At 61.0% G+C, this 57,671-nt stretch carries 50 protein-coding genes, 1 tRNA gene and 1 pseudogene (1 of these 52 running past the window's edge); 35 read left to right on the top strand and 17 right to left on the bottom strand.

The window, feature by feature from the left end:
- A partial coding sequence (locus PMX72_RS01095; RefSeq protein WP_271746116.1) for a transposase occupies window positions 1–419 on the top strand: 419 nt, incomplete at its 5' end.
- Window positions 420–566: 147 nt separating this feature from the next.
- On the opposite strand, the gene PMX72_RS01100 is transcribed toward PMX72_RS01095, so the two are convergent.
- Both PMX72_RS01100 and PMX72_RS01105 read right to left on the bottom strand, forming a co-directional pair.
- On the bottom strand, window positions 567–1,421 hold the full coding sequence (locus PMX72_RS01100; RefSeq protein WP_118066443.1) for a MurR/RpiR family transcriptional regulator: 855 nt from the start codon (window positions 1,419–1,421) through the stop codon (window positions 567–569).
- Between the two features lie 166 nt (window positions 1,422–1,587).
- Window positions 1,588–4,179 carry a glycosyl hydrolase gene (locus PMX72_RS01105; protein ID WP_271728855.1) on the bottom strand — a complete coding sequence of 864 codons (2,592 nt, stop codon included), beginning with the start codon at window positions 4,177–4,179 and terminating at the stop codon, window positions 1,588–1,590.
- 114 nt (window positions 4,180–4,293) lie between these two features.
- Here PMX72_RS01105 and PMX72_RS01110 point away from each other — a divergent pair, with 114 nt between their 5' ends.
- The 4 genes from PMX72_RS01110 to PMX72_RS01125 all read left to right on the top strand — a co-directional run bounded on the left by PMX72_RS01110 (window position 4,294) and on the right by PMX72_RS01125 (window position 8,372).
- On the top strand, window positions 4,294–5,286 hold the full coding sequence (locus PMX72_RS01110; protein WP_117817495.1) for a helix-turn-helix domain-containing protein: 993 nt from the start codon (window positions 4,294–4,296) through the stop codon (window positions 5,284–5,286).
- A 167-nt stretch (window positions 5,287–5,453) separates the two neighbouring features.
- Window positions 5,454–6,902, top strand: coding sequence for a glycoside hydrolase family 1 protein (locus tag PMX72_RS01115; protein WP_118372904.1), 1,449 nt, complete (start codon window positions 5,454–5,456; stop codon window positions 6,900–6,902).
- A gap of 140 nt (window positions 6,903–7,042) precedes the next feature.
- A complete protein-coding gene (locus tag PMX72_RS01120; protein WP_117790320.1) occupies window positions 7,043–7,579 on the top strand; it encodes a PTS sugar transporter subunit IIA in 537 nt (178 codons plus the stop codon).
- A 235-nt stretch (window positions 7,580–7,814) separates the two neighbouring features.
- Window positions 7,815–8,372, top strand: coding sequence for a hypothetical protein (locus PMX72_RS01125; protein ID WP_117757704.1), 558 nt, complete (start codon window positions 7,815–7,817; stop codon window positions 8,370–8,372).
- Between the two features lie 493 nt (window positions 8,373–8,865).
- Here PMX72_RS01125 and PMX72_RS01130 read toward each other — a convergent pair whose 3' ends face one another.
- From PMX72_RS01130 to trxA, 8 genes are all read right to left on the bottom strand, one after another.
- Window positions 8,866–9,534, bottom strand: coding sequence for an HAD family hydrolase (locus PMX72_RS01130; protein WP_117757705.1), 669 nt, complete (start codon window positions 9,532–9,534; stop codon window positions 8,866–8,868).
- 105 nt (window positions 9,535–9,639) lie between these two features.
- Complete coding sequence (hypE, locus tag PMX72_RS01135) at window positions 9,640–10,674, bottom strand: hydrogenase expression/formation protein HypE (protein WP_271728856.1); 1,035 nt, start codon at window positions 10,672–10,674, stop codon at window positions 9,640–9,642.
- A 48-nt stretch (window positions 10,675–10,722) separates the two neighbouring features.
- Window positions 10,723–11,835, bottom strand: a complete 1,113-nt coding sequence (gene hypD, locus PMX72_RS01140) for a hydrogenase formation protein HypD (RefSeq protein ID WP_271728858.1) — start codon at window positions 11,833–11,835, stop codon at window positions 10,723–10,725.
- Window positions 11,835–12,095 carry a HypC/HybG/HupF family hydrogenase formation chaperone gene (locus tag PMX72_RS01145; RefSeq protein ID WP_271728860.1) on the bottom strand — a complete coding sequence of 87 codons (261 nt, stop codon included), beginning with the start codon at window positions 12,093–12,095 and terminating at the stop codon, window positions 11,835–11,837. The genes hypD and PMX72_RS01145 overlap by 1 nt, the downstream gene beginning before the upstream one ends.
- A gap of 131 nt (window positions 12,096–12,226) precedes the next feature.
- A complete protein-coding gene (gene hypF / locus PMX72_RS01150; protein ID WP_271728862.1) occupies window positions 12,227–14,698 on the bottom strand; it encodes a carbamoyltransferase HypF in 2,472 nt (823 codons plus the stop codon).
- A gap of 118 nt (window positions 14,699–14,816) precedes the next feature.
- Window positions 14,817–15,311, bottom strand: coding sequence for a nickel-responsive transcriptional regulator NikR (gene nikR / locus PMX72_RS01155; protein WP_117757710.1), 495 nt, complete (start codon window positions 15,309–15,311; stop codon window positions 14,817–14,819).
- 1 nt (window position 15,312) lies between these two features.
- Entirely contained in the window at window positions 15,313–15,561 is a 249-nt protein-coding gene (locus tag PMX72_RS01160) for a hypothetical protein (protein ID WP_006235225.1), read from the bottom strand.
- A 221-nt stretch (window positions 15,562–15,782) separates the two neighbouring features.
- Window positions 15,783–16,103, bottom strand: coding sequence for a thioredoxin (gene trxA / locus PMX72_RS01165; protein WP_117776407.1), 321 nt, complete (start codon window positions 16,101–16,103; stop codon window positions 15,783–15,785).
- 136 nt (window positions 16,104–16,239) lie between these two features.
- Between trxA and PMX72_RS01170 the strand changes: the two genes are divergently transcribed.
- Complete coding sequence (locus tag PMX72_RS01170; protein ID WP_117790318.1) at window positions 16,240–16,815, top strand: hypothetical protein; 576 nt, start codon at window positions 16,240–16,242, stop codon at window positions 16,813–16,815.
- 18 nt (window positions 16,816–16,833) lie between these two features.
- Here PMX72_RS01170 and PMX72_RS01175 read toward each other — a convergent pair whose 3' ends face one another.
- Window positions 16,834–17,361: a GHKL domain-containing protein gene (locus tag PMX72_RS01175; RefSeq protein ID WP_117776393.1), complete on the bottom strand. Its 528-nt coding sequence runs from the start codon at window positions 17,359–17,361 to the stop codon at window positions 16,834–16,836.
- A gap of 187 nt (window positions 17,362–17,548) precedes the next feature.
- Between PMX72_RS01175 and PMX72_RS01180 the strand changes: the two genes are divergently transcribed.
- The 7 genes and pseudogenes from PMX72_RS01180 (at window position 17,549) to PMX72_RS01210 (ending at window position 24,780) form a co-directional block, all read left to right on the top strand.
- On the top strand, window positions 17,549–18,655 hold the full coding sequence (locus PMX72_RS01180; protein WP_055250822.1) for a hypothetical protein: 1,107 nt from the start codon (window positions 17,549–17,551) through the stop codon (window positions 18,653–18,655).
- 82 nt (window positions 18,656–18,737) lie between these two features.
- Window positions 18,738–18,962 (top strand): annotated as a pseudogene (locus PMX72_RS01185) (transposase); the annotation flags it as partial.
- Complete coding sequence (locus tag PMX72_RS01190; protein ID WP_158567660.1) at window positions 18,866–19,918, top strand: IS3 family transposase; 1,053 nt, start codon at window positions 18,866–18,868, stop codon at window positions 19,916–19,918. The pseudogene PMX72_RS01185 and the gene PMX72_RS01190, both read left to right, overlap by 97 nt.
- 994 nt (window positions 19,919–20,912) lie before the next feature.
- Window positions 20,913–21,938, top strand: a complete 1,026-nt coding sequence (nadA, locus tag PMX72_RS01195; RefSeq protein ID WP_117583639.1) for a quinolinate synthase NadA — start codon at window positions 20,913–20,915, stop codon at window positions 21,936–21,938.
- A gap of 56 nt (window positions 21,939–21,994) precedes the next feature.
- Window positions 21,995–23,371: an L-aspartate oxidase gene (locus tag PMX72_RS01200; protein ID WP_271728863.1), complete on the top strand. Its 1,377-nt coding sequence runs from the start codon at window positions 21,995–21,997 to the stop codon at window positions 23,369–23,371.
- A gap of 3 nt (window positions 23,372–23,374) precedes the next feature.
- A complete protein-coding gene (gene nadC / locus PMX72_RS01205; protein ID WP_161156911.1) occupies window positions 23,375–24,235 on the top strand; it encodes a carboxylating nicotinate-nucleotide diphosphorylase in 861 nt (286 codons plus the stop codon).
- Window positions 24,235–24,780 carry a transcription repressor NadR gene (locus PMX72_RS01210; RefSeq protein WP_117806538.1) on the top strand — a complete coding sequence of 182 codons (546 nt, stop codon included), beginning with the start codon at window positions 24,235–24,237 and terminating at the stop codon, window positions 24,778–24,780. Before nadC ends, PMX72_RS01210 begins: the two co-directional genes overlap by 1 nt.
- A gap of 237 nt (window positions 24,781–25,017) precedes the next feature.
- On the opposite strand, the gene PMX72_RS01215 is transcribed toward PMX72_RS01210, so the two are convergent.
- A complete protein-coding gene (locus PMX72_RS01215; RefSeq protein ID WP_158564522.1) occupies window positions 25,018–25,269 on the bottom strand; it encodes an indolepyruvate ferredoxin oxidoreductase subunit alpha in 252 nt (83 codons plus the stop codon).
- A 477-nt stretch (window positions 25,270–25,746) separates the two neighbouring features.
- Between PMX72_RS01215 and dnaK the strand changes: the two genes are divergently transcribed.
- From dnaK to PMX72_RS01240, 5 genes are all read left to right on the top strand, one after another.
- Entirely contained in the window at window positions 25,747–27,639 is a 1,893-nt protein-coding gene (gene dnaK, locus PMX72_RS01220; RefSeq protein WP_118934760.1) for a molecular chaperone DnaK, read from the top strand.
- Between the two features lie 2 nt (window positions 27,640–27,641).
- Entirely contained in the window at window positions 27,642–28,484 is an 843-nt protein-coding gene (locus tag PMX72_RS01225; RefSeq protein WP_117564549.1) for a nucleotide exchange factor GrpE, read from the top strand.
- Between the two features lie 107 nt (window positions 28,485–28,591).
- On the top strand, window positions 28,592–29,557 hold the full coding sequence (locus PMX72_RS01230; RefSeq protein ID WP_035136622.1) for a DnaJ C-terminal domain-containing protein: 966 nt from the start codon (window positions 28,592–28,594) through the stop codon (window positions 29,555–29,557).
- Window positions 29,558–29,630: 73 nt separating this feature from the next.
- Window positions 29,631–30,047 (top strand): heat shock protein transcriptional repressor HspR, encoded by a 417-nt coding sequence (locus PMX72_RS01235; RefSeq protein WP_055250809.1) that lies wholly within the window; start codon window positions 29,631–29,633, stop codon window positions 30,045–30,047.
- Window positions 30,048–30,440: 393 nt separating this feature from the next.
- Window positions 30,441–32,741, top strand: coding sequence for a hydratase (locus tag PMX72_RS01240; protein WP_271728864.1), 2,301 nt, complete (start codon window positions 30,441–30,443; stop codon window positions 32,739–32,741).
- A gap of 265 nt (window positions 32,742–33,006) precedes the next feature.
- Here the strand turns inward: PMX72_RS01240 and PMX72_RS01245 are convergent, their stop codons facing one another.
- Window positions 33,007–33,675, bottom strand: coding sequence for a hypothetical protein (locus PMX72_RS01245; RefSeq protein ID WP_271728865.1), 669 nt, complete (start codon window positions 33,673–33,675; stop codon window positions 33,007–33,009).
- A gap of 234 nt (window positions 33,676–33,909) precedes the next feature.
- Here PMX72_RS01245 and PMX72_RS01250 point away from each other — a divergent pair, with 234 nt between their 5' ends.
- The 3 genes from PMX72_RS01250 to PMX72_RS01260 all read left to right on the top strand — a co-directional run bounded on the left by PMX72_RS01250 (window position 33,910) and on the right by PMX72_RS01260 (window position 37,983).
- Window positions 33,910–34,581 carry a hypothetical protein gene (locus PMX72_RS01250; protein ID WP_271746117.1) on the top strand — a complete coding sequence of 224 codons (672 nt, stop codon included), beginning with the start codon at window positions 33,910–33,912 and terminating at the stop codon, window positions 34,579–34,581.
- Window positions 34,582–35,027: 446 nt separating this feature from the next.
- The gene (gene clpB, locus PMX72_RS01255) at window positions 35,028–37,655 is read left to right on the top strand and encodes an ATP-dependent chaperone ClpB (RefSeq protein WP_271728868.1); all 2,628 of its coding nucleotides are present in this window, start codon (window positions 35,028–35,030) and stop codon (window positions 37,653–37,655) included.
- 133 nt (window positions 37,656–37,788) lie between these two features.
- On the top strand, window positions 37,789–37,983 hold the full coding sequence (locus tag PMX72_RS01260) for a hypothetical protein (RefSeq protein WP_233546507.1): 195 nt from the start codon (window positions 37,789–37,791) through the stop codon (window positions 37,981–37,983).
- Window positions 37,984–38,214: 231 nt separating this feature from the next.
- Here the strand turns inward: PMX72_RS01260 and PMX72_RS01265 are convergent, their stop codons facing one another.
- From PMX72_RS01265 to PMX72_RS01275, 3 genes are all read right to left on the bottom strand, one after another.
- A complete protein-coding gene (locus PMX72_RS01265; RefSeq protein ID WP_271728870.1) occupies window positions 38,215–39,711 on the bottom strand; it encodes a hypothetical protein in 1,497 nt (498 codons plus the stop codon).
- 243 nt (window positions 39,712–39,954) lie between these two features.
- Complete coding sequence (locus PMX72_RS01270) at window positions 39,955–40,962, bottom strand: DUF5692 family protein (protein WP_271728871.1); 1,008 nt, start codon at window positions 40,960–40,962, stop codon at window positions 39,955–39,957.
- Between the two features lie 63 nt (window positions 40,963–41,025).
- Window positions 41,026–41,688 (bottom strand): TetR/AcrR family transcriptional regulator, encoded by a 663-nt coding sequence (locus PMX72_RS01275; RefSeq protein WP_271728872.1) that lies wholly within the window; start codon window positions 41,686–41,688, stop codon window positions 41,026–41,028.
- Between the two features lie 187 nt (window positions 41,689–41,875).
- Here PMX72_RS01275 and PMX72_RS01280 point away from each other — a divergent pair, with 187 nt between their 5' ends.
- The 7 genes from PMX72_RS01280 (at window position 41,876) to PMX72_RS01310 (ending at window position 49,217) form a co-directional block, all read left to right on the top strand.
- The gene (locus PMX72_RS01280; RefSeq protein ID WP_271728873.1) at window positions 41,876–44,653 is read left to right on the top strand and encodes an FAD-dependent oxidoreductase; all 2,778 of its coding nucleotides are present in this window, start codon (window positions 41,876–41,878) and stop codon (window positions 44,651–44,653) included.
- Between the two features lie 96 nt (window positions 44,654–44,749).
- Window positions 44,750–45,175 (top strand): hydrogenase maturation nickel metallochaperone HypA/HybF, encoded by a 426-nt coding sequence (locus tag PMX72_RS01285; protein WP_271728874.1) that lies wholly within the window; start codon window positions 44,750–44,752, stop codon window positions 45,173–45,175.
- A gap of 378 nt (window positions 45,176–45,553) precedes the next feature.
- Window positions 45,554–46,543 (top strand): PTS sugar transporter subunit IIB, encoded by a 990-nt coding sequence (locus tag PMX72_RS01290; protein WP_271728875.1) that lies wholly within the window; start codon window positions 45,554–45,556, stop codon window positions 46,541–46,543.
- Window positions 46,544–46,561: 18 nt separating this feature from the next.
- Window positions 46,562–47,380 (top strand): PTS mannose/fructose/sorbose transporter subunit IIC, encoded by an 819-nt coding sequence (locus PMX72_RS01295; protein ID WP_089573274.1) that lies wholly within the window; start codon window positions 46,562–46,564, stop codon window positions 47,378–47,380.
- Window positions 47,381–47,396: 16 nt separating this feature from the next.
- The gene (locus PMX72_RS01300) at window positions 47,397–48,317 is read left to right on the top strand and encodes a PTS system mannose/fructose/sorbose family transporter subunit IID (RefSeq protein ID WP_117564942.1); all 921 of its coding nucleotides are present in this window, start codon (window positions 47,397–47,399) and stop codon (window positions 48,315–48,317) included.
- A 120-nt stretch (window positions 48,318–48,437) separates the two neighbouring features.
- Complete coding sequence (locus PMX72_RS01305) at window positions 48,438–48,836, top strand: DUF956 family protein (protein WP_117564941.1); 399 nt, start codon at window positions 48,438–48,440, stop codon at window positions 48,834–48,836.
- A gap of 305 nt (window positions 48,837–49,141) precedes the next feature.
- Window positions 49,142–49,217 (top strand) — tRNA-Arg (locus PMX72_RS01310).
- 541 nt (window positions 49,218–49,758) lie between these two features.
- Here the strand turns inward: PMX72_RS01310 and PMX72_RS01315 are convergent.
- The gene (locus PMX72_RS01315) at window positions 49,759–50,007 is read right to left on the bottom strand and encodes a helix-turn-helix domain-containing protein (protein WP_117640691.1); all 249 of its coding nucleotides are present in this window, start codon (window positions 50,005–50,007) and stop codon (window positions 49,759–49,761) included.
- Between the two features lie 122 nt (window positions 50,008–50,129).
- On the opposite strand from PMX72_RS01315, the gene PMX72_RS01320 reads away from it, so the two are divergent.
- From PMX72_RS01320 to PMX72_RS01350, 7 genes are all read left to right on the top strand, one after another.
- Window positions 50,130–53,486: a hypothetical protein gene (locus tag PMX72_RS01320; protein WP_271728876.1), complete on the top strand. Its 3,357-nt coding sequence runs from the start codon at window positions 50,130–50,132 to the stop codon at window positions 53,484–53,486.
- Window positions 53,487–53,533: 47 nt separating this feature from the next.
- Entirely contained in the window at window positions 53,534–54,196 is a 663-nt protein-coding gene (locus PMX72_RS01325) for a hypothetical protein (protein ID WP_271728877.1), read from the top strand.
- 690 nt (window positions 54,197–54,886) lie between these two features.
- Window positions 54,887–55,144 (top strand): hypothetical protein, encoded by a 258-nt coding sequence (locus PMX72_RS01330; RefSeq protein ID WP_271728878.1) that lies wholly within the window; start codon window positions 54,887–54,889, stop codon window positions 55,142–55,144.
- Window positions 55,145–55,146: 2 nt separating this feature from the next.
- The gene (locus PMX72_RS01335; RefSeq protein WP_271728879.1) at window positions 55,147–55,419 is read left to right on the top strand and encodes a hypothetical protein; all 273 of its coding nucleotides are present in this window, start codon (window positions 55,147–55,149) and stop codon (window positions 55,417–55,419) included.
- Window positions 55,416–56,615: a relaxase/mobilization nuclease domain-containing protein gene (locus PMX72_RS01340; RefSeq protein WP_271728880.1), complete on the top strand. Its 1,200-nt coding sequence runs from the start codon at window positions 55,416–55,418 to the stop codon at window positions 56,613–56,615. The genes PMX72_RS01335 and PMX72_RS01340 overlap by 4 nt, the downstream gene beginning before the upstream one ends.
- 187 nt (window positions 56,616–56,802) lie before the next feature.
- Window positions 56,803–56,928 (top strand): hypothetical protein, encoded by a 126-nt coding sequence (locus tag PMX72_RS01345; protein ID WP_255413310.1) that lies wholly within the window; start codon window positions 56,803–56,805, stop codon window positions 56,926–56,928.
- A gap of 271 nt (window positions 56,929–57,199) precedes the next feature.
- Window positions 57,200–57,671: the 5' portion of a metallophosphoesterase gene (locus PMX72_RS01350; protein ID WP_271728881.1), read on the top strand. It continues 167 nt past the right edge of the window; the window shows 472 of its 639 coding nt (coding positions 1–472); it begins with the start codon at window positions 57,200–57,202; the stop codon falls past the right edge of the window.

The raw sequence follows: 57,671 nt of genomic DNA on the forward strand, positions 1-57,671 counted from the left end.
CCGGGGCCCTCGAGGCCGAGACGGCGGCGCTGCTCGAGGGCGACGAGACCTACGCGTGCCTGCTCACCGTGCCCGGCATCGGCCCGAGGACCGCGGCGCAGCTCGCGGTGTCGGTCGACATCGGGAGGTTCCCGGACCACGACCACCTGGCCTCGTACTGCGGCATAGCCCCGAGGGTGAGGAGCTCCGGAACGTCGGTGAGGTCGGTCAGGGCGTCCAGGCGCGGCGACGCGAGGCTCAAGTCCCTGCTGATCTTCTCGTGCAACAGCCTGGTGAGGTCCTCGGGGCGCTACGGCGAGTACTACCGGGCCTGCAGGGCGCGGGGCATGGGGCACGGGCGGGCGCTCAAGGCCGTCGCGAGGAAGCGGCTCAGGGCGATATACGCCGTGATGCGCGACCGGGTGCCCTACCGGGAGTAGCCCCGACGGTTGACAAAACTATAGGAACACCCAATGAGTGCTTGCAAAATGAGCGTGGATAATCTCCCGGTTTTGGCCTGTGTGCGGGCTCAAAGTGGGAGATTATCCACGCTCGTTATCTGAGTGTCCAAAAATCCACGCTCGTCGCTACTTGAGTCCGGGCAGGCGGGTGTAGGGGAACGAGCGCTCTAAGAACTCGGAGCAGCGGGCGTAATCTTTGGCAAAGTAGCTGCTATAGAGCGAATCGAGTACGTATTGCACGGCAATATGGCTGGCGAATTGCGTGATGCGGTGCGTCATGCTCTCGTGGTCGCTTACCGTGAGATAGGCGGCAAAGCCGGGGTGAATGCGGGCACAGTACGGCGTGCCGATGACGATGACCGGGACATGTCGACTGCTAAGGATCGGCAAGATCTCCTTGAGGTTGGGGGCAAGGCCGCTGTAGGAGATGATGATTGCCACATGGTCGGGACCCGAGGCGAGCGCCGTGCGCACCTGCGCCTCGACGCTGTCGTGGCACGTCGCGCTTTTGCCGGCGGAAAGCAGGCGATCGCGGAACATTCCCGCTGGATACAGGTTATGCGAGCCCGTGTAGATGTCCACGGTGCCGGCGCGCATGATGAGCTTGGCGGCGTGGTTGAGCTGTGCAGGGTCGAGCAGCTCCTGCGTTTCGGCCAAGGTGGTCTGGTAGAGCCCCTCCATGCGTTCCATCACCTGCGCAGGGGTGGAGGTGGCATCGAAGGGAAAGTTGATGTCCACGTCGCGCCGGTTGCCCGCCTCGGTCGCCTGGCGGATGAGCTCGACCTTGAGGTCTTTGAATCCCTCGAGGCCGAGCTTTTTGCAAAAGCGGTGCACGCTCGCGACCGAAACGTTGGCGCACGCGGCAAATTCCTTAATGGAAAGCCCGCGCACATCCTCGCCCATGGCGAGGGCCGTTCGCCCAAGTTGTTGCTCGGTGGGGGTGAGGCTTTTGCCCTGCGTGATCTTTCGCCTGATATCCATATGGCTCCTATGCGTTTGCGTCGCGATAAACCAATCATAGCGATAAATAAAACGTTCGGCTTGGCTGGGAGTTTTGGTCCGCCGGTCTATGAACGACGGACCGCTCGACGCTGTGCGGGCTCAACATAGGGGCGCTGTCCTTGTTGGGCCGTTTGTGCCCGGGGCGTTACCCGAGCACGCGTACGGGCCCCAAGAGGCCGCTGGGATCGGAGGGCTCGGTCATGCCGAACATGTCGGGGACGGCGTGGTCGAGGGTGTTGATGATATCGATCGTAAGCGCGTGCTCGCCGGCTAAAAGTGCGGCGGCCTCAAAGCGGTAAGGCGGACAGATGCGGGTGCCGAGGGATTTGCCGTCGAGGGTGACGGTTGCGGTCTCAAAGACCTCGCCAAGGTCGATGACGGTGCGGTTGGCCGCTTCGCCCAGGACAAAGGAGGCCCGGTAGCGGAATGTGCCGGCCTTGCCGGGGAACTCGGCCGAGGAAAGGTCGTGCAGGTCTGCAAGCTCAACAGACTCGTCAAAGGCATCGGTGCCAGGGGCAGAGAAGGCAACCGCCCAGGGCCCGTCGACGCATGTGGCTTCGTCTTCGGCGGTTGCCACAGCAACGGAACCTGTAGCCCCAAGGACCACGATGCAGCTCTCGTAGGGAGCCAGCTCGAGCGTGCCGTCAAAGGCGGCGGGCTCGGTGCCGTTGAGCAGGTCGAGGCGCGCGCCTGCAACGGGCGTGCCGTCGGCAAGCGCAATCTGAGTGGAGATACCCTGCTTGGGATGCTCGTTGACGAGCATCAGATAGGTCTCGCCCGCCCGCTCGTAGCGCAGTGCGCGCAGCCAGGGCTGGGACTCGGCACAAACCACGGTCTGCATACCGGCGTCGGCAAGCGTGCCTGCGAGCTCGGCGGTTGCCAGGAGCTTGATGCCGGCGACCGCGGCTGCATCCAGGGAGGCAAAGCCCTCGCGGCCTGCAGTGTCACCGTCGTAGCGCTTGCTCGGCAACTCATCCAGCGCGTACACGGCAACACCTGCGGCTGCGGCGCGCGCGGCAAAGTCGAGCACGGCTCCGCCGACAAACTCGGCTCCGGGCATCACCAGGCAGCGGTATGCCTGGCCGTTCACGCTAAAGCCGCTACCGTCTGCGGCAATTTCAACGGCATAGCGCCCTGCGTCCTCAAATGCCTCTGCCGGCACGATGTCAAAGTCGACCTGCGCGCGCAAAAGCTCGGAGGCGACATGCTGCATAAAGTTCGCCTCGCCTGCCCACTCGGCGTCCGCATGGTAGAGAAGCGCCACCGGGGTCGTTGCGCGCCCGCCGCTCAGCAGGCTCGCCGTACGGTTCATGTAGCTCATGAGCTGCCTAAAGTGTGCAAACTGGGGGTTTTGGCCATGCGCATAGAAATGCGGCGGGCAGTCCCAGTCGGGGAAGGCGGCCATGCTAAAGGCATGCGGCACAAACCAATTGACGCCGCGCACCAAAAAATGATCGGCGATCCACTTCATCTCGCGTAGGCCTTCGTGCCATCCAAATGCGCCAAAGACCTCGGCTATGCAGCGCCCCTGCTTTTTGGGATCGAGGTGTGCTGCCGAGGAGCCCAGCTTGGGCAGCACGTAGTTATAGAACTCGAGGTCCCACACGCCGCGTCCGTAGCTGTGAAGGCCGCGGTCCATGCCGGGTACCAGCTGGTTGATCACGATGTCGACGCCCGCCATGTCCTGACCGCCCACGGCGCGGAAGTAGTGCCCGGCGCCCACGCCCAGGCGCGCGTGGCAGTCCTTGTCCTCGATAACGTGGCCGATGTACTGCACGCCGCGCGCGCGGCACCAGTCTCCGAGCTGGTCGCAGAAGCACTCCTTATAGAGGGTGCTCGCGATGTCCATATAGACGTGGCGTACGTGCGCGCCGGCCGGCTCGCGGTCCCACAGGTGCGGGAGCTCGGCCAGGTAGCGCTCGCCCAGTGCCGCGCGTAGGCGACGCTCAAGCTCGGCCGACCAGGGTAGGGGCGCGGTGGCCTTGCCGATGAGCGTGTCCGAGATGCCATCGGGGCCCGTGGTGCCCTTCTCGTTGGCAAATCCGGGCTCATCGGAGAAAAAGCCCAGGATCGTCTTGCCAAACTCATCGCCCAGATGCTCAAAATGCGGCTCGTAGACAGCATCGATGAGCTGCGCCACCGAGGTGCGGTCGACCATATTGATGTAGTCCTCGTTGTAGGAGGTCTTGCCGCTCGTGAACATCACGCATGCCTGCGTGAGGCCCGCAGGTGCATCGAAGACCAGGCGGCTGGGGTTGCCGTCTGCATCGTCGATTACTCGGTAAGCGACGTCGACGGGGCTGCCGTCCTGCATAAATGCCACGCCGTAGAAGCGCTCCGTTTTGTCGAGCATGTTGGCGAGCGCGATGCTCGCGGCGGACGTGGGGCCCACGATGTCGAACGTGCGGTGCGTGAGCACGATCTTGCGGAGCTCGGGCACGGCCTCCTTGACGGCGCCGTTGGCAAAGCCCGTGGGGAAGTGCGCGTCGTCCAAGATCCAGAGCTTAAGGCCCAGCTGCTTGCACTCGTCAATGACAAAGCGCAAGTCGCGCCACCAGCCCTCGCCGCAAAAATCGGGGTGTGGGCGGCTTTCGAGACAGACCTCGTGGATGTCGGCGCCGGCGATCTTTTCCAGATACTCGGCAATGGTCTTATGGCTCTCGCCCTTCATCCACAAAAACGGAAGCACGTGGTTGTCGTATGTGCCCTCGAGCACCTGCTGATAGTACGCGGTCATGGATCCTCCTTGGCTCGATCGATCTGCTGCATAGCACAGATTATGGACGCGTCGGCGCGTTCTGCTAATATCTGAATCACGACGAACTATGACCAAATCAACGATTGGCAAGCCATGGAGATCGACGAGCTCGAGCGTAGGCTCAACGAACTGAGCGCCAGTGAGATCGCTTATAAAGACGGCATGGCATTTGATTGGTCGATTATGACCGAGCATGTCGAAATCGACGGATGCCCAGTGCGCAAGATTGGCCAGCCAGGGTTTGCCTATGCCCAGCCCGGCATGCCGCGTGGCCTGACGATAAGGAAAAACTCGCGCTTTAATGCAGTTCCCGAGCACGTGCATGATTACGTGGAGCTGAGCTATGTGTATCGCGGACGCTGCCCGCAGACGGTGGCGGGGGAGAGGCTCGAGCTGGGCCGCAACGAGGTGCTTTTGCTCGACGCCCTCTGCCCGCATGCCGTGGCGGCGCTTGGTGAGGACGACATCATGCTGAGCATGACCGTTTCACGCTCTTTTTTGCGCCGGAGTCTCGAGTCGAGCCTCTCGCGCGAGAGCGCGGTCTCGCGGTTTTTGTTCAACGCGCTCAACAGCGAGACGGACCATCGGGGCCATGTCCGTTTTCATTGCGGCGAGAGCCGTCGGATTCGGCGCTACATGCAGGAGATGCTCTGCGAGCTGTACGACCCGAGCCCCAACGGTCCCGAGATCGTCTTGCGTCTGTTTCAGCTGTTTTTGGCCGAGCTCATGGATTGCTACGAGCGCGAGCTGGTGCGCGGCGCGGCGGACGGCGCAGCGGGGCCCACTGCCCTGGTGACGGGAATGCTTGGCTATATCGATCGCGAATTCGCTGCATGCTCCCTCGAGGGGATGGCGGCGGAGTTTGGCTTGAGCCCTAATTATGCGACGGCGCTCCTCAAGCGGCATGTGGGCAAGACCTTTAGGCAGCTTGTGCAGGAGCGACGCCTGGTACGTGCGGCCGAGCTTCTGCGCGGCGGCGCCACGGCCGGGGCGGCTGCGCATGCGGTGGGCTATGAAAACATGAGCTTCTTCTACCGTAAGTTTCACGACAAGTATGGCTGCACCCCCGCGGCATACCGCCGGTAAGCGCGGAGCGGATCGTCTTCGCTCCTTCGGTGTCAAAAAGTTTCAGCTGCAGCGCTGTTGCAGCGCGCGTCTGCGAAAAGAAGTGTCGGGTTTGGCACCCCTGCCCCTGTCTGTCGCGTGCGTGGGCGATACTCGGCCTATCGACCCGCAATGCAAAGGAGATGCTCATGGCAAACATCAAGTTCCCCGAGGGTTTCTATTGGGGTGGCGCCACGGCCGCCAATCAGTTTGAGGGCGCTTGGAACGTGGACGGCCGCGGTCCTTCGGTCGACGACCATTTCTTGGGCGGCAGCTACAAGGAGCCGCGTCAGATCACGATCGACATCGACCCTAACCGCTTCTACCCCAATCATGACGGCATCGATTTCTACCATCACTACGAGGAGGACATCGCGCTGTTCGCCGAGATGGGCTTCAACATGTTCCGCATGTCCATCTCTTGGAGCCGCATCTTCCCCAACGGCGACGACGCCGAGCCCAACGAGGCCGGCCTCGCCTTTTACGACCGCGTCTTCGACTGCCTGCGCGCTCACAATATCGAGCCGCTCGTGACCCTGTCGCACTACGAGATGCCCTATCACCTGGTCGAGAAATACAACGGCTGGGCGAGCCGCGAGCTCATCGGCTTCTTTGAGAAGTACTGCCAGACCGTCTTCGACCGCTATCAGGACAAGGTCAAGTTCTGGCTCACCTTCAACGAGATCAACTGCGGCACCCAGGACATGGGCAACCTCTTTGGGACCAGCATGATCCAGGGCTTTGAGGGCCCGGCTTCGGCGGTCCACACCACGCCGCAGGCCCGTATGCAGGCCCTGCATCACCAGTTTGTCGCCAGCGGCCGCGTCGTGCGCTATGCCCACGAGCACTATCCGCAGTTTAAGATGGGCAACATGGACTGCTTCATCCTCTCCTATGCCGCCACGTGCGATCCGGCCGACGTGTTCGCCACGCAGCAGGAGATGAATACCATGAACTGGTACTGCTCCGACGTGCAGGTGCGCGGCAAGTATCCGTTCTATGCCAAGCGCTTCTGGGCCGAGAACGATGTCGAGCTTGTGATGGAGGACGGTGACCTGCAGGATATCGCCGACGGCAAGGTCGATTTCTACACCTTTAGCTACTACATGTCCGGCACCGTGGGCACCCACAGGGATCACGAGATGACCGAGGGCAACATGACCTTTGGCGGCAAGAACCCCTATCTGGAGTCCACCGATTGGGGCTGGCAGATCGATCCGCTGGGCCTGCGCATCGCCCTCAACGAGATTTACGCCCGCTACGAGATTCCGCTGATGGTGGTCGAGAACGGCATGGGCGCCTACGATGAGGTCGAGGAGGACGGTTCCATCCACGATCCGTACCGCATCGCCTACTTGCAGAGCCACATCAAGGCCATGGGCGAGGCCATTGCCGACGGCGTCGACCTGATCGCCTACACCTGGTGGGGTCCCATCGACCTGGTGTCCGCCGGCACCGGCGAGATGCGCAAGCGCTATGGCTTCATCCACGTCGATAAGTACGACGACGGCACCGGTACCTACGAGCGCCGCCGCAAGGACAGCTTCTACGCCTACCAGAAGATCATCAAGTCCAACGGTGCCGAGGGCCTGGATTAATCGACAATATGAGTGCCACCGGGGAAAAGCGTTGGGATGGGCTCGCGATTCGAGTCCCCACCTTAGCATTTGAACCATTTGGCACTATAATCACCATAGGCATGCGCACAACGTTGCGCTTAATCAAGAGGAGAAAACGTATGGGTCTGTTTGACATGTTCAAGAAGAAGGCTGAGCCCGCGACTGCCGCTGCTCCGTCCTCCATCTCTGCTTCTGCCGGCGCCGACGTGCTGTGCTCGCCCGTCAAGGGCAAGGTCATCAAGATGGCCGATGTGCCCGATCCCGTCTTTGGCGGCGAGGTCCTGGGCAAGGGCTGCGCCGTGTGGCCCGAGGACGATCTGGTCTACGCTCCCTGCGACGGCAAGGTGACCGTCACCATGGGTCACGCCGTGGGCCTGCAGTCCGATAGCGGCATCGAGGTTCTGGTGCACGTTGGCGTCGATACCGTCAACATGAACGGCGACGGCTTCGAGGGCTTCGTCAAGGCCGACGATGTCGTTAAGGCTGGCCAGCCCATGCTCAAGATCGACCGCGCCAAGATCGCCGCTGCCGGCTACAAGGACTGCGTCGTCGTGGCTGTGTCCAACACCGCCGAGTTCGCCGACGTCGAGCTCGCCGTCGAGGCTGACTCCGCTGTCTCCGCTGGCGATGCCATCGTCAAGGTCGTCCGCAAGTAGTCTGCGGCAACATAAGGGTGTTTTGGGGTGGTCGGGTTATCCGGCCGCCCTTTTTTATTGCAATGCGGCGGAACGTTTTATTGCGCGTTGGGCGGACCGGTAAACCGTTCGGACGTTAAATCGAGCCGACTGCGCCTTTGCTTTGCCGGGGGTGTTCGTTATCGGCTAGTATGGCCTTATTGTTACGACGCGCACCGCGTCGGGAAGCGCGGTGCCGCTTGTTGGGAGGAATGTCATGAAGAAGAAGCTGCTGCTTGCGCCCCTGATGGCTGTTCTGGTCGCGTGCGTGGTTGTGCTTTCCGGCTGCGGAGGTCCTTCGGTTGAGGAGCTCATCACCGAGGATCTTACGACGCAGTTTGACGAGGTCAAGAACGGCGGCGACGACTTCCTCGCCGGCCTGGAAGAGGCCTCGGGCGACGAGTTCGAGCAGCTGGGCATCGATCCCAAGGAGTACGCCAAGAGCTATCTCGAGGGTTTTGACTACAAGATCGGCGATGTGACGGTCGACGAGGACAAGGGCACCGCGACTGCCGATGTCACCATTACCTGCAAGTCCATGAACAAGATCGTTGAAGATTTCGCCACCCAGTATCAGGAGAAGATCGCGGCGCTCGATACGATGCCTTCCGAGGACGACCTGTACAAGATGGCCGGCCAGGTCATGGTCGACGTGACCAAGGCCGCTAAGACCAAGGACACCAAGGTTACCTTCAAGTACACCGCCAATGACGATGGCGAGTGGTCTGCTGACGATTCCGCAACCACCGAGATGATGAATGCGATGATGAGCTAGGGGAGTTACGCGGTAGTTCGTTACGGCGTTTTACCAAACGCCGTAACTGCCCGACGCTGCGCGGGCACCAGAGCGACAACTTGTCATTCAAAGAGGACGGCATGACCAGAAGGTCTATACCGTCCTCTTTTCATGCCAATTTGTTCGCACTGGTGCCCGCTCGCTGCCCGTCCTCTACCTGCGGCGTTGCCATGGTAGTCATTGAGGCGGCACTTGGGGACGTTCCTTTTCTGCCGGCAGTTGGGGACACTCCTTGTATCAACGCCGTATCAAATGCTCGGGAAAATGCGACCCGGTTTTTTGGCCGAATTCCGGGTCGCGGTTTCCGGATGGGGCGGGTTGCGGAAACCGCGACCCGGAATATTGCTCTGAAACGGGATACGGTTTCCCCGACGCGCCTCAAACGGAAAGTGCATCCCATTTCGGAGCTCCAAAACGGGATGCACTTTCCGCGTGGAAGAATTGTCGCAGCTGCGTTAAGCGGTGTCGCTCGCTACTCGCCCAAGATTAGCTCGGCGAGTTCGTCCTGCGTATCTACCACGTAGTCGGCGCCGGCGGCTTCCAGCTCTGCGCGGCCGCGGAAGCCCCAGCTGACGCCCGCGCTCTTAAGGCCGGCGTTGTGGCCGGTCAGAACATCGACATTCGAATCGCCCACATAGAGCGTGGTTGCCGGATCGGCGCCCAGCTCTTTCATCACATGCAACGTGACGGGTGCCTCGGGCTTGGGCGGAAATGCGCCCACACGGCCCTGTACCAGCGCAAAGCGATCGGGGCCAAAGTATTTCTCGATAAGCGGGGCTGCCGAAATATGATCCTTGTTGGTGAGCACGGCAAGCTGAACGCCCGCTGTGCGCAGACGGTCGAGCATCTCAATCGTGCCGGCGTAGGGTGAGGTGTGGTCCTCCTTGTGCTCGCCGTAATAGGCCCTAAACTCGGCAAGCGTCTGCTCAAACATACGGCCGTCGCCCGCGTACTCGGCGGGCATAAAGCGCTCGACCAGCTTGAGCATGCCGTTTCCCACCTTGTAGCGGTACTCGTCTACGGCAAACGTGGGCCAGCCGTGCATCTCGCAGGTATGGTTGCTGGCGGCCGCCAGGTCCTCGAGCGTGTTGAGGATGGTGCCATCCAGATCAAAGATCACATGGGAAAAAGCTGCTGCCATGGGTGCTCCTGCCGCTTGAGTTGTAAAACGCACCCCATGATACTGGGCATGCGTGCCGGGCATGTTTGGAATCTGAATATCTTTAATAGCCCTGAGCCTTTGTCGTTAGCAAATCCTCGGCAGTTGTTCTCCCACAAGCATGTCGAGGATACGGGTCGAGCCCCAGCCGGTGCGTACGCGCACGGCGGGACGGGCGCCCTCGGCAAGTGGCAGCACGCGACCGATGATGGCGGCGTTCTCGCCGTAGCGGGCGGCGCGCATGGCTGCCAGCGCGGCATCGGCTTGCTCGGCCGGCACCACGGCAACCATCTTGCCCTCGTTTGCCACCTGCAGCACATCGTAGCCGAGCATCTCACATGCCGCCTGCACGTCGGGGCGCACGGGCACGGCATCCTCGTCGATCTCCATGGCAACGCCGCTGGCCTGGGCAAACTCGTTGAGCGTGGATGCCAGGCCGCCGCGCGTGGGGTCGCGGAAGCAGCGGGTGTCGGGGGCGGCGGCGAGCACGTCGGCAATCAGATGATTGAGCGGCGCAGCGTCGCTTTCGATGTTGCTCGAAAACGCCAAGCCCTCGCGCTGGCTCATGATGGCGATGCCGTGGTCGCCTAGCGTACCCGACACCAGGATGACATCGCCGGGCCGACAGTTTGCGCCGCTGAGTGCCACGCCCGTGGGCACCTCGCCCACGCCGGCGGTATTGATGTAGACGCCGTCGGCCCCGCCGCGCTCGACCACCTTGGTGTCGCCGGTGATAATCTTCACACCTGCCTCGCGCGCTGTCTCGGCCATCGTCTGCACAATTTGGCGGAGCTTATCCATGGGATAGCCCTCTTCGAGGATAAAGCCGCACGACAGGTAGCGCACGCTGGCGCCCGAGGTCGCGACGTCGTTAACGGTTCCGCAAACGGCAAGACGTCCGATGTTGCCACCGGGGAAGAACTGCGGCGAGACCACAAAGCTATCGGTCGACATGGCGATGCGCCCGCTCGCGGGGAGCGCGGCGACGCCGGCATCGTTGCCCTCGAGCAGCTCGGGCGACCCAAAGGCATCCAAAAAGACCTCATCGATGATGCGTTTCATCATCTGGCCGCCGGAACCGTGGCCCAGCAGGACAGTGTTATCGGTGATGCTATGGGACATATCCAAAACTCCAATCGTGGGTGGTGCCAGCGTGCGGGTGCGTCCGGGCTAGTTACGGTAGCGGTAGTACGCCGCGCAGCTGCCCTCGGAGCTCACCATGCACGGGCCGACGGGATGTTCGGGCGTGCATGCGCGGCCAAAGAGCGGGCAGTCGCTCGGCGTAATGGCTCCGCGCAGCACGTCGCCGCAGCGGCACCCGCGCGGCTCAACCGTCGGCTCAACGGGCACGTCAAAGCGAACGTGGGCATCAAAGCGCGAGAACTCGGGCCGGATGGAAAGACCCGAGCCGGCAATCGGCCCCAGACCGCGCCATGTGGTATCGCACGGCTCAAATACCTGCTCGACCAGCTGGCGCGCCACGGGATTGCCGTCGGCATTGACGCCGCGACGGTAGGCGTTGTCGATCGCGGGCTGCCCCTCAACAACCATCTGGACCAGCATGCAGATGCCCTGCAGGATATCGACCGGTTCAAATCCCGTGACCACACCCGGGGTCTTGAATTCGTCGACCAAAAACCCAAAGGGTGCCAGGCCTGTGATGGTGGCGACGTGGCCCGGCAGGATGAAGCCGTCGATGGCGGTCTCGGGATCGTTGGCGATGGCGCGCAACGCCGGCGGCGTGGTCTTGTGAGCGCAATAGACCGAAAAGTTCTGGAGTCCGCGTGCATCGGCCTCCAAAATGGCGGCGGCGATGGTGGGCGTCGTGGTCTCAAAGCCCACGCCCATAAAAATGACCGGACGATCGGGGTTTTGCTCGGCAATGTCGAGTGCATCGAGCGGGGAGTACACAATGCGAATGTCGCGCCCCGCGGCCTTTTGCGCGGCAAGCGAGGTGGACGATCCGGGCACGCGCATCATGTCGCCAAAGGTGGTGATGATGGCGCCGTCCATCTTGGCGAGCGCGATTGCATGGTCGATATCGCGGTTGGCGGTAACGCAGACGGGGCAACCCGGACCGCTCAGCAGTTTGAGCCCGGCAGGCATAATGGAGCGAAAACCATAGCGCCCGATGCTCACGGTATGCGTGCCGCAGACTTCCATAAGGTTGATGGTGCGGTCGCCGACAAGCTCATGAATGCGCTCGATGAGCTCGCGAGCCAGCTTGGGATCGCGAAATGCCGAGAAGTCGATACCGGAGCGAGCCGGCTGCTCGGGCGCCACTAGTATGCCTCGGCCGGGTTGGTGGCGAGCTGGTCCTCTTCGGCCAGCTCGGTCATGGTATTGACGAGCTCGAGTGTCTCTTGGGCTTCCTGCTTGCCGACAATCTGAATGCCAAAGCCGGCGTGCACGAGAATATAGTCGCCTACCTGTGCCGTCGGCACGAGGCGCAGCGAAACGGGGCGCTCGATGCCCATCATGTCGACGGTCGCCTTAAGGTCGTCGTCGCGTTTGACCACTTTACCGGGAACGGCAAGGCACATAATGTTCCCCTTTTATACGTTTTGCGCTGGATAGGCGCCTAATTACCCATCAGTTGATGGTAGCGCTCGCGGGAGTCGCGAGCAAACGCGTTACACCTGTGAGACGGCGGCGCGCAGACTGGCAAAACAGCCTATCGCGATGCTGTCTGCGCGAGGCGAGCGCGCGCGATCGTCGCCTGACCGTAGGCGATGCAGCCGTCGTTGACGGGCGCGGAGTGGGGGACCAAGACGGCAAGACCGGCGTCTTTGAGTTCGTGGGTAAGGAGCCGAAGCAAAAGTCGGTTCATGAACACGCCGCCCGAGAGTGCGACGGTGTCGAGGTCTTCACGGACGCAGATCTCGCTTGCGATGCGGGCCGACGCGCGTGCGATGGTGACATGGAAGTCGAGCGCGAGCTTGCCGGCGGGCACGCCGGTCCTGATTCCCTCCAAAAGCGCCTCAAAAAGCGGTCTGGAGTTCAGAACATGGCAGTCGTCTGGACGGGATGATTCGGTTACGGAAAAGCTGGCCATATTGCCGGTGGGGCAGGCACGTTCACTGCTGAGCGCGCGCCAGGCGGTGGCTTCGAGTTCTATGGCGGGTTCGCCCTCGTAGGTTGCCTTGCCGCAGATGCCCAGAATCGCTGCCGCGGCATCAAAGAGACGCCCCATGCTGCTGGTATGCGGGCTGTTGATGCCGCGCTCGATCATGGTGGCTGTCACGCGGCGCGTTTGCTCGTCGAGGCTGTCCAAAAGCCGAGCGGCACCTGGGTGCTCGAGCAGGCCGAGCTCACTGAGCAGGGCAAAGGCGTTGCGGCGGGCATCGCGTACGGACGCTACGCCACCGGGTAGGGCCCAAGTGCGCAGATGCGCTGCGCGCTCAAAGTCAGCAAGGCCAGCGACAAGAAACTCGCCGCCCCATATGGTGCCATCGGTGCCGGCGCCCGTGCCATCCAAGGCAATACCGAGGACGCGCGCCTCGGGCGCAAGCTGGCCTGCAACAATCGCTTCTGCCATCACGCTCGCGATGTGCGCATGATGGTGCTGGACTTCGATAAGCGGCAGATTGTGCTCCCGTGCCTGCGCGCGTGCCCATTGGCTCGGTAGGTAGCTGGGATGCATATCGCAGGCCAAGGCGGCGGGCACCAAGTCAAAGAGATCTTCCAAGCGCGTGCGCGCGGCGTTCCATGCATCGAAGGTCCCGCCGTTTTCAACATCGCCGATATGCTGCGACACAAAACAGGTTGCCTCGCCGTTCGCCCCTTCACGCGTGAGCGCAATCGTGGCCTTTTGTTGTGGCCCGCAGGCGAGCACGCAGGACGGAGCGCCGTCGAGCGCCGGCAACGGCAGCGGCTGGGGTGCATATCCGCGAGCGCGGCGCACGGGCATAACGGCGCCGTCGACCACGCGCACCACGGAGTCATCGTAGCGCGAGAGGATCGCGCGGTCGTTGCCGAGTAGCGCATCAGCAATGCCGGCGGCAACGAGACGCTCCCAGGCAAGATCGTCATCGGTCTCGATGGGCTCTTCGCTCAGGTTTCCGCTGGTCATGACGAGCGCGTGCATACCGCGGGCTTCTGCCGCGGCAAGCAACAGATGCTGAAGCGGGGTGTAGGGGAGCATAACGCCAAGCTCGGGCAGGTCGTGCACGACGGACGGTGCGAGTACGAGGGCGTCGGGAGAATCGCCGTCGCTCCCGCAAACAGCACGCCGGCGCAGCAGCACAATGGGGCGAATGCTGCCGGCCAGCAAGCCGCGCTCAACGTCGCTGATATGGCACAGACGTTCAACGTCGGCAAGGCTGCGCACCATAACGGCAAGTGGCTTGTTGCTGCGGCGTTTACGGCGGCGAAGCTCGGCTACCGCCTGCTCGTTGGAGGCGTCACAGGATAGATGGAATCCGCCCAGGCCCTTGATGGCGACGATGCCACCAACGGCCAGCAGCTCAACGCAGCGCTCGATGATAGCGTCGCTGGCCTCGCGTGTGGTGCCGACGGCCGGTGTCGCGGACGAATTCCCGCACGCATCGCCGTTCACAGCCTCGCGCCAAGTAATATGCGGCCCGCAATCAAAGCAGGCATCGGGCTGCGCGTGAAAACGCCGGTCGAGTGGGTCGGCATACTCCGCGGCACACTCAGGACACATGGGAAAACAATTCATCGACGTGGCCGCTCGGTCATAAGGCAGCGATCGGATGATGGTAAAGCGTGGGCCGCAGTTGGTGCAGTTGATAAAGGGGTAGTGATAGCGTCGGTCGGCGGGATCGAACAATTCGCTCAGACAATCGTCGCAGGTGGCGATATCGGGCGAGACGAGCGTCGTGTGCGCGGTCTGATCCTGTGACGCTACAATACGAAAGACCTGCTCATCGTCGGCATCCCAAGCGTCGGGCTCCAGGTCTGCAACAGCGACATGCTCAACGCGGGCTGCGGCCGGCGCGTGCTCCGACAGCGCGGTGACAAATTCGTCGAGCGCCTCGCTCAAAGCATGCGCCTCGATGTGTACGCCATCGCCCGCGTTGAGCACCCAGCCGCAGATGCCATGCGCCATAGCCTCGCGATACACAAATGGCCGCATGCCAACGCCCTGCACAATGCCCGTCACATGAATATGCACATGCCGCATGTGGCTTCCCCTCGTCAAAACCGACCAAAAAGGGACAGGTTTATTTTGGTCGGTAAAACTTCTAAACCTGCCAAAACAAACCTGTCCCTTTTTGGCAGGTGCGCTGCGGGAAATCCCGCTACAGCCCCAGGCTCTGCTTGGTGGCGGCGCAGGTGAGCTCGCCGTGCTTAACGCCGCGCAGTCCCAGCAACCGGTCCGCTAGCTCATAGACGCGTTTGCCGCGACCCTTGAGCGCCAGAATCTCCAGGCAGTTGTGGTGGTCCAGATGCACGTGCATGGTCGAGACAATCTCGTCGGTGTAGTCGTGCTGCACCTCGTCCAGACGGCGCGTCAGATCGCCGGTATGGTGGTCATAGATCATGGTGAGCGAACCGATGACCTGCTCGTCGGGCGTGCGCATCTGCTCCTTGGCGATCGAGGCGCGAATCAGATCGCGTACGGCCTCGGATCGGTTAGCCACGTCACCGCGGCGCGCGATCTGCTCGTCAAAGCGGCGCAGCAGGTCGTCGGGCGCGGTGACCGAAAAGCGGACCAGCTCGGAGCTGGAGCCGCTGTAGCGGCAGCTTGCATCGTCGTCCGCACCGTGATTGTGCGCGTGCTCGTGCTCGGCCACGTTACACCAGTTTCACAGAGCCGACGGAGTTGTGGTCGGCCTCGATGGCCTCCTCGTAGCCCTCGAGCGCATCGTGCGCCTCGTGGAGTGCCGCCATGGCGGCCTCGAGCTTGGCGCCAATGCGCTCCATGTCAAAGTTCTCGGTCGCATGCAGCAGCTGATGGCTCCACTCGTGAGCGAGCTCAATGGTGTCGTCGACCTGCTTGACGCTCATGGCAAGCTGGCTCATGTTCATTCCGACGTCATGCATGGGGAGTCTCCTTTTGTACGGGGCGATATGGTGGTTCAGATTCTACTACGCCCGCCTTGAGCGCCGCCGCATAAGAAAACGGGTGCGAGTCCGTCTGACCCGCACCCGTTCACTGGGGGCTGTTTGTATCTACCATACTATCCGTGGTCGCATACCTTGCGTTTGGCACTCCGGCGAGCGGTGCGAAACCGCTCATGGACGGCAGATGGGTAACAAGCGTATTACAGATGTTTCTCCAGCAGTGCCTGAAGTCTTGCCTTGGGCAAGGCGCCGACCGAGCGGTCGACCTCCTCGCCGTTCTTAAAGACGATCAGCGTGGGGATGCTCATGACGCCAAACTTCATGGCCAGGTCCTGGTTGTCGTCGACGTTGCACTTGGCCACAGCCAACTTGCCGGCCAGCTCGTCGGCAACCTCGTCTACGATGGGCGAGAGCGAGCGGCAGGGGCCGCACCACGGGGCCCAAAAATCAACCAGTACGGGCAGGCTGTCGTTAACGATGGAATCGAAGTTCTCGGGGGTAATCTGCTTAATGTCAGCCATGGTGACCTCCATAATACGACGCGGCTCGGCCGCGTAAAACTCAGTACGACCGTGCTTATACCCAGCGGCCCGCAAAGCAACCACTCGCGGGCGGCTCTTTTATATAATGGTGGGCACGCAAACGATTGGAGAGCGCATGCCCACGTCACAAAGCCAGAAAAAAGAAGCCATCGCTCAGGCGACCGAGCAGGAGCTCGCGTCGCTTGCAGGTCGCGGTGTGCGTATCGCGGGCAACGCGTGCTCGCCGATTGTGCTGGTCAAAGGCGATTTGGATGAAGCCGAGTGCTCGGGCGGCGAGCTGGCTGCCGGCGCGGATGGCGCCGCGTTGCGCAAGGCGCTCGGCGCCATCGGATATGCCCCCGAGGACTTTTGCGTGCTGGCAAGCGTCGCCGGCGCGGGTGACGGAGCGGTCGCGGTGGGCGAGACTCTGCCGTGCGACCTGTTCCGCGAGGCGCTGGAGGCTCTGGACCCCGAGGCGGTGCTGCTGCTCGACAACAGTGCGGCCGATGTCATGCGCGAGACCTATGCCGATATGCTTGTGGCAATTGATGACTTTGACACCGCCATGCTCAAGCCCGGCCTGGTCGCCCATGTGCAGGGGCGCCGCGTGCTGGCGCTCGACGGTTTTGAGGCGGCGCTCACCGACAAGGCCGCCAAGCAGCGCATGTGGGCCTACATTAAGCAGCTGACCCCGGCGGCTGCACCGCTGTAGCGAGGTTGGCGGCAGCCCCTACATCACGGCGCGCAGCTCAAACCGGTCGCCGTTAATGCGGAGCTGGCAGTTGCCGTTCATGCGCTCGACGGCAAGCATAATGCTCTTGGTGCCAAAGCCGTGCCCAGTGTGCTGAGCCACGGGCATGCCGTCGACCATGTGCGGCGCACGGCCAAACGTGTTGGAAACCAGCAATAGAAGCTGACCGTCTTCGTAGCGAAGGTCCAGGTCGACAAACCGCTTGCCTTCGGGGGCGGCGCTCGCCGCGGCGATGGCATTGTCCAGGGCGTTCGATACCACACTGAATAGATCGACATCGCCCACGTGGACGGTTTCGGGCACGGCGGCGCGCAGATCGGCGGTGATGCCGCGCGCGTTGATGTCCGCGGAAAGCGACGAGAGCGCAATGTTGACCGTTTCGTTGGCGCAGTAGCGGCGCACGGCGGTGCGGTCGTTGGTCTCGCAGAGCGCGTCGATGCGCCCGAGTGCCTCATCGGTGTGACCCTCTTCGATCAGGGCCGCAAGACCGCGCAGGTAGTGGCGCATGTCGTATCACATTGAGACCAAGTCAAGAAGAATCGCTTCGGTCGAATCGCGTCTTTTGGGTGAGTTCTCAACGTCCGCTGCCGCTGGTTTCCACCGTATGCCGAAAACACCCGGACGATGCCGTGCAGATCGCTTCGCTCTGCTATAGTCTCCCAAATTCACGTTTTCTATTGGGATGGTGGTTAATATGGGCGACATACTCGAATCGTTCCTGCGCGTGGCGATGGTGGTGTTCATCGTCGGTCCGCTCACTGCATGGGTCGCCCGTCGCGGCGCGCGCGAGCGCAGTGAGGCGACGGACAGCCTCGATCGCTTCACGGTGCGCATGCCCGCTGCCATTCGCACGATCATCGCCTGCTGCGCCGTCGCGTTCGAACTGCTCATGCTGGGTGTCTACGTCTGGCAGGGCGTCTCGTTGGGCGAGTGGGACCACGAACTTGTGTGGTTCGGTCACGCCATGGCGCTCGCGGGCATGGCCATCTGGGCCCTGCTGAGCATCCCGCGCATCGACGTGGACGGTGAGCGAATTCTCTCGCGTAACGCCTTCGGCATCCGCAAGGAGACGACGTTTGGCAACATCACCCGTGCAACGCTTCACACGCAGATGATGAGGATCGACCTGTTCGAGGGCGACCGGAAGTTCTGCTCGATAAGCCTCGAGGGGGTGTGCTCGCTCAACCTCCTCGCCCGTCTGGAGGAAGAGGGCATCGAAGTCTCGGACGCCGTCGACGGTCCCATGACCAAGGCGGGCCTGTGTTGGTCTGCCATCAAGCCGTTGACGATTGTTTTCAACGGCATGGCGCTCGTCTTCTCGCTCGTGATCGCCTTCATGGCTGTTTTCACCGATGCCGGTGCTCGTCTGCTCTTGCTCGTCCCGTTCCTCTTCCTGTTCATAGGGGGACTCCTGCCCCTGCTCATGCTCAGCATGCCCGCCCGCGGCATCCTCGAGATCGGCAGGCAGGAGCGCGAACTCGGCTTCTCCTTCGCCGAGGAGATGGCAAGTCGAGGTACCACGGGCACTTCGCTTGTCGACGATGATTGGTTCATCGAGATCAGCAATGCCCGCGTCGTGGCGTTCCGTCGCGATTACCTCAAGAAGGTCACGGCGCACGAGAACAGCGAGAGCGGCGACCGTTGCACGGTGACCACGAAAGGCGGTCGCAAAATCAAGGTGTATGCAGCGGGCAGCACGCTCGAGGACCTGCGCTCGTGGTTCAAACAGGGTGCCAAGGCCAGAAGCACGCTCGACCGTGCAGAGGACGCGCTCGAGACGACGTCTGATTGGGTTGTCTGACCTGTATCGTCTTTTCGGACACGCATGCTAGAGGCCCAATCCTTTAGAATGCATTCATCGACGACCGAGAGGACGGTATGCTATGTCCAACCCAGCCGCCAAGTACACCGACGAGTTCAGGCGCGAGACCGCCGACTACATCATCTCGACGGGCAGGCCGATAACGGAATGCTGCGCAGAACTGGGCCTGAATTCCAAGACCGTGAACAAGTGGGTGCAGAATCGCCGGCGCGAGCTTGCCGGCGGGCCCGACCCCAAGGCCGAGGACCGCGAGCTTCGCGAGGCGAAAAGGCGCATACGCGAGCTCGAGATGGAGAACGCCTTCTTGAAAAAAGCCGCGGCCTTCTTCGCCAAAAGCCAGGCGTAGCCGCGTGCTACCGGATGATGTTGGCGGAGAAGGCCGAATTCCCGGTGAAAATGATGGCCCGCGTGCTCGGCGTGAGCCGATCGGGCTTCTACTCGTGGCTCTCCAACGGCTGCCCGCGAGAAGACTGGTCGGCCGAGCGCGAGGCGGTCCGGCGCGTGTGGCTGGAGTCGGACCGCAGGTTCGGCTTCCGGTTCGTGAAATGCTTCCTGCCCGGCGAGTTCTCCGGATTGACCCTGTACAGGGTGCGCAAGCTGATGCGCGAGCTGGGAATACGCGGCTGCACGCCCAACGCCAGGAAGCGCACCACCATCCCCGACCCGAAGGCCAGGCCCCGGCCCGACCTGGTGCGCCGCGACTTCACCAGTCCCGTTCCAACCTGCAAGCTCGTGGGCGACATCACCTACCTGCGCACCGGCGAGGGATGGCTGTACCTGTCGACGGTCATCGACCTCAACACCCGCATGGTGGTGGGCTGGTCGCTCTCCGAGCGCATGACCGCCGACATCGTGGTTTCGGCGCTGGCGTCGGCCAAATCGCGCGGCTACGTGGCCGGCAACGCGATATTCCACGCCGACCGCGGCGCCCAGTACACCAGCAGGCTTCTGGCCGAATGGGCGCGCGACAACGACGTGCGGCTGTCCTGCAGCCGCGCCGGCAACTGCCACGACAACGCGGTGGCCGAGTCGTTCCTCGCCACGCTGAAGAACGAGATGTACTACAGGCGCAGCTTCCCGACCAGGGATTCCGCCAAGCACGCGGTGGTCGAGTTCATCGAGGCGTACTACAACCGCCGAAGGCCCCGCTCGACGATCGGCTACAAGGTGCCGGCCGAGGCCATGGCGGCCTTCTTCGAGAGAACCGAGCCCAAGCTCGAGGCCATGCCTATGGCCGCTTGATTTCTCGAGCATGCGTGTCCGAAATCTTGACACAGGTCAGAAGGCCTCGATGCCAGCGCTGCGCCGATATGGGGCAGCGGCCCCCCGTTGGCCGCCATGGCCCTGACTTCCGAGCGTATGCTGGCGCCGCTCGTCTTAAGACGTTGACCTCCATCCGGAGCCTGCGGTTCTCGCGCTCGGGCTCCAGGATCCGGTTCTACTCGGGCGTGCGGTTGTCGGCGGCGCGCGGCGAGCCGGTCTCGTTTATCGACTTGACCCGCCTCTCCACGGTGCTCTTGTCGAGGTCGCACTCGTCCATGGCCTCGCGCCTGGGTTTTCCGGCGTTGTGGAGATCGACTATCTTCCTCTTGAACTCGTCGGTGAAATGCCTCGGTCTGGGGCCGGTCGAGGCCGAGCCCCCGGTCCGGCTGGGGTAGCATGTCGCTGCGGACCATTGTCTTTCCTCTCGTTGAATATCTAGGCGCTGACGATTCTAGGCGATGGCCCTCTCTTGCTTCTTACACCTCGATTGTGCTCGCTACCCCCAGCGGGCCCGGATCGAGCGATTCGGGCCCGCTTTTGGGGCCTGCCGGAAACCCGGTGGTCAAAAAGGGCCAAATATGAGTACTGTTACCAGTTTGGTGGCAGCCAAATGGCCTCAAAAATCGGTGCCAGAGGCCAAAAGTGCATCGATTTTCGTTCTTCAGAGTCGCGATCGGGCTCCAAACAAGGCGATTTTGCTGCTCTGGACCGGAAAATCGATGCTACTAATTTGGTGACAGTACTCATATTTGGCCCTTTTTGACCACTGCCCCTTGGTCCAGGACAAAACGGGCTGCCCGAATCATGGGGCGGGTCCATTTTCGGCTGTCCTCAGCTTGCCAGTTCGAAAATGGACCTGCCGCATGATTGAATCTTTATTTCAACTTTACACCTAGGTTTACAGCTGTCTTGTCAGCTGTAAACCTAGGTGTCATACTAAAGCCCCAAGATTCGCCAAAAGAGAGGGGCCTTGATGGCACAGAGCGCGAACATGGATGCGTCGGAGCTTGCACGCGACATTGCGGCCGGCCTGGCATCGGCAACGACGGCAACGGAGCGCGCGGCATTGGTGCCCGCAGAGCTCGTCGAGGCCATTCAGCAACTTAAAACCCAGCGCGACGCGGTGATCCTGGCGCACTATTACGTGGCGCCCGAGGTCCAGGCTGTGGCCGATTACGTCGGCGACAGCTTCTACCTGGCTAAGCTCGCCAAGAGCCTGCCGCAGCAGACCATCGTGCTGTGCGGCGTGGAGTTTATGGGCGAGAGCGCCAAGCTGCTCAACCCCACCAAGACCGTGCTGCTGCCCGAGCCGGGCGCGGACTGCCCCATGGCTCATATGGTCAAGCGCGAGACGGTCGACGCGGCGCGCGCCGAGTACGGCGACGACCTGGCCGTGGTCTGCTACGTCAACTCCACGGTCGAGATCAAGAGCTGGAGCGACGTGTGCGTCACCAGCTCCAACGCCGTCAAGATCGTGTCCGAGCTGCCGCAGCAGCATATCCTGTTCATTCCCGACCAAAACCTCGGCCGCTTCGTAGCCGAGCAGGTGCCGCAAAAGCACGTCATTCTCAACAACGGCTACTGCCCGCGCCATCACATCATCACCGTCGAGCAGATCGTCGACGCGACGGAGGCCCACCCCGACGCGCTCGTGCTGGCGCACCCCGAGTGCAAGGCCGACGTCCTGGCCGAGGCCGACTACATCGGCTCCACCGCCGGCATCATCAAGTATGCCGAGGAGTCCGACGCGAGCGAGTTCATTATCGTGACGGTTCGCGGCGTGCTCTACGAGCTCGAGCGCCGCTGCCAGGGCACCGGCAAGAAGTTCTACTTCCCCGCGGTGCAGCCCACCTGCGTCAACATGGACCTCATCACGCTCGAAAAGCTCGTGCGCTGCCTGGAGACGGGCGAGGGCGAGGTGCAGATCGGCGTCTCGGACGAGGCGGCAGACCAGGCCAAGCTCACGCTCGACCGCATGCTCGAGTACGCGGCGCGCTAAGCCAATGTGACATGAGGGGCCATCCCTTATGCCACATTACAAGGGAGAGGATTCCTGTGGAAACCAAACAATACTCCGACATGGAGTGCGACGTCGTCATTGCCGGTTGCGGCGTGGCGGGCCTGTATGCGGCCCTCAACCTGCCGACGAGCACGCGCGTAATCATGCTCTCCAAGGGCGCCGTCGACGAGTGCGATTCGATGCTCGCGCAGGGCGGTATCTGCGTGCTGCCCGAAGGCTCTGACTACGATGCCTTCTTTGAGGACACCATGCACGCCGGCCATTACGAGAACCGCCGCGAGAGTGTTGACATCATGATTCGCTCGAGCCGCTCGGTCATCAACGACCTGCTGGCGATGGGCGTGGACTTTGAGCGCAAGGCCGACGGCAGCCTCGACTTTACCCGCGAGGGTGCGCACAGCCGCCCCCGCATTGCCTTCCATGCCGACATTACGGGCAAGGAGATCACGACCAAGCTGCTCCAAGCCGTTTGCAAACTGGATAACGTGCAGATTTTGGAGCACGTGGCCATGACCGACATCCTGACGGGCGAGCGTGACGGCGCCACGGTGTGTGCCGGTGTCGTTGCCGTTCCCGTGGACGAGGACAACTCGGTTCGTCCCGCCGACGAGCTGGTAAATGCCGCCGAGGGCGCGCATGCCGGCGAGCCGTTTAAGATCCATGCCCGCCACACGCTGTGGGCGACGGGCGGCATCGGTGGCGTGTACGACCACTCGACCAACTACCCGCAGCTCACGGGCGACGCCTGCTACATCGCTCAGGAGCATGGCATTAAGATGGAGCACCTGGACTACGTGCAGATCCACCCCACGGGTCTGTTCTCGCCGCAGCCGGGCCGCACCTTCCTGATCAGCGAGAGCTGCCGCGGCGAGGGCGCGATTTTGCTCAACGCCGCCGGCGAGCGCTTTACCGACGAGTTGCAGCCGCGCGATGTGGTCGCCGCCGCTATTCGCGAGCAGATGAAGCAGGACGGTACCGAGCACGAGTGGCTGAGCTTTGCCCCCGTCGAGCGCGATGTGGTGACCGGGCACTTTGCCAACATTCGCGCACGCTGCTTGGAGGACGGCCGCGACATCTTGGACGAGCCCATTCCCGTTACGCCCACGCAGCACTACTTTATGGGCGGCGTGTGGGTCGACAAGGACGGCCGCACCTCGATGCCCGAGCTCTACGCCGCGGGCGAGACGGCTTGCAACGGCGTTCACGGCAAGAATCGCCTTGCATCAAACAGCCTGCTCGAGGCGCTGGTCTGGGGTCGTCGCGCCGCGTGGTACATGCGTACCGGCGAGTCGCTGGCCGTGGAGCAGGCGGGCGATCCCGCGCTCGATGGCCGTCATCGCGCCCTGAGCGCCGACACCCTGGCAATCGATGATTTGGCCCGTGCTGCCGGCACGCAGGCCGTGGAGGAGTAGACCATGAATCCCATTACCATGAAGCTCGTCGTCGATGATCTGATTTTGCAGGCTCTGCGCGAGGACATTACCTTTGAGGACGTGAGCACGGCGAGCGTGTGCCCCACGGCGCGTCCCGCCACGGTGGAGCTTATCGCCAAGGCCGATGGCATCATCGCGGGCTTGGATGTGTTCGCCCGCACCTTTGAGCTGCTGGATTCGCAGAGCTCGGTGCTGTTTGATGTTGCCGACGGTGACGAGGTGCACGCCGGCGACCACGTGGGCCAGGTGCGCGGCGATGCGCGCGTGCTGCTTTCGGGCGAGCGCGTGGCGCTCAACTACCTGCAGCGCATGAGCGGTATCGCTACCTATACGCACAGAATGGCAGCGGCGCTCGAGGGTACCAAGACCGTGCTCGTCGACACACGCAAGACCACGCCGGGCATGCGCGTTTTCGAGAAGGCCGCGGTCGAGATCGGCGGCGGCAGCAACCATCGCTACAACCTGTCGACAGCCGTCATGCTCAAGGACAACCACATCGATGCCGCCGGTGGCGTGACGCGCGCGATCGAGATGGCGCGCGCCCACGCGTCGTTTACCACGACGGTCGAGATTGAGTGCGAGAACCTGGACATGGTACGCGAAGCCGTGGAGGCCGGTGCCGATATCATCATGCTCGACAACATGGCCCATGACGACATGGCCGCCGCCATCGAGCTTATCGCCGGTCGCGCCAAGACCGAGTGCTCGGGCAACGTGGACGCCAGCAATATCCGCGCCCTGGCCGATCTGGGTGTCGACTATATTAGCTCGGGCGCCCTGACGCACTCTGCGCCGATCCTCGACCTCTCGCTTAAGCACCTGCGTCTGCTGGACGGTAAATAATGGACGCCCGCGAGCGTCGCCGTGCCATCATGGCCGTGCTCGAGGGGGCCAAAGATCCTGTCTCGGGCAGTGCGCTTGCCCGCGAGGTGGGCGTGAGCCGTCAGGTCGTGGTGCAGGACATCGCCCTGCTGCGCGCTGACGGGCACGATATCGTCGCCACCAATCGCGGCTATGTACTACAGGAGGCCCCCAGCAGCCCCGCCGTGCCCACGCGCTTGGTCAAGGTTCGCCACAGCGTTGAGCAGGCGGGCGATGAGCTCACGAGTATCGTCGACGCCGGCGGCGCCGTGCTCAACGTGATCGTCAATCACCGCGTGTACGGTAAGATCACGGCCGACCTGGACATTCGCAATCGTCGCGATGTTGAGCGCTACCTGCACGATATCGAGAGCGGCAAGAGCTTTCCACTATTAACGGTGACGAGCGGCTATCACTTCCATCGCATTGCGGCAGAGGATGAGCAAACCCTCGACGAGATCGAGGCCATGCTCAAGGAGAAGGGCTACCTTGCCGATTTAATGCCTTACGAGGACGATCTATCGTAGCCGATGCTGCAAACGTCCCTAAGCGGCAATCTGACGTTCAATCGTCGGTCGCGTACCAAAGTACGCTTCCCTCCTCTTTCACGTCACCTTGCTCGCTTAGGGACGTTTTCGCTGACGTGAGCTCAACCTGCGACGGTGCCTAATTGGTTATCCGCACAAAAAGGAGGCCTCCGCGGCGATGCGGAAGCCTCCTTTTTTGTGCACGGTGTACTTTTGAGTGTGCAAGTGGGGGAGTTGTTACTCCTCGACGATCTCGGTGATCGCGCCAGCGGGGCAAGCGTCCTGGCAAGCGCCACAGGCGACGCAGGAGTCCTCGTCAGCGACGGTAGCGACGTCCTGGAGCTCCAGAACGCCAGCGGGGCAGGAGTCGACGCAAACGCCACAAGCGATGCACTCGTCGGCATCAATTACGGGATGAGCCATGGTAGTTTCCTCTCTGTTGACCGACGCTACAGGCGATGCGCGCCGGTTTGATTCGGGCAAAAACATACCACGGGAGCGACCGTTTGCAATACCCTCTGGCCGGCATCTTCATACCGTTCGCCGAGTATGCCAAGGTTTACTAAAAAACGCGCAGGTGGGGCCGTTGAGCTGCGCAAATGTTAGCTATAGGTGACTTGAAATATAGGGCGATTGAGCGTGCTTGCGGAAACCGCATCCCATTATTTGGCCGAAAAACGGGTCGAACTTTCCCCAGGGAAGCCCGGGGCCGCCATGTGCGCTCCCAAGCCCAAACCTCAGCCATCTCTACATAGATCTCAATAGATCTGCCGAGAACTCAAACAGTGCATCTACCTGCGCATTTGAGAACCTAAACTCTCAGAGATAAGAAATCTTATATGAATTGACTTAGATTTTGTATATTCCGGCCCATAAGGGGATACACTACATCCTGAAAGACAAGCCGAAGCGCCGCGCGACAGATCGTCGAGGCGGCGCGAACGCAAAAGAGAGAGGGAATTTCTAATGGGCAAGATTCTTGGTATCGACCTTGGTACTACTAACTCCGCAATGGCCGTCCTCGAGGGCGGTTCTCCGACCATCATCGTGAACGCCGAGGGCGACCGCACCACCCCGTCCGTCGTGGGCTTCCGTGCCGACGGCGACCGCGTCGTGGGTAAGGCCGCTAAGAACCAGGCTGTCACCAACCCCAAGAACACCGTGTTCTCCATCAAGCGCTTCATGGGCCGCAAGTACTCCGAGTGCACCTCCGAGCTCAAGACCGTGCCGTATGAGGTCAAGGAGGGCCAGGGCGGCCGTGCCGTCGTCGACATCGAGGGCAAGGATTACACCGCCGAGCAGGTGAGCGCCATGGTGCTCGCAAAGATGAAGGCCGACGCTGAGAAGTACCTGGGCGAGACCGTCACCGACGCCGTCATCACCGTCCCGGCCTACTTCAACGACGCCCAGCGTCAGGCCACCAAGGACGCCGGTAAGATCGCCGGCCTCAACGTCAAGCGTATCGTCAACGAGCCGACCGCTGCTGCTCTGGCCTATGGCCTGGACAAGCAGGGCTCCGACCAGCGCATCCTGGTCTTCGACCTGGGCGGCGGCACCTTCGACGTCTCCATCCTCGACCTCGCCGACGGCGTGTTTGAGGTTCTGTCCACCTCGGGCGACAACCACCTGGGCGGCGACGACTGGGATCAGCGCGTCATCGACTGGATGGCTGACAAGTTCCAGCAGGAGAACGGTGTCGACCTGCGTCAGGACCCCATGGCCCTGCAGCGCCTGAAGGAGGCCGCCGAGAACGCCAAGAAGGAGCTTTCCGCCGCCCAGCAGTCCACCATCAACCTGCCGTTCATCACCATGAACCAGTCCGGCCCGCTGCACCTCAACTACACGCTGACCCGCGCCGAGTTCGAGAAGATCACCCGTGACCTGCTCGAGCGCTGCAAGCAGCCTGTCACCAACGCCCTGCGCGATGCTAAGCTCAAGCTCTCCGATCTGACCGAGGTCATCCTCGTCGGCGGCTCCACTCGTATGCCCGCCGTCCAGGAGCTCGTCAAGACCATGACCGGCAAGCAGCCCAACATGTCCGTGAACCCCGACGAGGTCGTTGCCGACGGCGCTGCCGTCCAGGGCGGCGTGCTCACCGGCGACGTCGAGGGCATCCTGCTGCTCGACGTTACCCCGCTGTCGCTGGGTGTCGAGACCATGGGCGGCATCATGACCAAGATGATCGACCGCAACACCACGATCCCGACCTCCAAGACCGAGGTTTACTCCACCGCTGCCGACAACCAGACCAGCGTCGAGATCAACGTGCTCCAGGGCGAGCGCGAGCTTGCCCGCGATAACAAGTCGCTCGGTAAGTTCCAGCTGACCGGTATCCCGGCTGCCCGCCGCGGCGTGCCGCAGATCGAGGTCACCTTCGACATCGACGCCAACGGCATCGTCAAGGTCTCCGCTAAGGACAAGGGCACCGGCAAGGAGCAGCAGATCACCATTTCCGGTTCCACCGCTCTGTCCGACGACGAAGTCGATCGTATGGTCAAGGACGCCGAGGCTCATGCCGAGGAGGACAAGAAGCAGAAGGAAGAGGTCGAGGTCCGCAACCAGACCGACAGCCTGTGCTACTCCACCGAGCAGACCCTCAACGAGCTGGGCGACAAGGTTTCCGCCGATGTGAAGTCCAAGGCCGAGGCCGCTATCGCCGACGCCAAGAAGGCGCTCGAGGGCTCTGACGTCGAGGCCATCAAGGCCGCCGGCGAGTCCCTGCAGTCCGTGGCCTACGAGCTGGCCCAGGTTGTCTACGCCGACGCACAGCAGCAGACCGACGGTGCCGCCGGTGCCCAATCTGCCGACGATGACGTTGTCGACGCCGACTACGAGGTTGTGGACGACGAGGACAAGTAATCATGTCCGCCCGTAAAGCTCGCACGGAGGCGGCCGCCGCTGGCGCCGCCCCCGTTGACTCTGAGGAGAAGGACGTGAAGATTCCCGTAGAGGCCGTCGACGATACCGAGGCCAACGAGGCCGAGGCCGCCGAGGCTGCCGAGAACCAGGTAGAGGATTCCAACAAGGAGGCGACGATGACCGAGGACGAGATGGTGGAAGCCGCTATCCGCGCCGGTGAGGAAGCCGCCGACAACGACTTTAAGCTCAAGTTCGAGCAGGCCCAAAAGGAGCTTGCCGACGTACGCAGCGAGCTCGATGCTGCGGCAGAGGCTCAGAAGGCCGCCGAGGACAAGGCAAAGGACGCCACCGAGCGTACCGCCCGTCTGCAGGCCGACTGGGAGAACTTCCGTCGCCGCACCGCCAGCGAGCGTATCGCCGAGCGCGAGCGCGCGACCGAGAAGCTTGTCACCGCGCTGTTGCCGGTGGTTGACGATATCGAGCGTGCAATCGACCATGCCCGTAGCCAGGAGCTTTCCGACGACTTTAAGCAGTTCGTCGATGGCGTTGATGCGGTGCATGCCAAGCTGCTCGATGTGTTTGCGCACGAGGGCGTTGAGCCCATCGACCCCAAGGGCGAGGCGTTCGATCCGCTCGAGCACCAGGCCGTGGGGCGTGTCGAGGACGCATCGCAGTACGACGAGACCGTCAACGACGTGTACCAGAAGGGCTACCGCATGGCGGATCGCATCCTGCGCTCCGCGATGGTGACGGTGACCTACGGTGGCGAGAAACGCCCCGCACCGGAGCCCGAAGCGGCGCCCGAGGATGCTACGGCCGATACGGCCGAGAGCACCGAGGAGTAATTGAGAAGGGCCCCGGGGCAACACCCGGGGCCCTTTCTGGCCTAGTGCCATATGACAGTATGAGCCGCCGCCCGTTGAGCGGTGGATGAAACAGGAGAGGAGCTACGATGGCTGCAGGCAAAACCTTCTATGACATCCTGGGCGTATCCAAGAGCGCCTCCGACAAAGAGATCAAGAGCGCGTTTCGCAAGCTCGCGCAAAAATACCACCCCGATGCCGGCGGCGACGAGGCCAAGTTCAAGGAGATTAGCGAGGCTTACGAGACGCTTTCGGACGAGAAGAAGCGCAAAGAGTACGACCAGATGCTCATGTTCGGCGGCATGCCGGGCGCGGGCGGCGCGTATGGCGGCGGCTACGGTGCCGGCGCCGGTGCGAGCGGCTGGGGCGATATCTTCGACAGCATCTTTAGCGGCAACGGCGCCTGGGGCAGCGATTGGGGCTCGGGCTTTGCCGGGGCTGCGGGTGCTGCCGGTGCCGGCGCGGGCCGCAGCCGTGCTCGCAAGGGCGGCGACCTGTCGCTGACTGTCGACGTGACGGCCGAGGACGCGTTCCGCGGCGTGACGCACAAGGTCACCTACCGCATTCCCTCGACGGGCGAGCAGCAGACCATTACGGTCTCGGTGCCTGCGGGCGCCGTGGATGGCGGCAAGCTGCGCTACAAGCGTCGCGGCGAGTATGGCGTTGCCGGCGGCGAGCGCGGCGACCTGGTCGTGACCACGCACGTGGAGGAGCATCCGCTGTTTAAGCGTAAAGGTGCCGACGTGACCATGGAGGTGCCGATCTCGGTCTACGAGGCGGCGCTCGGCTGCACGGTGGATGTGCCCACACCCGGCGGCGCGACGGTTCGTCTGAAGGTGCCGGCGGGCACCCAGACGGGCAAGAAGTTCCGCTTTAAGGAGATGGGTGCGCCCGACGTTAAGCATCGCGGCCGCACGGGTGCGCTGCTCGTCGAGATCAAGGTGCAGGTCCCCACGAACCTGTCCGACGACGAGCGCGATGCCATGACCAAGCTGCGCGAGGCCGACACGCGCGACTACCGCGAGAAGGTCAACCGTTACAAGGCGACGTACTAGGGCGGTTGCGTGGCCCACGGGCTGGCCGCAGGCTTATGATGGACGATAGCGAGACGGAAAGGGGTCAGGTAGCATGGCCGAGGACAATAGGAACAAACCGCTGTACATGATCAGCGTGGCGGCCGAGTTGACCGGCATGCATCCGCAGACTCTGCGCGTCTACGAGTCTAAGGGCCTGGTGAACCCCCAGCGCTCGGGCGGTAACACGCGCCTGTATTCGCGTGCCGATATCGAGCGTCTGGAGCTCATCAACCAGCTGACTGACGAGGGTATCAACCTTGCCGGCGTGGTGCGTATTCTCGATATGAAGGAGCGTGCCGAGGAGCGCGAGCGCGAGAACGAGAAGCTCCGCGCTCGCGTGCGCCAGCTCGAGGATGAGCTGCACGAGTACAAGATGCAGAAGAAGATCACCGCCCTGGCCCCGCGCGATGGCTCGGTTAACCCCGAGCAAGTCATGCGCAAGCTGCTAGGTACGGGTGGCGACTTATAGTTACGCGGTTTTACCAAACCGCGTAACGGGCCGACGCTGCGCGCCGCCCAGAGCGACAATTTGTCATTCAAAGGGCAAGGCATGACCAGAAGGTCTATGCCTTGCCCTTTTCATGCCAACTTGTTCGCTCTGGACGTCGCTCGCTGTCCGTCCTCTACCTGCGGCGCTGCCTTGCTCCGGATGCGGTAGGGTAGTCATTGGGGACGTTCTTAAATGACTAGTCGAAAGGGACGCTCTTGCACAAAATCTTCCGGCCTTCGACCGGCACGTCCTTTACTTTACCTAGATAAAGTGAACGCGCAGATTCGTAGCCCACTCGCAACTGTTCTATGGCACGATATTGAACGAATGTATGCTATGCGCCCAAATTGTTTGGGCAGAGTGGGAGACAGTATGGTCAAGCTGTACGAGGACGGCATCTACCTGCGCGGCGGCAGCGAGGTGGTGCCTGCGGCCGAGGCTGCCGAGCACGGTATTACGCAGACGCCCGAGGATGCCAAGCGCGGCACCATCGCGTATTCGATCCTCCAGGCACACAATACGTCCGGCGATCCCGAGGCGCTCAAGATTCGCTTCGATGCCATGGCGAGCCACGACATCACCTTCGTCGGCATCATCCAGACGGCGCGTGCCTCGGGCATGGAGCAGTTCCCGCTGCCCTACGTGCTCACCAACTGCCATAACTCGCTGTGCGCCGTGGGCGGCACCATCAACGAGGACGACCACGTCTTTGGCCTTTCCGCTGCCAAGAAGTACGGCGGCATCTTCGTTCCGCCGCACATCGCCGTCATCCACTCCTTTATGCGCGAGAACTTCGCCGGTTGCGGCAAGATGATCCTGGGTTCCGACTCGCACACCCGCTACGGCGCCCTGGGCACCATGGCCGTGGGCGAGGGCGGCGGCGAGCTGGCAAAACAGCTGCTGCGCGACACCTACGACGTCGCCTATCCCGGCGTTGTCGCCATCTACCTCACGGGCGCCCCGCGCCCCGGCGTCGGCCCGCACGACGTGGCGCTCGCCATCATCCGTGCCGTCTTTGCCAAGGGCTACGTCAAGAATAAGGTCATGGAGTTCGTGGGCCCCGGCATCGCGAGCATGACGACCGACTACCGTAACGGCGTCGACGTCATGACCACCGAGACCACCTGTCTTTCCTCCATCTGGGCCACCGACGAGGACACGCACGCGTTTTTGACCATGCACGGCCGCGGCGACGACTACCGCGAGCTCAAGCCCGCCGATGTTGCCTACTACGACGGCTGCGTCGAGGTCGACCTGTCGAGCATCAAGCCCATGATCGCGCTGCCGTTCCATCCTTCCAACGGCTTTGAGATCGACGAGCTCAACGAGAACCTCGAGGACATCCTGCACGAGGTAGAACTCGAGGCCGCCAAGATCGGCGAGGGCAAGACGCACTTTAGCCTGCTCGATAAGATCGTCGACGGCAAGCTGCACGTGCAGCAGGGCGTTATCGCCGGCTGCTCGGGCGGCAACTACGACTCCGTGGTCCAGGCCGCCCGCGTGCTCAAGGGCGCCAATACCGGCTGCGGCGAGTTCTCGCTGTCGGTCTATCCCACAAGCCAGCCTGTGGCGCTCGAGCTTACACGCCGCGGCTACATCTACGACCTTATGGAGGCCGGCGCGATTGTACGCACGGCATTCTGCGGCCCGTGCTTCGGCGCCGGCGACACGCCCGCCAACAACGGCCTGTCCATCCGCCACACTACGCGCAACTTCCCCAACCGCGAGGGATCCAAGCCGGGTAATGGCCAGCTGAGCGCCGTGGCCCTGATGGACGCCCGCTCCATTGCGGCGACGGCTGCCAACGGCGGCATCCTGACGCCGGCGACCGACCTGCCCGAGGAGACTTGGGACGAGGCCTGCGAGTACACCTTTGACGACGCGCCGTACAAAAAGCGCGTGTACTGGGGCTTTGGCAAGGCGGAGCCTGCCGACGAGCTGGTCGAAGGCCCCAACATCAAGCCGTGGCCCGCGATGGAGCCCCTCGGCGACGACATCCTGCTCAAGGTGTGCTCCAAGATCATGGACCCGGTCACCACGACCGACGAGCTCATTCCCTCGGGCGAGACGAGCTCCTTCCGCTCCAACCCGCTGGGCCTGGCCGAGTTTACGCTCAGCCGCCGCGACCCGGCGTACGTGGGTCGCAGCAAAGAGGTCGACGCTGTGGAGAAGCGTCGCGTGGCGGGCGAGTCCGCGGGCGACCTGTCGGTGCTCGATGCCGAGCTTGCCGGTGTGTTTGAGGCACTGGCCGGCGCGGGTGTCGCGGCCGATGCCAAGGCGACCGAGTACGGCTCCATGCTCTACGCCAAGAAGCCGGGCGACGGTTCTGCTCGCGAGCAGGCCGCGAGCTGCCAGCGCGTGATCGGCGGTCTGGCCAACATTGTCCACGAGTACGCCACCAAGCGCTATCGCTCCAACGTGATGAACTGGGGCATGGTGCCCTTCCAGATGGAGACCGAGCCCAACTTTGAGGTGGGCGACTACGTCTTTGTGCCGGGTATCCGCGCTGCGCTCGATGGCGACCTAAAGGACATCGCCGCCTACGTAGTGCGCGCCGACGGCACGGTTGAGCAGATTGAGCTCTACATTGCCGATATGACGGCCGAGGAGCGTGCCATCGTCAAGGCCGGCTGCCTGATCAACTACAACAAGTTCAAGGCCGCTGCCGAGTAACTCTGCTGTACGCCCCGGACACACCTTTCCCTCGTGCTCACGCGCTTCGCGAGGGTCGCCCGAGGGAAAGGTGTGGCCGGGGCTACCGCGACGTTCTCGTTGGGTCTTGAGGGACGCTAATAAATGGACCTGCTTGATGCCGCCCCTTTTTATTGGGGCGGCTTCTTTTTGTCGAAAACCACCACATTGGGGTCAGGCACCTTTGTGGTGGTGGGGACTAGCTCGATGTTGTTGTGATCGTTGAGCGGCATGTTAATGGGCGGCTCTACAGGATTTCATCTGGGTTGACGGGTTTGGTTGTTTTGGGGAGGCCGAGTTTGGATGACGCGAAATCGTCAACATTGTCCTTAATTCCGTCTTTGGTGCAGACAGTGACCATATAGGTGCTGTGTCCGAATTCGCCCTTGTCGCGTGTTGCCCAGGCATCCCAGTAGGCGGCCCCGTTTCGCCCTTTGATTTTTCCGACACGGCGGAGTTCTGTTCGCTTTAATTTCTGGTTGCTATAGATGGTTCGACCGGCCTCCTCGGTGAGCCCGCACTGTCCAAGCATCTTGTCGAGGACTTGGTTCATGTGGCGCTCATCGGTGTTTGGTGCGTAGTCGTAGGCGAGGGTGATGGAGTCGAGTGGCTGGTCGTCGATTAGATAGTTTAGCGCCTGAGGTCCAAGGCAGAAATAGGGGGAGCATCCGTCGATCTGACCGAGCAGCGGTAACTTTGACCGCCAAATTCCGGTGGGAATTCCATCTTCGTAAAACACGCCGCGACAGATAAAGGAGAGCGAGGTGGCACGCGAGCCGGCGTCGACCATTCCGCATAAATCGAAGGGCGAGGTGATACCAAGGGAAAAGGGCGTGATGACGATAAGGAAGAGCATCACGATGGGTATGGCGAGAATGGCGATGACGTTGCGAGCGGTGGGAGAAGACGACTTCATATGTGCTCCTCGAGACAAAGAGCTGTTGAGGATAGGCAGAAATGGATATGTTCAGAGAACAATTCAAGTTTAATCTCATGGCGCGAGATGGTCGACCGTTAGCGTCGAAAACCACCACAAAGGTGCCTGTCCCCTTTGTGGTGGTGAGGAGTGTGCGGCTTCTTTTGGTAATAGTGCTGGCTGGCGATATCATTAGTGCAGGTAGCGAAGGCTTGCATTGTGAGGTGCTTTGCTGTGAGAAGTCCTGCCCGTATTGGATTGATTGTTTTGGCGCTTGCGATTACCGTGGTTGGCATGGGCACTGTCGGCATGGCGTTTCTACCTGCTGCGGTGACGGAGCCGGTGGTCAAGCCTGTGACTCAATCTGTCGAACTTCTGACCGGCGACGACAAGTCCGAGACCATTACCGTTGATTTTGATGAGCAGCCGGCTGTGCTGGGCATTAGCAATTATCCGCGTATTCAGCTTGGGGCCATGCGCTATACCACGGATACAAACCTGATCGATAGGGCGTCCGAGCTACTCAAGGGCAAAACATTTAAGCGTTGGTACGGATATGCGTCCTATCGGGCAAAAGCGAACGACATGGTTGGCGGATGCCACTCTTCCATCGAGCTGGACACTGCAAACGGCGCAAAGTTATGTGATGTCTCGTACGATCCGGGCTACGAGGGTAATGAGGGTCCGGGCATCTACATCATGGACGGCGATGTCGCCTATGTCATGGAGGGCGACCAGACCGAGCTCAACGATTTTATGGGTCAGTGTATCCAAGATGCCTATAAACAGACCTGCTTGCCTGACCCGCAGACTGCACGCGATAGTGGGTCTGCCCGTACATGGCTGTTCGAGGATGAGATGCCCTGGACCGTCGAATCGGGAAGTACGGGTTCGGCGAAGGAGTAGAGACCGCGACCACCACAAAGGTACCTGTCCTCTTTGTGGTGGTTTTCGGTCTGTCTCGATCTGTAACATCTTGGCCGCTAAAAGTGGGCCTGGTGTTACAGATTTAGATTTTTGATCCGGGTGTTTTCTGTTCGTCTCGATTTGTAACAGATAGAGCTCTATTTGCTGACTAGATGTTACAGATTTAGATAAACGGGTGCCGCTGGTCATTTCATCTCGATCTGTAACATCTAGAGCCATAAACAGTCGCTAGATGTTACAGATTGAGATAGTAAGGGGACGAGGCCGCAGCTGGTAAGCGTGCCTGCCCCTATCTCTTAATCACTCAGAAAATCTTATATATAGAGACTTAGATTTGTGTATAAGATCGCGCAAAGCTGGCAACAATACTTCTCGAACAACGTGAAGCCGCCCCGTAGGGCGGCCACCCCAAGAGAGGTGATTCCATGAGAATCGATAAGCTAGCAATGACGTCGCGCGAGGCGTTACAGACCGCCATGAGCACGGCTGCCGATGCGCAGGCCGGCGCGGTGGAGCCGATTCACCTGTTGTCTGCCCTGCTCGGTGCCGGCGAGCGCAATATCTCTGTGATCATCGAGCGCATCGGTGCCGACCCGGCCCAGCTCGCACGCTCCACACAAGATGCCATCGACCGCGCGCCCAAGGTTTCGGGCGAAGGCCAGCAGATGGGCCTGTCCAACGAGCTCGTCCGCGTTATCGAAAAGGCCGAGAAGAAGGCCACCAAGATGGGCGACAGCTTTGTGGTGACCGAGCATCTGCTGATGGCACTTGCCGAGGACAAGGGCGAGGCCGGCCGCGTTCTGCGCGACGCCGGCGTGACCAAGGAGCGCATCGAGCAAGTCTACGAGGAGCTGCGCGGCGATGACCGCGTGACGTCTGCCGAGGACAAGACGCAGTTTGAGGCGCTGGAGCAGTACGGTCGCAACATCTGCGACCTCGCCCGCGCCGGCAAGCTCGATCCGGTCATCGGCCGAACCGACGAGATCCGCCGTACCATTCAGGTCCTGTCCCGTCGCACCAAGAACAACCCCGTGCTCATCGGTGAGTCGGGCGTCGGCAAGACGGCCATCGTCGAGGGCATCGCCCAGCGTATCGTGGCCGGCGACGTGCCGAGTACGCTGCGCGACCGCGACCTCATCGAGCTCGACATGAGCGCGCTGGTCGCCGGCGCCAAGTACCGTGGCGAGTTCGAGGACCGCTTAAAGGCCGTGCTCAAAGAAGTGCAAAAGTCCGAGGGCAAGGTCATCCTGTTCATCGATGAGCTCCATACCATCGTGGGCGCGGGTGCCACCGAGGGCTCCATGGACGCCGGTAACATCCTCAAGCCTGCGCTTGCCCGTGGCGACCTGCACGCGATCGGCGCGACCACGCTCGACGAATACCGCAAGTACATTGAGAAGGACGCGGCGCTCGCCCGTCGTTTCCAGACCGTGATGGTTTCCGAGCCTACCGTCGAGGACACCATCTCGATCCTGCGTGGCCTCAAGGAGAAGTACGAGATCTTCCACGGCGTGCATATCACCGATAGCGCGCTCGTGGCCGCCGCCGACCTCTCCGATCGCTACATCGCCGACCGCTTCCTGCCCGACAAGGCCATCGACCTGGTCGATGAGGCGGCAAGCCGCCTGCGCATGGAGCTCGACAGCATGCCGGTCGAGATTGACGCCACCACACGCCAGCTCACCCAGCTGCAGATCGAGGAGCAGGCGCTCATGAAAGAGACCGACGACGCCTCCAAGGAGCGTCTGGAGGCCCTGCGCCAGGAGATTGCCGAGGTCCAGGAAAAGCTCAACGTGCAAAAGGCCGGCTGGCTCAACCAGAAGAACGCCATCGACCACGTGCAGGAGCTTAAGGGACAGCTTGACGAGGCCAAGAGCGAAGAGGAGCGCGCGACGCGCAACGGCGACCTGGGCCGTGCGTCTGAGCTACGCTACTCCGTGATTCCGGGTCTGCAGCAGCAGATTCAGGATTCCGAGGCCGCGCTCGAGGCACAAAAGCAGCAGGATGGCGAGGGCCTCAACGAGCAGGTGACCTCCGATGAGATCGCCGAGGTCGTGAGCGCCTGGACCGGCGTGCCCGTGTCCAAGATGATGCAGGGCGAGCTTGACAAGCTCAAGGGCCTGGAGGGCGAGCTGCATAAGCGCGTCATCGGTCAGGACGAGGCCGTCTCCGCTGTGGCCGCGGCCGTGCGTCGCAGCCGTGCGGGCCTCTCCGACCCGGACAAGCCCATCGGCAGTTTCTTCTTCCTGGGTCCCACCGGCGTGGGCAAGACCGAGCTCGCCAAGGCGCTTGCCGAGTGCCTGTTCGATGACGAGCGTGCGCTCGTGCGTATCGACATGTCCGAGTACATGGAGAAGTTCAGCGTCCAGCGTCTGATCGGTGCGCCCCCGGGATACGTGGGTTACGACGAGGGCGGTCAGCTCACCGAGGCCGTGCGCCGTCGTCCGTACTCCGTGATCTTGCTCGACGAGATGGAGAAGGCCCATCCGGATGTCTTTAACGTGCTGTTGCAGGTGCTTGACGACGGCCGTCTGACCGATGGCCAGGGTCGCCAGGTGTCCTTCAAGAACACGATTATCATCATGACGTCTAACGTGGGCTCCAAGGCCATCGCCGATCTGTCCGGCAAGGACGAGGAGGAGATGCGCCATCAGGTTGACGCCGCCATGGCTCAGACCTTCCGCCCCGAGTTCCTCAACCGTATCGACGATATCGTGGTGTTCCATCCGCTCGGCATGGCGCAGATCGAAAAGATCGTTGATATTCAGCTCGCCGACGTCCGCGCACGTCTGGCCAAGGAGCGCATGACGCTTGCCATCACCCCGGCGGCCAAGCAGATGCTCGCCGTGGGTGGCTTGGACCCCGTGTTCGGTGCCCGTCCGCTCAAGCGCCTGGTCCAGCGCGAGGTCGTGGACGCCATCGCCGCCGCCATCATCGACGGCACGGTGCGCGAGGGCGATCAGGTGACGGTCGATGCCGACAAGGACGGCGGCTTTACCGTCGTGTGCGACAACACGCCGGCGGCCACCTACGAGGTCCCTGACGCCGAGTAGATTTATGGGACATGCCTTAAAATCTACCAGCCGTCTCTAAACGCCAAGGGCGGCGGATCCAATTGGGTCCGCCGCCCTTTTTTCGTGCGACAATCGATGATGCTGAACGGATGCGATGCAAGGAGCTATGCAGATGAAAGACGAGATCAAGACAAGCGCGCCGGCGACCGATGCCGCGTCCGCCGCACCCAAGCCTGCGCCTAAGCCGGCACCCAAGCCGCGCGACCCCTACATCCGTGCCGAGAACGAGGACGACGACGGCTACGATCCCTACAGCGATCGCCGCCCCGAGCGCGAGCCGATGTTCGAAGCCGACCCCTGGCGTTAAGTAGCTAATTTGGGTGTCGCGGGCTGCTAGTCTTGGACCTTGATGCTCGGTAACAGTAAAACTTGATTTTCTATTAATCAAGTTGCACGTAATCTTGCTCTCTAGCTAATCAAGATTTGAGACGGGGCTTTTTTAACTGCCCCTGAAGCTGGTTCGACCTCGCTGTCGGGTAGAACAGAGAGTAGCTAAAAAGCCCCGTCCCAAAAAGACTACTCTGGGTGTCGCGGGCGGCTAGTCCTGGGCCTTGATGCTCGGCAGGAGAATCTGGGCGAGGTAGTCGGTCTCGAGCTTGGTGGCGGCGTCGGCTTTGCCGTCTTTGCCGACCAGCACGTTCTTGATCTGACTATAGGTGTAGCGGTTGCCGGTCGTAAGCTCGACAAGCTCAATGGCCGTGTCCATGGGGTAGGTTGACACGGGGTCTTGCGTGCGTCCGTTGATGGTCTGGGGCACCACATACGGATAAACGGGGCCGCTGGCGTAGACGGTATAACCGTTGCCTAGATTGGCCGCACCCAAAACCGTATCGCCCTCATCGGGCGTAAAGCTCTCGCCCTCGCGCGCCGCGACGAGCGTCACAATCGGCGTATCGCTGTCGCCGGCAAGATAGATGCATAGCGTGCTGCCATTTTGCCAGGTTGCGACCTTGCCATACCACTCAACCGGAATATCGAGCTGATACAGGTTCGTCGCCTTGTGTCGAGCGTCGGCATCGCGGGCGGACTGAGCCTCGCTTGCGCTTACGGCGTTGGCGGCGGCATCGCGGCGCGTAATTGCCGCCTGCTGGAGTATCTTTGCCGCGGCGGCAGAGCTCGCGCCTCCCTCCTCGGCATATTTGGCGGCGGCATCGATCTGGTCGTCGGTTACCGTGTCGGCCGAAGGCACCTTGAGCTTAAAGGTGGCCTGGGCACTCAAATCCTGCCCATCGCTTTTAATGGTGACCTGGGCCTTGGTGGTCGGGACGGTGTAGACGGTGCCGTCGGACGCGATGGGTGAGGCGGCAATGGAGAGCGTGTAGTCACCGGGTAGCAGTTTGATGCCACGGCCGTGCTCGTCAACATAGAGTGTTTCGCTCACGGAGGATCCGTCAGAATCCTGGCCACTCACTTGTACGGGAATCTTGGAGCCGGCGGAACAGTCGAGTCCCGCGGCATGCACGCCAATCTGCACTGACATCATCGTGTGGGCATTGGCGGCGACAGTGGCAGCCTGCTCTTGCTGATATCCGTTCCAGGCGGCATAGCCTGCGCCGCCGGCGACGAGCGCGACGGCCACGACACCGGCGACCATCAGATTGCGGCGCTTGGGCGACATCTTACGATGACGAACCTCGGCTTCGCGTGCCGAAGGAACGGACGGTAGGGGAATATCGCCCATGGCGATGGTCTCGTCCATGGTAGGCGCAGAGCCTAAGCCAGGAAGCTCGCGGGTCAGCGAATCCTCGGCAGGCAAGCTGTCGAGCAAGACGGTTTCCTCGCCCGTGTCGGATTCGGGCTGGTTGCCGGCCTCGCTTTCGGTGTCTTCGTGATCTGCCTCATCTTCGGCAGGCTCAACATCGTCTGCATCCTGATCATCGGACTGCGCCTCGGCTTCCGGCTCATCCTGCACGTCAACGCCCGAATCGTCAAACGCAATCTCGGCCAGCGCGATCTGGTCTAGGCTCTCCAGGGCCTCGGCACACGCTTCTGCATCTTGGGCCGCATCTTCTTGGCCCCTCGTCTCATCTTTCATATATCCCCCAAGCTCAATATCGGGACAACAATGTACCCAAAATTGGGGCCAGATAGAGCTGGCGTGCGGTCGGAAATATGATTTTATCTGCGCGATACATTGTGAATATGTGCGTGAATGCACGCGCGGCAGCAAAAAGCCCCCGGAAAGCGGACGAATCGCTTTCCGGGGGCATGCAATACGTTGCATTGCGCGGAGTCGGCCAGGCGACTTCACATTCAAGCGGCGTTTGCGTCAAGCGCGTTACTCGGCGTGAGCGTAATCAACCTTGGCGCGGCGGGCGGTGGCCTTCTCCCAATCGCTGGTGCCCTCAAAGACATCCTGCTTATAGGGATTGCGGCCGAGCTTCTTGGCACGGTAGGCGACGTAGATGATCGCGGCGATGTTGGCGATCAGCGCGGCGACCGAGACCGCGGTGGCGGCGGCGGGGTCGAGCGTGGAGTGCGTCACAAAGATGGACTCCTCCTGGAAGTACGGGAACACCTGGGCAAACATGCACCAAATGGCCAGAGTAAAGGCACGGTTCTGGATCCAGCCGCCCTTGTTCCAGATAAAGGCGGCGACGGTGGGCGCCAGCAGCAGTGCAAAGCCGCAGAACCAGGAGTGGGTGGGCAGGCAGTTGTAGGTGTAGCAGAAGTTCCAGATGTCGTAGGCGATGATGTAGACCCAGGTCATGTCGGGCCACAGCATGTCGGTCTTGTCCTCGGAGGCGTAGACACTCCACCAACCGGTCATGCAGAAGATGTTGATGATACCGGCGATGCCGTTGAACACGTTGTTCCAGCCGGCAAGCTGCGTGGCGCCCTCGGAGGTGACCCAGGTGGACTCGCCCAGGACAAAGAAGTGATAGGCGCTCTCAAAGTCGGACACGACGGCGATCATGATGTTGATGGCGACGATCACAAACGGCCACGCGCGGAACCAATGCGCCTTGCCGATCTTGCCCCACTGGTACTTAATGGCAATGAAGCCCCAGCAACCGGCCAGCGCCGCGTATACCTTGGCGTAGTGGAACCAGCTGTTCTGGTACACATGGGTGGGGTTGGTGAGCGCCCATTCGGCGCCCTGCGAAACGCCGATGGCGATGGCGACGCAGTAGATGGTCATGGCCAGCGGAGCCACGCCAAAGATGATGGCCGCGCCGAGTTTGGTGCGGCGGCCGACCTCGTTGAGCACGATCAGGCCGATAAAGACCATGGCCCAGCCGACCCAGTGGATAAGGGTATTGCTACCCCAGACATCGAACAGCATGCTGCTCTCCTTTCACAAGCCCGCGGCCCCTCTTCCGAGCGCGGGCAGTTTGGCCAAATGTCGTCAGTTCTGGGGCTTGCGCTCCGGATACTTGGCGGTATAGCCCTCGATATGGAGCGTCGAGGCGATGATTTCCTTGACCGTCTCGTCGGGTACATCGGGGTGCGTGCGGATATACATCAACAACCCCATGATGAGGGTGTAGAACGTCTCGTAGACATGGTCGATGCGCAGCTCATGATGGGCGACAAAATCCACCACGGTGGTGTCGCAGATATATTGCGCCACGCGCTGGACCACGTTGTGCAGAAAGCCGCCGTAGAGCGCGCCGCTGCTCGAGGTGAGCGTACTCGGCAGCTCGTGGCCGCTGGCGACCAGGCGCTTGAAGAGTGGGGCGACGGTGTCGAGCGCGCCCTCGATATCACCGACGATGCGGCTGGCATTCCACTGCTCGAGCTCGGAGATAAAACCGTCGATTGCCTCGTCCATGACGGCGGTGACGGCGGCGTCCATATCGGCAAAGTAGTGGTAGAACAGCGAGCGCGTGCAGCCGGCTCGCTTGGTCACGGCCGAGACGGATAGATGGGACACGCCCAGCTCGGAGCTCACGGCGCGCACGGCGGCGAGAATCTCGCGGCGGCGCTCGTCACCTGTCAGGCGCTTTGCCGCGCTATCGGACGCGGGGATGGCATCGACCACAGAGGTATCTGCTGTGTTGCTGCCCATGTTTTGCCGCCTTTCATCCTCTTTTGCCTGACCGTTCGCCTAACAGTCTTGAATATTGTTGACGGTTCGTCAATACTATTTTTGACACAATGTCAACAATAACGGGTGAACGGCATGGGGGTATGTCGAGCCCGTACAAAGAGGGGCGCCGCGGTCTCGCCGGGCTGTGGCAAGAGAAGGGACGACTATGATTCTCAACGGACCGGGGATTAGCTACACCGAGCCCGACATCGGTTCGGAGTTCGTGCCGCCGATACCGGAGCATCCGCGCGAGGCCATCGTCAAACTGTGTGAGCACTGCACCAACCGCCTGCTGCACCGCGACGAGCTGCTGGGCTACGAGTACTGGTCGTTTGCCGAGGCCGCAACCGACGAGCAGGCCGAAGTGCTCTGCAAGATGAAGATGCGCCGTCCCTATACGCTGCCCGAGATGGTCAAGCTCACCGGCATGCCCGAGGCCGATATCGAAAAAATGCTCGACGACATGAGCTACACGGGTCTGCTCGAGTACAACTGGGAAAACCCCGAGCGCGCCAAGCAGTGGGTGCTGCCCATGCTGGTGCCGGGTTCCGCCGAGTTCCTCAACATGCGCGTGAGCCAGCTCGAGGAGCATCCGGTCTATGCCAAGTTCTTTGAGCAGGCGTCCAAGGGACCGCTGTCCAAGGCCACGCCGATGGTGCCGCCCGGCGGTGCCGGCATCGGCATGCATGTCATTCCGGTCGAGAAGGCCATCGATGCCGCGAGCACCTCGGTGCCGATCGAGCATATCGAGCATTGGCTCGACAAATACGAAGGTAAGTATGCCGCTAGCACCTGCAGCTGCCGCGCGAGCCGTCGCGTGATGGGAGAGGGCTGCGCCGACGACCCGGCCGATTGGTGCATCGCCGTGGGCGATATGGCCGACTACGTGGTCGAGACCGACCGCGGCCATTATGTGACGCGCGAGGAGGTCTACGACATCCTGCGCCAGGCCGAGGACAACGGCTTTGTGCACCAGATCACCAACATCGACGGTGAGAACAAAATCTTCGCCATCTGCAACTGCAACGTCAACGTGTGCTACGCCCTGCGCACTTCGCAGCTGTTCAACACGCCCAACCTGTCGCGCTCGGCCTACGTCGCCAAGGTCGAGAAGGACAAGTGCGTGGCCTGCGGTCGCTGCGTTGAGGTGTGTCCGGCCGGCGCCGCCAAACTGGGCCAGAAGCTCTGTAGCAAAAAGGCTGGCGGACAGGTGCCCGAGTATCCGCGCCAGGAGCTGCCCGATGCCACCAAGTGGGACCACACCAAGTGGTCGCCCAACTACCGCAACGACAACCGTATCGAGACGCATGAGTCCGGCACCGCTCCCTGCAAGACGGCCTGCCCCGCGCACGTTGCCGTTCAGGGCTATTTGAAGCTCGCGGCGCAGGGCCGCTATGACGAGGCGTTGGCGCTCATCAAGCGCGAGAACCCGTTGCCCGCTATCTGCGGCCGTGTGTGCAACCGCCGCTGTGAGGATGCCTGCACCCGCGGTCGCGTGGACGAGGCCGTGGCCATCGACGAGGTCAAGAAGTTTATCGCCCAGCGCGATCTGGATGCCGCGACTCGCTATGTCCCACCTGTGGTGACCCCGACGCGTGCCGGCGGCTTCGACCAGAAGATCGCCATCATCGGCGCCGGTCCGGCCGGTCTGTCCTGCGCCTTCTATCTGGCCGAGAAGGGCTACAAGCCCGTCGTGTTCGAGAAAAACGAGCGCCCGGGCGGCATGCTCACCTATGGCATTCCGAGCTTTAAGCTGCAGAAGGACGTTATCGAGGCCGAGGTTGAGGTTATTCGCCTGATGGGTGCCGAGTTCCGCTATGGCGTGGAGGTCGGTCGCGATGTGACGCTCGACGAGCTGCGCGCGCAGGGCTTTAAGGCCTTCTACGTGGCTATTGGCTGCCAAGGAGGCCGCCTTGTCGGCATTCCGGGCGAGGATGCCGAGGACGTGACCGTGGCCGTAGACTTCCTTCGCGAGGTTAACAGCGGCAAGATCGATACCCTGTCCGGCCGCACCATCGTGGTGGGCGGCGGCAACGTGGCCATCGACGTTGCCCGCAACGCCTGCCGTCTGGGTTCCGAGCACGTTGAGATGTTCTGCCTGGAGAGTGAGGCCCAGATGCCTGCCAGCGAGGAAGAGCGTCGCGAGGCCATCGAGGACGGCGCGCACATCAGCTACGGTTGGGGCCCCAAGGAGGTTCACCTGGACGAGGCCGGTCATGTGCGCGGCATCACCTTCAAGCGCTGCACGTGTGTCTTTGACGACGAGGGCCGTTTTGCGCCCGAGTACGATGAGAACGATCTGCGTCGTGTCGATGCCGACCGTGTCGTCATGTCGATTGGCCAGTCCATTGTGTGGGGCGACCTGCTGGCTGGCTCCAAGGTGGAGCTTGGCCGCGGTCAGGGTGCCCTTGCCGATCCTCAGACCTACCAGACCGCCGAGCCAGACATCTTTGTGGGCGGCGACGTCTACACCGGTCCGAGTTTTGCCATCGATGCCATCGCCGCCGGCCACGAGGCCGCCGTGTCCATCCATCGCTTTGTGCAGCCGGGGTCCACGCTCACCATCGGCCGCAACCAGCGCCGCTACACCGCGCTTGACCGCGACGATGTCGTGATCGAGAGCTACGACAACGCGAGCCGCGAGGTTGCCCATGTGGACCGCGAGCGCGAGAAGGCCGCGCCGTTTAGCGAGTACGTCGAGACCTTTACCGAAGAGCAGGTGCGCGCCGAGACCGCCCGTTGCCTGGGCTGCGGCGCCTCGATCGTCGACCCCAACAAGTGTATCGGCTGCGGCCTGTGCACCACCAAGTGCGCGTTCGATGCCATCCATCTGGATCGCGATCGCCCCGAGTGCTCCACGATGGTCAAATACGAGCAAAAGCTCCCGAGCCTTGGCAAGTATGCTTTAAAGCGTGCAATCAAAATCAAGTTCGGTCGTAAATAGGTAACCATGGCGGGTAAGGGGACGGCGCAGACTAGATTTCGCCGTCCCCTTGCTTTGAGTTTGCATCGCATCAACCGTTGTTGAAAGGTTTCTACCTTGCATGAATTGGGAATCGTTTATCACATTATTCGCGATGTTGAGAACGTGGCGCGCGCCAATGGCGTGCGTCGCGTTTCGAGCGTCACGCTGCTGCTGGGCGAGGTCTCGGGCGTCGTTCCCGACTTGCTGCTCGACGCTTGGCGCTGGGCGGCAGATAAAAAGTCCATCACGCAGGGCGCGGAGCTTATCGTGGAGCCCGTCGAGGCCGTGACGCATTGCGAGGCGTGCGGCCGAGACTATGCGACAGTCGAGCACGGCAAGACCTGCCCCCATTGCGGCAGTGGCGATACCTATCTGCTCCAGGGCCAAGAGGTCATGATCAAGCAGATCGAGACCCCCGACGAGGATCCGGCAGACGCTGCCCCTGATGGTCCCGCTGCTCCTGACGCCGTCGACGCCGCCAACCCCCTCCACATCGTCTAGCCCCTAGTCGTTGGGGACGTTCTTGCATGGCTAGTCAAACAAGAACGTCCCCAATGACTACTTGCGCTAGAACATAAGCCACGAAAATAGTCAAGTCATATCTGTTTAAACAAAATAGCGGCAGTACAAGCGCATTCGCACTTGCTTAAAATCGGCATCAATGAACAGCATGCTTGTATCTGTAAAATACATGACTTGATGAGCGACGCTTTAGTGGGAAATGAGTCGAAAAATAGCAACGTAATCAACTTGTAACAAACCTAGACGTTTAAACAAATAATCCAACCTTTTGCGGATTCAGCTATAATTCCACAATCCAAACAGGTATACTTCGTTCATGTCGTGTAGGAAATACGTAGACAAAAAGGAGGTTATGTGATGGTAAGTATTGTTCTTGCTAGCCATGGTGACTTGGCGGCTGGAATCAAGCAGACGGGCTCGATGGTCTTTGGCGATCAGCCGTCTGTAGCCGTGGTCTCGCTCGAGCCGAGCATGGGCCCCGACGACTTCCGCGCCAAGGTCGAGGAGGCAATCGCTTCCTTCGAGGACCAGGAGCAGGTGCTCTTCCTCGTTGATCTGTGGGGCGGCACGCCCTTCAACCAGATCAGCGGTCTCATCGAGGGCCATGATTCCTGGGCTATCGTCACCGGTGTCAACCTGCCTATGCTCATCGAGGCATATTCGCAGCGCTTTGACGCAAAGAACACTGCACATGCGATCGCAAAACATCTCGTGACTGAGGCTAAGGCCGGCGTGCGCGTCAAGCCCGAGTCTCTGGAGCCCGAGGAGAAGAAGCCGGCTGCGGCCGCCGCTGCTCCTGCGGGTGCCATTCCTCCGGGAACGGTGATCGGCGACGGGCACATCAAGATCGCCCACGTCCGTATCGACACGCGTCTGCTGCATGGTCAGGTGGCCACCACGTGGACCAAGCAGATCAACCCCAACCGCATCATCGTGGTCTCCGACGGCGTTGCTCACGACGAGCTCCGCAAGACCATGATCGAGCAGGCTGCCCCTCCGGGAGTCCACGCCAACGTCGTGCCCATCAAGAAGATGGCCGAGGTCGTCAAGGACACGCGCTTTGGTGACACCAAGGCCATGCTGCTGTTCGAGAACCCGCAGGATCTGCTCAGGGCCATCGAGGCCGGCGTCGACATCAAGGAAGCCAACATCGGTTCCATGGCCCACTCCAAGGGCAAGGTCGTCGTCACCAACGCTGTCGCTATGGGCGATGACGATGTCAAGACCATCGAGGCTCTCAAGGCCAAGGGCGTCAAGTTCGAGGTCCGCAAGGTTCCTTCGGATGCCTCCGAGGATCTCGACGCCATGTTGAAGAAAGCTAAGGCCGAACTGGCCGCTCAAGCATAGTAAAGGAGGGTCCGATACATGTCTGCAATCACTATTCTGCTCGTTGCGATTGTCGCGTTGCTTGCCGGTATGGAAGGCATTCTGGATGAGTTCCAGTTCCATCAGCCGCTCGTGGCATGCACGCTTATCGGTCTCGTAACCGGTCACCTTCAGGAGGGCATCCTCCTGGGCGGTTCGCTCCAGATGATGGCCCTTGGCTGGGCTAACGTCGGCGCCGCCGTCGCGCCTGACGCCGCTCTGGCCTCGGTCGCATCTTCCATCATCATGGTGCTCGCCCTTAACGGTGGCGCCACCGATTCGGCCAAGGCCGTTACCGCCGCCATCGCCGTCGCCGTCCCGCTGTCGGTCGCTGGCCTGTTCCTGACCATGATCTGCCGTACCCTGGCTACCGCTATGGTTCACGGCATGGACGCCTGCGCCGAGAAGGGCGACTTCGCCGGCATCGAGCGTTGGCAGTACGCCGGCATCCTCATGCAGGGTGTTCGTATCGCCATCCCGGCAGTACTTCTGTGCATCATCCCGGCCGAGGCCGTTACCAACGCGCTTAACGCTATGCCCGATTGGCTGTCCGGCGGCATGGCTGTCGGCGGCGGCATGGTCGCTTCCGTCGGTTACGCCATGGTCATCAACATGATGGCCACCAAGGAGACCTGGCCGTTCTTCATCCTCGGCTTTGTCCTTGCTGCCATCCCTCAGCTCACGCTGATCGCCCTTGGCCTCATCGGCATCTCCCTTGCCCTCATCTACCTTGGCCTTAAGGATCTGGCCAAGCAGGGTGGCGGCATGGGCGGTGGCTCCGGTGACCCGCTCGGCGACATTCTGAACGATTACGAGTAGGAGGGGAGTGATACATATGGCAGAGAACAAGATTCAGCTCACCAAGGCTGACCGTAAGAAGGTTTGCTTCCGTCATCAGTTCCTTCAGGGCTCGTGGAACTACGAGCGTATGCAGAACGGCGGCTGGTGCTTCGCAATGATCCCTGCGATCAAGAAGCTCTACACCAGCAAGGATGACCAGATTGCCGCTCTTAAGCGCCACCTGGAGTTCTATAACACCCACCCCTATGTTTCCGCCCCCGTCATTGGCGTTACCCTCGCCCTCGAGGAGGAGCGCGCCAACGGTGCTCCGATTGACGACGTCGCCATTCAGGGCGTCAAGGTCGGTATGATGGGCCCGCTCGCCGGCGTCGGCGACCCCGCCTTCTGGTTCACCCTTCGCCCGATTCTGGGCGCACTGGGCGCTTCCCTGGCCCTGTCCGGCAGCATCGCCGGTCCGCTGCTGTTCTTCTTCGCGTGGAACATCATCCGTTACGCCTTCCTGTGGTACACGCAGGAGTTTGGCTACAAGGTCGGCTCCTCCATCGCCAAGGACCTCTCCGGCGGTCTGATGGGCAAGGTCACCGAGGGTGCTTCCATCCTGGGTATGTTCATCATCGGCGCCCTGGTCGAGCGCTGGGTGTCCATCTCCTTCACCCCGGTCGTCTCCAAGGTCACGCAGTCCGCTGGCGCCTATATCGACTGGGCCAACCTGCCCGCCGGTTCTGAGGGCATCAAGCAGGCATTGACGATGTACAGCTCTGTCGGTGCCAACGCACTCGACCCGGTGAAGGTCACCACGCTTCAGGCCAACCTCGATCAGCTCATCCCCGGCCTTGCCGCCGTGTGCCTGACCCTTCTGGTCTGCAAGCTCCTCAAGAAGAAGGTCAGCCCGATCGTCATCATCCTGGCTCTCTTCGCCGTCGGCATCATCGGTCGCGTCTGCGGCTTCATGTAAGCACGCTTCGGCTTAAGACCGAGAGTTGCTAGGCAAGGGCTTTTGAGCCATTGAAACGGACCGCACCCGGTGGGTACACTGGATGCGGTCCGATTGTTTTTATTGGAGGGCGAGGCGCGTATGGCGCAATCTCAGAACAGCACGGTCGATCTGGCAACGCCGGCAACCTGCCTGATGGGGCTTACCAGTCACGGTAACGTGATGGTGGGCAATAAGGCGTTTGAGTACTATAACGAGCGTAATCCCGAGGATTATATCCAAATCCCGTGGGACGAGGTCGACTATATTGCCGCCGAGGTTTTGCGCGGCACCAAGAAGATTACGCGTTTTGCCATCTTTACCAAAGAGAATGGCCACTTTACGTTTTCGACGCGCAATGACAAGGAAACGCTTCGCGCGGTGCGTAAGTACATTGACGAGGACAAGCTCGTTCGTTCGCCCGACTTTATCGATGTGACGGCCAAGGGCGCCAAGAGCATCCCCTCCGTCATCAAGAACCTTTTCCACAAAGGCAACTAGCCATTAAAGAGCGCCCCCCCTAAAGTGGGACGCGGTTTCCCATGAGGCTCGATCGGGAAAGTGCATCCCGGTTCGAGTGCCGATTGCGGGATGTAGTTTCCGGAACGGGCCCGTTTGGGAAACCGTGTCCCGTTTCGAGTCGAAATTCTGGGACACAGTTTCCCAGCGAGGTCCCATGGGGAAAGTCTGACCCAGAATTTGCCTGGATAGTGGGACGCACTTTCCGGAGGGCTGTTCCACCACAACTTCGAAGAGTGGCTACACGCTGCATCACAACGTGTAAATCTGCTACACTAGTACAACATGCCTCCGTAGCTCAGGGGATAGAGCACCGCTCTCCTAAAGCGGGTGTCGACGGTTCGAATCCGCCCGGGGGCACCAGAAAAATCGCAGGTCAGGAGTTAATTTTGCTTCTGACCTGTTCTGGTTTTAGGGTTAAGAACTGCTTTTGTTTGTAAATTTGGTAAGTAAATAATTTAACTTACCGAGTTTTCCACTGAAAACAGGAAATCACCATTTTGGGGATAAAAAGTTTTCAACAGCCGTTAGTCGGTTCCATTTTGGTGAAGCGCTTCCTCAATTTGGGTAAAAAATTTCACCATTTTGATGATTCGGCTGCTTTGAGTTTTTGATAAAAACGCCTGTTCAGAAGCTTGCGCTATACCCATTTTGGTGAAACCAATTAATAGAGAAATATACTATAAAAATATAGGGACGGCGATGCCGTCCTCTTCGCTCGCGAAGCTCGCTGCGCGGCCACGTACCGTGTCCTTGCCGCCGGCTAAGCCGTCGATAAAGAATAGGGACAGCGATGCTGTCCCCCTTCGCTCGCGAAGCTCGCTGCGCGGTCACGTGCCGTGACCTTGCCGCCGGCTGTGCCGTCGATTGATTCGCTCACTGCGTTCGCTGATTGATTGATGGACTAATCCGTTTTCTCAGTCACACCAGTCATGAGTGCAGCGATTGTCATGTCGAATCCGTTAGCAATTTTACAGAGGTTAGAAAGACTGACATTTCTTCGTCCGACCTCTATCGAGGCGTAGTAAGACCTGTCCATGCCGATGCGATTCGCAAATTGTACTTGAGAGTAACCAGACTTTGATCTTAATTCTTTGCAGCGTAGACCAAAGGATCGTTGTAGCGGCGAGATATCCATGACAAAAAGAGTCATGGATTGTTGTATAAAAGCCAACGGACTATATACAACAATCCCTGTTAAAGCGCATAATTATCTCTATTGGAAAGCACTCTGATGCCCAGTCGGATAGGGCACGGAAAAGGAATGGAATAGCAATGACTCAGGGAAAGCATTTCGCTGCCGGCGGCGATCACTTCGCCACACTGCCAAACAAAAAGATTCACGCCCCGAAGGGGATCGCGCGTCTGACCGTCACCGCGGCGACCATGGCCGCCATGACCGGATCGAGCCTCATCTCACCGTTCACGGCATTCGCCCAGACCGGTGACGGGGGCACGCAGCACCCCGCCGTGATGTCGCCGATCGCCGCCCACGCCGGCGCGGCATCCGGTGTCGGCGCGAAATCCGCCGCACAGACCATCGCGGACCTGCAGAAGGCAGTCGACGAGGCGAAGGCGAAGGAGGACGCCGCCAAGGCATCCTACGATGAGGCCGCCGGTCCCTACAACGAGGCGGCTTCCGCCCGCGACCAGGCCAAGGCATCCTACGATTCGGCAGTCAGCGCCGGCACGGCAGCCGACCGAGCGGCAATGGACGAGTACGCCCGTCAGGTCGCGGAGGGCAAGGACGCCGCCGATGCTGCCGGCAAGGACCTCGAGCAGGCGAAGGCGGGTCTCGCAGACGCCAAGGCGGATGCATCCGAGAAGGACGAAGCGTACCAGTCCGCCATCAAGGCGGCTCAGGATGCCAAGGATGCCCTCGATAAAGCCAAGGCAGATGCCGTAAGCGCCACCCCGGAGGCTATCCGTGCCGCCGAGCAGGCGGTACGCGACGCCCAGGCTGCCGTGGACAGGGCACAGGCCGATCTCGACAACGCCAACGCGACGCTTGGCGAGGCCCAGTCCAAGTTGGTTGCGGCCCAGTCTGCAAAGGATGCCGCCGAAGCCGTCCTCGCCGCAGCCCAGCAGAACAAGGACACGACGGATGCGAAGGCCGCAGCCGCCAGCGCCGCCTACGAGAAGGCGAAAGCCGACCTCGCCGCAGCGGAGGCAGGCGCCAGCGGCCCGGAGTACGATGCGGCAAAACAGAAGGTCGCGGACGCAGAGGCAGCCCTCGCTACCGCACGAGCGGCACAGTCCCAGTGCGAGTCCGAGCTCGAGCAGGCACAGTCCGCTGCGGCAACGGCACAAGCCGACCTGAATGATGCCCAGGTGGCCCTCTCCGTAAAGCAGCAGGCCGCGGCCGATGCCGAATCCGGCGTGAACGCCGCCCAGTCCGCACTCGATGCCGCGAACGCCGACCTCGATGCGGCCAAGCAGGCGAATGCCGACGCCGTCGCCAAGCTGGATGCAGCGAAGCAGGCTGTCAAGGACGCTGAGTCCGCCAAGGCAGCCGCCGATGTAGAGCTTGCGAACGCCAAGGCCGCAAAGGATACCGCAGACGCCGCCGTGACCGCCGCGCAGCAGAAGGTCGACGAGGCCCAGGCGAAACTCGATTCCGCCGACGCGCAGCTCAAGCAGGGAGCCATCGGCTTCTTCCGTGCCATGGGTGCCGATGACGCAGTCAACATCATCCTGAACGCCAAATATGCCGGAAAGACCGAAGTCGGCAACTCCAAAGACGCCACGTCTCTTGACAATATGCTCAATGCGATCAAGTGGATGAAGTCCGTCAACGACTACCGCAAGTCGGTCGGCCTGTCCGAGCTCCATGTCACCTACAAGCTCATCGCCGGTGCCATTGCAGATGCCAACTACAGTGACACCGTGCTCGAGCATGCCCGCCAATATGATTTTGCCGAAAACCTGGCATGGAATTACGGAATCGATCCGAGTGGGCAGTGGATCGAGCAGGAGAAGGGCTTTTTCGACAAGGCAACGGAGGCCCTTTATGGAGTCACCGGTCTTGTCGGCAAGGATGCCTATGATTTCTATGCAAAGAACGGCGTCGCAATCAACCATTGGATTGCAAACAACTGCCGCTGGGAGAACGGCAGCAGCGGCACCGTCGGCCATTACATGAACATCATCAATCCCGAACTCGCCGTTATGGGAATGGCAACCTGCACCAAGGGCACCATGTCCGGGCTTCAGACGCAGTGCTACACCGCAGAGATCTCCGGCTGGTCCGGCTCCGGTTGGAACACGAACCCCATCTCCGTCGACGAGTACGAGCAAAAGCTGACCTCCTATATCAACGGTCTCAAGAACGCCAAGAGCGCACTCGACGCAGCCAAGGCCGATCTCGCATCCAAGCAGCAGGCAGCCACCGACGCCGCTGAAACCGTCCAGCAGAAGCAGGACGCAGCGGATTCCGCACAGGCAGGTGTCGATGCCGCGAAGCAGGACGTCACCGATGCCCAGCGTGCCGTCGATGCCGCAAAGGCTGATCTCGCATCCAAGCAGCAGGGCGTCACGGATGCCCAGACCGAGCTTGATGCGGCGAAATCGGACCTCGATGCCGCCAACGCGGCAGTCGATACGGCAAAGTCGACCGTCCAGCAGAAACAGGTCGCCTTTGATGCCGCCAACGCAGCCGTAACGGCCGCACAGACCAAGCTGGATTCCGCCAAGGCGAACACCGAGGCCAAGCAGCAGGGCGTCACGGATGCGAACGCCGATCTCGCGAAGTTCTTCCAGGACGTCGCCGATGCCAAGAAGGCGCTCGATACCGCAAAGAGCGCCCATGACGCGGCGGAAGCCGACCAGGCCGAGAAGGCGGCGGTCCTCGCAGCCGCCAAGCAAAAGGCGGATACCACCGCAAGCGCCCTCGCGGATGCCCAGCGTGCCGTCGATGCCGCAAAGGCCGACACCGGCGTTGCCGCCGACAAGCTCACCGGCTCCCAGACCGATCTCGAGGACGCACAGTCGAACCTCGACATCCTCACCGGTCTTGCCGCGAAGCTCGCAGAGGCACAGCAGCGCGAGCAGGATGCAGTAAAGGCCGTCAATGACACCAAGGCCGCGCTCGATGCCGCGAAGGCGGATACCATCGCCGCCGAGTCCCTGGTCTCCGCCGCCGAGCAGGCGAAGGCGCAGGCAGACGCCAAGCTGGCGAGGCTGAACTCCATCGACGCCGGCGCGGCGCTCGCCTCCGGCCATGACGCGAACGCGGATGACGCCCTCAACGCGCTTTTCGCCGCAGCAGTCGAGGCGCGTGCCAAGGTCGCGCCCGCAAAGGCAATCCTGGACGAGAAGCAGGCTGCGCTGGACGGACTCCAGCCCGGCTATGATGCGGCACTCGCCGCCTATGAGCTGGCGAAGTCCGACCGCATCGCGGCGGAGCAGAAGCTTTCCGATGAGATCGCACGACAGGAGGCGGAGGAGGCCGCAAAGCAGCAGGCGGCATACAGCCCGAAGCATCTCGCAGGCACGGAGACCGCCCAGCGCGGCAGTCTCGCCCAGACCGGCGACCGCGCGGGACTCATCGGCGAGACGTTCGTCATCGGCGGTACCGTCCTCGTGGCGGCCGGCGTCTTCCTCGACCGGAAGAAGCGCCGCGAGCAGATGTAAAAGCGAGTCGGGCGTTGGATATCGGCTAGTGTCCAACGCCCGGTTTCATGGACGGGGAGATCGGTGTGAGAAAAAAGGCTATTATCGTTGCGCTTCTGGTGTGCCTTTCGGCACCTCAACTTGGATGTGCCGGCGTTGCAAAGCAAGGAAGCGGCTCTACGGAAAGGGCCGCCACAGCGGTAAAGAACAAAGACAAAAAGAAGCCAAGCGAAGAAAAGGCGGCGCAAACCTCTGGAACCAAGACCGAGGAGAAGAAAGAATCCGACGACAAGGACCAGAAGTCCGATGACTCCAAGAAGGAGGATAACAAGTCTTCCGATTCCTCGAAGTCGGACAGCAAGGGCGATTCCTCCCAGTCCAAGCAGAATTCCGGCAATTCGCAGGGCTCTGGCAGCAACAATTCCTCTTCCAACGGCGGTAGCCAGAAGAAGTGGGTTGCCGAGCAGGGCCACTGGGAGACTGATTACAGCCAGGTCTGGGTGCCGAATGTGGTATATACGCGTCATGAACGTTACATTTGTAGTGCATGCGGTGCATCTTTCGATTCTATAGCCGCTTGGTCAGCTCATAGTGACGCAATGTGGGAACAAGGTCAAGACCATGGAGCATATATCAATGATTCGTATACTACCTCTGAGGACCAGGGACATTATGAACAGAAGGCTACGGGGCAGCATTGGGTCGTCGATGTTGCCGGTCACTGGGAATGATGGACATATGTTCCTCTCCTCTTACATTCGGTAAATGTTTATTTATTTGTGGGCGGCCGGTTCGGCCGCCTTTTTTAGACGCCCAGTCTGGGAGCAAACGATAGAAAAGCAATCAAACGAGAGGCCGTTCCAAAAGAATCCGGCGGTGCCGGATGCTTTGGGCAAAACCTTCCGCAAATCGGTAAGGTCTTCCATCAACTTGCTTCAGCCCTCGCCCGGAGTCCGCTGCGCGGTAATGCAAACACTCGGCATCCCTCGCATTCGCATCACCGCTCCGCTCTCGCTACAGCGAATTTCTAACACTCAGCATCCTTCGCGTTAAAAATTCGCTTCCGCTCACGGTCTCCGCTGACACTACGACACCGCGAAGCCTTTCGCTCGAAACGAGGCCTCTCATTTCGTGTCTACGCTACGCTCCGCCCAATCGCCGTTCCGGTGATTGCAAGATGACTGTGGGTGGCATTTTTGTGGGCCCATTCGGACCCCAAAAACACCACGCCACAGACCTTGCCTATCGCCTGCTGCGGCGATAAGGTTATCGTGAAGTTGAAACTTCGCGATGAAGAATCGCGGCGACGATTCTTCATTTTTGGAACGACGCCAGCCGTTCCTCATCAAGGAAAGCGAATCGCATAGCAGGTTTTGATCGGAGGCCTCTCCGATCGCTGATTCGTTTTCCGAGGAGGAATCATGAGCAGGCTCCGCCCACACACCGTCAAGGCGTCTCTTTCAAATGACGAGAAGAAAACCATCGCTGCAATCGCAAAGCGACATGAGATGAGCGAGGCGGAACTCATCCGCTTCGTTTTGTGCAATGCCGACGATCTCGATATCGATTTTGGTTTTTCGGAAATCGCTGGGCAGAAATTCCGAACCGATGACATTCACGTCCGGGTCTCGCCGGAAGAAAAAAGAAAATCGAAAGCAATGCTGATTCCCTTGGCGTGACCGTGAGCTCGTATGCGCGGCGCGTACTGCTCAAAGGGAATGTCGAGAAAATCGATGTCGATCGGGCGTCGATCGACAAGATTTATCACGAACTTCTGAAGGAAGGAACGAATCTCAATCAGCTGATGTACTTCGTGAACGCCCAGGGGCTTCCCGCGTACAACGAGAAAGCTGTTTTCCGCACACTCGAAAAGGTTTACCAAGTTGGGCGTAAGCTGGACTGTTTTATCGATGAGCTCGAGAAGCGCTATTTCGTTGGTGGTGATGTGAAGTGACGGTTATCAAACAGAAAAGCGTTTCGAGCGATCGCTACGCAAAGAACGTCCGTAAATACATCAACGGAAAAGATGCGCTTGCGCGTGGTGGCTGGAACATCGAATACAGCGATCGCTGGTTTTCGAAAATGGATAGAACCAGAAAGGTTTTCCATCACGACAAGCCGTCGAGAGCCGGAGCCAAAAACGTAATCTTGCTTCATCAGATCCTCGCGTTCCTTCCGGAAGAATGCTCATGCAACGGGGGCAAGATGACCCCCGATGCATGTTTGGCCTACGCGGAGCAATGGCTTGCGAAGCACTATCTGCATCAACAGGTGATTCTCGCGCTGCACGAAGAAAGCGATAAGGCGGGAAAACGCTACGCAGTGCACATGGCGATCAACCGTACCGATTTGTTAACTGGCAAGCGTTGCGAGACGGGCGGGCGGCATGGAAAGTACGAACGCGCCTCATGGGTCCGCGAACTCGATAAGGACTGGAATCTCGCCCAGCTCGAAAAGGGAAAGAAGAATTCGAAGATTCGAGATCGACAGCCGCGCGATATTGAAAAGGAGATTGTCGATCGCGGAGAGTACAGTTATAAAAACAATCTGCGCGAGCTGATCCATATTGCAATCAACGACTACCACCCGAAGAATATGGAGCAGTTCAAAAAATTACTTGCCTCATGGGGCGTAGACATTTTCATCAAGAACAATCGTGTCTATGCGACAGATCTTGATATCAAAGAGGCCGGCAACCCGAAGTGCACTTTCAACCTGACCCGTCTTGACGGTCGGTTTGCGGTCAAGCAACTTGAGGTGGCCTTCAAAAATAACGTGCTTGAAGCCGAGCGAGCCCTTCCTTATGAGAGGCGTTGCGAGATTTACATTCAACGGCTTAAGAAAGCGTATTCGGCGTGGGTCGAGCAGGCAAAGGCGAGCAAGGGCGTCGCCTACAATCTCTTCCCTAAGTTCATCGCACCGAAGTGCGATGAAGATCTGCTCGAGGATCCGGCGGTTCGTGATGAGCTTCTTGCCCGGCGCGGTTACGCAAGGGAGATTCGAAACCGTTACGCCGGCGCCGTTCCCGATGCTGGCGATGACCGCGTTCGCGCCGCAGGCCGAGCCCATGGTGGCAACGTCGACATCTCGCCGCAGGTCGATCGTGCGGTCGACCGAGGCGATTACGCTCGCGGAGACACGCCTCGCTAGTTTTGGAGAGCCTATCGTCGGTGCCCTAGCGTGCTGCCATCCAGTGCCGATTCTTTCATGCTCGCAATTCGGCGAGGGTGAGGAGTATGAATTGATCGGCGGGAGTCAGCCGCTCTGATAGAATCGTCCTTGCTGTCGGCAGCCCTCGTGCCGGGCAGAGCCCTCCATTCGATGGGAGGTGATGCCCATGACCGATTTCACCGAGCTCGTGAAGCTCCTGACCGCTACGGTCTCGCTCCTCACGGCCCTTGTCGGCCTTTCCAAGGCACTCAAGCAGGGCTCGAAGCCCAAAAAGAAAGGCCACCGTCGCTAAGACGATGACCTAACTCTATTAAGCAACGGCTCTGCCCAGCTCACTACAACTTGGGCTGCCGTCGGCACCATTCTACCCTCCTGACGAGGAATTCGTCCATATTTCAAAAATCAAATCCTGTTCGCGCGTGGGCGCGTGGGCGTAAACTTTTAGTTGGGCAAACCCGACAGATTGGAGCTTGAAACATGAGGGATATGCACCTCATGTCGCTCATAAAACGTCTCCTGACCTCGAAGGAGAGCGTTTTTTAGCGACAGAAGGAGACGTAAATATGATCTGGTTTACCAGCGACACCCACTTCGGGCATGAGAACGTGCTGAAGTTCACCGACCGCCCGTGGGAGACGATTTGGCAGATGAACGACGCCATCGTCGACAGCATCAACGGCAGGGTTGCCGTGGACGACGAGCTCTACATCCTGGGGGATTTCTCATTCAAGATGACCGCCCAGGACGCCTACGGGCTGCGCAAGCGGATCGCCTGCAGGCGCATCCACCTCGTCCCGGGAAACCACGACAAGGACTGGACCCAGCCGGCGGTCGCGGGCGCCTTCACCGTGGAGCCGCCGATCTGCGTGCTCAAGATCGACGGGCAGAAGATCGTCCTGTGCCATTACCCCATTGCCGACTGGCAGGGCATGAGCCATGGATCGTGGCACCTCCACGGGCACATCCACAGCAGCGGTGGCGCGTACAACGAGTTCAACCGCAAGCAGGGCCTTCTGCGCTACGACGTCGGTTGCG

This window comes from Collinsella aerofaciens, assembly GCF_028207065.1.
GTDB lineage: Bacteria > Actinomycetota > Coriobacteriia > Coriobacteriales > Coriobacteriaceae > Collinsella > Collinsella aerofaciens_AR.

Bases quoted from the DNA above. Each gene is read 5' to 3' on its own strand.
- PMX72_RS01100 (WP_118066443.1), bottom strand. From the start codon at position 1,421: ATGGATATCAGGCGAAAGATCACGCAGGGCAAAAGCCTCACCCCCACC.
- PMX72_RS01105 (WP_271728855.1), bottom strand. From the start codon at position 4,179: ATGACCGCGTACTATCAGCAGGTGCTCGAGGGCACATACGACAACCAC.
- PMX72_RS01110 (WP_117817495.1), top strand. From the start codon at position 4,294: ATGGAGATCGACGAGCTCGAGCGTAGGCTCAACGAACTGAGCGCCAGT.
- PMX72_RS01115 (WP_118372904.1), top strand. From the start codon at position 5,454: ATGGCAAACATCAAGTTCCCCGAGGGTTTCTATTGGGGTGGCGCCACG.
- PMX72_RS01120 (WP_117790320.1), top strand. From the start codon at position 7,043: ATGGGTCTGTTTGACATGTTCAAGAAGAAGGCTGAGCCCGCGACTGCC.
- PMX72_RS01125 (WP_117757704.1), top strand. From the start codon at position 7,815: ATGAAGAAGAAGCTGCTGCTTGCGCCCCTGATGGCTGTTCTGGTCGCG.
- PMX72_RS01130 (WP_117757705.1), bottom strand. From the start codon at position 9,534: ATGGCAGCAGCTTTTTCCCATGTGATCTTTGATCTGGATGGCACCATC.
- hypE (WP_271728856.1), bottom strand. From the start codon at position 10,674: ATGTCCCATAGCATCACCGATAACACTGTCCTGCTGGGCCACGGTTCC.
- PMX72_RS01145 (WP_271728860.1), bottom strand. From the start codon at position 12,095: ATGTGCCTTGCCGTTCCCGGTAAAGTGGTCAAACGCGACGACGACCTT.
- hypF (WP_271728862.1), bottom strand. From the start codon at position 14,698: ATGCGGCATGTGCATATTCATGTGACGGGCATTGTGCAGGGCGTTGGC.
- PMX72_RS01160 (WP_006235225.1), bottom strand. From the start codon at position 15,561: ATGCATGACGTCGGAATGAACATGAGCCAGCTTGCCATGAGCGTCAAG.
- trxA (WP_117776407.1), bottom strand. From the start codon at position 16,103: ATGGCTGACATTAAGCAGATTACCCCCGAGAACTTCGATTCCATCGTT.
- PMX72_RS01170 (WP_117790318.1), top strand. From the start codon at position 16,240: ATGCCCACGTCACAAAGCCAGAAAAAAGAAGCCATCGCTCAGGCGACC.
- PMX72_RS01175 (WP_117776393.1), bottom strand. From the start codon at position 17,361: ATGCGCCACTACCTGCGCGGTCTTGCGGCCCTGATCGAAGAGGGTCAC.
- PMX72_RS01180 (WP_055250822.1), top strand. From the start codon at position 17,549: ATGGGCGACATACTCGAATCGTTCCTGCGCGTGGCGATGGTGGTGTTC.
- nadA (WP_117583639.1), top strand. From the start codon at position 20,913: ATGGCACAGAGCGCGAACATGGATGCGTCGGAGCTTGCACGCGACATT.
- nadC (WP_161156911.1), top strand. From the start codon at position 23,375: ATGAATCCCATTACCATGAAGCTCGTCGTCGATGATCTGATTTTGCAG.
- PMX72_RS01210 (WP_117806538.1), top strand. From the start codon at position 24,235: ATGGACGCCCGCGAGCGTCGCCGTGCCATCATGGCCGTGCTCGAGGGG.
- PMX72_RS01215 (WP_158564522.1), bottom strand. From the start codon at position 25,269: ATGTTTTTGCCCGAATCAAACCGGCGCGCATCGCCTGTAGCGTCGGTC.
- dnaK (WP_118934760.1), top strand. From the start codon at position 25,747: ATGGGCAAGATTCTTGGTATCGACCTTGGTACTACTAACTCCGCAATG.
- PMX72_RS01225 (WP_117564549.1), top strand. From the start codon at position 27,642: ATGTCCGCCCGTAAAGCTCGCACGGAGGCGGCCGCCGCTGGCGCCGCC.
- PMX72_RS01230 (WP_035136622.1), top strand. From the start codon at position 28,592: ATGGCTGCAGGCAAAACCTTCTATGACATCCTGGGCGTATCCAAGAGC.
- PMX72_RS01235 (WP_055250809.1), top strand. From the start codon at position 29,631: ATGGCCGAGGACAATAGGAACAAACCGCTGTACATGATCAGCGTGGCG.
- PMX72_RS01240 (WP_271728864.1), top strand. From the start codon at position 30,441: ATGGTCAAGCTGTACGAGGACGGCATCTACCTGCGCGGCGGCAGCGAG.
- PMX72_RS01245 (WP_271728865.1), bottom strand. From the start codon at position 33,675: ATGAAGTCGTCTTCTCCCACCGCTCGCAACGTCATCGCCATTCTCGCC.
- clpB (WP_271728868.1), top strand. From the start codon at position 35,028: ATGAGAATCGATAAGCTAGCAATGACGTCGCGCGAGGCGTTACAGACC.
- PMX72_RS01260 (WP_233546507.1), top strand. From the start codon at position 37,789: ATGAAAGACGAGATCAAGACAAGCGCGCCGGCGACCGATGCCGCGTCC.
- PMX72_RS01265 (WP_271728870.1), bottom strand. From the start codon at position 39,711: ATGAAAGATGAGACGAGGGGCCAAGAAGATGCGGCCCAAGATGCAGAA.
- PMX72_RS01270 (WP_271728871.1), bottom strand. From the start codon at position 40,962: ATGCTGTTCGATGTCTGGGGTAGCAATACCCTTATCCACTGGGTCGGC.
- PMX72_RS01275 (WP_271728872.1), bottom strand. From the start codon at position 41,688: ATGGGCAGCAACACAGCAGATACCTCTGTGGTCGATGCCATCCCCGCG.
- PMX72_RS01280 (WP_271728873.1), top strand. From the start codon at position 41,876: ATGATTCTCAACGGACCGGGGATTAGCTACACCGAGCCCGACATCGGT.
- PMX72_RS01290 (WP_271728875.1), top strand. From the start codon at position 45,554: ATGGTAAGTATTGTTCTTGCTAGCCATGGTGACTTGGCGGCTGGAATC.
- PMX72_RS01295 (WP_089573274.1), top strand. From the start codon at position 46,562: ATGTCTGCAATCACTATTCTGCTCGTTGCGATTGTCGCGTTGCTTGCC.
- PMX72_RS01300 (WP_117564942.1), top strand. From the start codon at position 47,397: ATGGCAGAGAACAAGATTCAGCTCACCAAGGCTGACCGTAAGAAGGTT.
- PMX72_RS01305 (WP_117564941.1), top strand. From the start codon at position 48,438: ATGGCGCAATCTCAGAACAGCACGGTCGATCTGGCAACGCCGGCAACC.
- PMX72_RS01315 (WP_117640691.1), bottom strand. From the start codon at position 50,007: ATGACTCTTTTTGTCATGGATATCTCGCCGCTACAACGATCCTTTGGT.
- PMX72_RS01320 (WP_271728876.1), top strand. From the start codon at position 50,130: ATGACTCAGGGAAAGCATTTCGCTGCCGGCGGCGATCACTTCGCCACA.
- PMX72_RS01325 (WP_271728877.1), top strand. From the start codon at position 53,534: ATGGACGGGGAGATCGGTGTGAGAAAAAAGGCTATTATCGTTGCGCTT.
- PMX72_RS01330 (WP_271728878.1), top strand. From the start codon at position 54,887: ATGAGCAGGCTCCGCCCACACACCGTCAAGGCGTCTCTTTCAAATGAC.
- PMX72_RS01345 (WP_255413310.1), top strand. From the start codon at position 56,803: ATGACCGATTTCACCGAGCTCGTGAAGCTCCTGACCGCTACGGTCTCG.